The 57,671-nt window shown below is 40.3% G+C and carries 47 protein-coding genes and 1 pseudogene (2 of these 48 cut by a window edge); 24 read left to right on the top strand and 24 right to left on the bottom strand.

The window, feature by feature from the left end; all coding sequences use genetic code 11:
* The 5 genes from VB711_RS03520 to VB711_RS03540 form a co-directional block, all read right to left on the bottom strand.
* A protein-coding gene (locus VB711_RS03520; protein ID WP_323284312.1) for a YdeI/OmpD-associated family protein crosses the window boundary here: on the bottom strand, positions 1-397 show its 5' portion. The gene continues 188 nt to the left of window position 1, outside the view; the window shows 397 of its 585 coding nt (coding positions 1-397); it begins with the start codon at positions 395-397; its stop codon lies beyond the left edge, outside the window.
* Positions 398-403: 6 nt separating this feature from the next.
* Positions 404-1,432 (bottom strand): hypothetical protein, encoded by a 1,029-nt coding sequence (locus tag VB711_RS03525; RefSeq protein ID WP_323284313.1) that lies wholly within the window; start codon positions 1,430-1,432, stop codon positions 404-406.
* Positions 1,433-1,448: 16 nt separating this feature from the next.
* On the bottom strand, positions 1,449-2,537 hold the full coding sequence (gene aroC / locus VB711_RS03530; protein ID WP_323284314.1) for a chorismate synthase: 1,089 nt from the start codon (positions 2,535-2,537) through the stop codon (positions 1,449-1,451).
* Between the two features lie 167 nt (positions 2,538-2,704).
* Positions 2,705-3,796 (bottom strand): phosphate ABC transporter substrate-binding protein PstS, encoded by a 1,092-nt coding sequence (gene pstS, locus VB711_RS03535; protein WP_323284316.1) that lies wholly within the window; start codon positions 3,794-3,796, stop codon positions 2,705-2,707.
* A 102-nt stretch (positions 3,797-3,898) separates the two neighbouring features.
* Entirely contained in the window at positions 3,899-5,110 is a 1,212-nt protein-coding gene (locus VB711_RS03540; RefSeq protein ID WP_323284318.1) for a metallophosphoesterase family protein, read from the bottom strand.
* A 394-nt stretch (positions 5,111-5,504) separates the two neighbouring features.
* On the opposite strand from VB711_RS03540, the gene VB711_RS03545 reads away from it, so the two are divergent.
* The 3 genes from VB711_RS03545 to VB711_RS03555 all read left to right on the top strand — a co-directional run bounded on the left by VB711_RS03545 (position 5,505) and on the right by VB711_RS03555 (position 6,804).
* Complete coding sequence (locus VB711_RS03545) at positions 5,505-5,765, top strand: hypothetical protein (RefSeq protein ID WP_323284319.1); 261 nt, start codon at positions 5,505-5,507, stop codon at positions 5,763-5,765.
* A 428-nt stretch (positions 5,766-6,193) separates the two neighbouring features.
* Entirely contained in the window at positions 6,194-6,469 is a 276-nt protein-coding gene (locus VB711_RS03550) for a ribbon-helix-helix domain-containing protein (RefSeq protein ID WP_323284320.1), read from the top strand.
* Entirely contained in the window at positions 6,466-6,804 is a 339-nt protein-coding gene (locus tag VB711_RS03555; RefSeq protein ID WP_323284321.1) for a type II toxin-antitoxin system PemK/MazF family toxin, read from the top strand. The genes VB711_RS03550 and VB711_RS03555 overlap by 4 nt, the downstream gene beginning before the upstream one ends.
* A 43-nt stretch (positions 6,805-6,847) precedes the next feature.
* On the opposite strand, the gene rnhA is transcribed toward VB711_RS03555, so the two are convergent.
* Positions 6,848-7,759: a ribonuclease HI gene (rnhA, locus tag VB711_RS03560; RefSeq protein WP_323284323.1), complete on the bottom strand. Its 912-nt coding sequence runs from the start codon at positions 7,757-7,759 to the stop codon at positions 6,848-6,850.
* A gap of 194 nt (positions 7,760-7,953) precedes the next feature.
* Here rnhA and VB711_RS03565 point away from each other — a divergent pair, with 194 nt between their 5' ends.
* The 8 genes from VB711_RS03565 to VB711_RS03600 all read left to right on the top strand — a co-directional run bounded on the left by VB711_RS03565 (position 7,954) and on the right by VB711_RS03600 (position 18,736).
* Complete coding sequence (locus VB711_RS03565; protein WP_323284324.1) at positions 7,954-8,799, top strand: YaaW family protein; 846 nt, start codon at positions 7,954-7,956, stop codon at positions 8,797-8,799.
* Positions 8,781-10,067: an O-antigen ligase family protein gene (locus VB711_RS03570; protein WP_323284325.1), complete on the top strand. Its 1,287-nt coding sequence runs from the start codon at positions 8,781-8,783 to the stop codon at positions 10,065-10,067. Before VB711_RS03565 ends, VB711_RS03570 begins: the two co-directional genes overlap by 19 nt.
* Positions 10,068-10,132: 65 nt before the next feature.
* Entirely contained in the window at positions 10,133-10,720 is a 588-nt protein-coding gene (locus tag VB711_RS03575; protein WP_323284326.1) for a class I SAM-dependent methyltransferase, read from the top strand.
* A 471-nt stretch (positions 10,721-11,191) separates the two neighbouring features.
* Entirely contained in the window at positions 11,192-13,837 is a 2,646-nt protein-coding gene (gene topA / locus VB711_RS03580; RefSeq protein WP_323284328.1) for a type I DNA topoisomerase, read from the top strand.
* A gap of 705 nt (positions 13,838-14,542) precedes the next feature.
* Complete coding sequence (locus VB711_RS03585) at positions 14,543-14,680, top strand: hypothetical protein (RefSeq protein ID WP_323284329.1); 138 nt, start codon at positions 14,543-14,545, stop codon at positions 14,678-14,680.
* Positions 14,681-14,705: 25 nt separating this feature from the next.
* Positions 14,706-15,152: a type II 3-dehydroquinate dehydratase gene (gene aroQ, locus VB711_RS03590; RefSeq protein ID WP_323284427.1), complete on the top strand. Its 447-nt coding sequence runs from the start codon at positions 14,706-14,708 to the stop codon at positions 15,150-15,152.
* A gap of 4 nt (positions 15,153-15,156) precedes the next feature.
* Positions 15,157-15,996, top strand: coding sequence for an ADP-ribosylglycohydrolase family protein (locus VB711_RS03595; protein ID WP_323284330.1), 840 nt, complete (start codon positions 15,157-15,159; stop codon positions 15,994-15,996).
* Between the two features lie 154 nt (positions 15,997-16,150).
* On the top strand, positions 16,151-18,736 hold the full coding sequence (locus tag VB711_RS03600) for an HD family phosphohydrolase (RefSeq protein WP_323284331.1): 2,586 nt from the start codon (positions 16,151-16,153) through the stop codon (positions 18,734-18,736).
* A 43-nt stretch (positions 18,737-18,779) separates the two neighbouring features.
* On the opposite strand, the gene plsY is transcribed toward VB711_RS03600, so the two are convergent.
* The 4 genes from plsY to VB711_RS03620 all read right to left on the bottom strand — a co-directional run bounded on the left by plsY (position 18,780) and on the right by VB711_RS03620 (position 22,054).
* A complete protein-coding gene (gene plsY, locus VB711_RS03605; RefSeq protein ID WP_323284332.1) occupies positions 18,780-19,460 on the bottom strand; it encodes a glycerol-3-phosphate 1-O-acyltransferase PlsY in 681 nt (226 codons plus the stop codon).
* 32 nt (positions 19,461-19,492) lie between these two features.
* Positions 19,493-20,674: a DUF3086 domain-containing protein gene (locus tag VB711_RS03610; protein ID WP_323284333.1), complete on the bottom strand. Its 1,182-nt coding sequence runs from the start codon at positions 20,672-20,674 to the stop codon at positions 19,493-19,495.
* 167 nt (positions 20,675-20,841) lie between these two features.
* Entirely contained in the window at positions 20,842-21,228 is a 387-nt protein-coding gene (locus VB711_RS03615; RefSeq protein WP_323284335.1) for a DUF3119 family protein, read from the bottom strand.
* A 40-nt stretch (positions 21,229-21,268) separates the two neighbouring features.
* Complete coding sequence (locus VB711_RS03620; RefSeq protein ID WP_323284336.1) at positions 21,269-22,054, bottom strand: MlaE family lipid ABC transporter permease subunit; 786 nt, start codon at positions 22,052-22,054, stop codon at positions 21,269-21,271.
* Between the two features lie 307 nt (positions 22,055-22,361).
* Here VB711_RS03620 and VB711_RS03625 point away from each other — a divergent pair, with 307 nt between their 5' ends.
* From VB711_RS03625 to glmS, 3 genes are all read left to right on the top strand, one after another.
* Positions 22,362-22,658 carry a hypothetical protein gene (locus VB711_RS03625; RefSeq protein WP_323284337.1) on the top strand — a complete coding sequence of 99 codons (297 nt, stop codon included), beginning with the start codon at positions 22,362-22,364 and terminating at the stop codon, positions 22,656-22,658.
* Positions 22,659-23,325: 667 nt separating this feature from the next.
* Complete coding sequence (gene psaC / locus VB711_RS03630) at positions 23,326-23,571, top strand: photosystem I iron-sulfur center protein PsaC (protein WP_323284338.1); 246 nt, start codon at positions 23,326-23,328, stop codon at positions 23,569-23,571.
* A 127-nt stretch (positions 23,572-23,698) separates the two neighbouring features.
* Positions 23,699-25,570, top strand: a complete 1,872-nt coding sequence (gene glmS, locus VB711_RS03635; RefSeq protein ID WP_323284339.1) for a glutamine--fructose-6-phosphate transaminase (isomerizing) — start codon at positions 23,699-23,701, stop codon at positions 25,568-25,570.
* Positions 25,571-25,641: 71 nt separating this feature from the next.
* Here the strand turns inward: glmS and VB711_RS03640 are convergent, their stop codons facing one another.
* The 11 genes and pseudogenes from VB711_RS03640 to VB711_RS03690 all read right to left on the bottom strand — a co-directional run bounded on the left by VB711_RS03640 (position 25,642) and on the right by VB711_RS03690 (position 44,891).
* Complete coding sequence (locus VB711_RS03640; RefSeq protein ID WP_323284340.1) at positions 25,642-26,760, bottom strand: DUF4351 domain-containing protein; 1,119 nt, start codon at positions 26,758-26,760, stop codon at positions 25,642-25,644.
* Between the two features lie 146 nt (positions 26,761-26,906).
* Positions 26,907-27,596: pseudogene (locus VB711_RS03645) on the bottom strand (DUF4276 family protein).
* On the bottom strand, positions 27,596-28,705 hold the full coding sequence (locus tag VB711_RS03650; protein WP_323284341.1) for an AAA family ATPase: 1,110 nt from the start codon (positions 28,703-28,705) through the stop codon (positions 27,596-27,598). The pseudogene VB711_RS03645 and the gene VB711_RS03650 overlap by 1 nt, the downstream one beginning before the upstream one ends.
* Before the next feature lie 393 nt (positions 28,706-29,098).
* On the bottom strand, positions 29,099-35,284 hold the full coding sequence (locus VB711_RS03655; RefSeq protein WP_323284343.1) for a choice-of-anchor I family protein: 6,186 nt from the start codon (positions 35,282-35,284) through the stop codon (positions 29,099-29,101).
* A gap of 543 nt (positions 35,285-35,827) precedes the next feature.
* A complete protein-coding gene (locus tag VB711_RS03660) occupies positions 35,828-38,212 on the bottom strand; it encodes a cache domain-containing protein (protein ID WP_323284345.1) in 2,385 nt (794 codons plus the stop codon).
* A 151-nt stretch (positions 38,213-38,363) separates the two neighbouring features.
* Positions 38,364-38,999 (bottom strand): type I restriction endonuclease subunit R, encoded by a 636-nt coding sequence (locus VB711_RS03665; RefSeq protein WP_323284346.1) that lies wholly within the window; start codon positions 38,997-38,999, stop codon positions 38,364-38,366.
* Positions 39,000-39,199: 200 nt separating this feature from the next.
* Positions 39,200-40,837 (bottom strand): iron uptake porin, encoded by a 1,638-nt coding sequence (locus VB711_RS03670; protein ID WP_323284347.1) that lies wholly within the window; start codon positions 40,835-40,837, stop codon positions 39,200-39,202.
* A gap of 143 nt (positions 40,838-40,980) precedes the next feature.
* Positions 40,981-41,571 carry a Crp/Fnr family transcriptional regulator gene (locus VB711_RS03675; protein WP_323284349.1) on the bottom strand — a complete coding sequence of 197 codons (591 nt, stop codon included), beginning with the start codon at positions 41,569-41,571 and terminating at the stop codon, positions 40,981-40,983.
* Between the two features lie 449 nt (positions 41,572-42,020).
* Positions 42,021-42,686: a phosphate signaling complex protein PhoU gene (phoU, locus tag VB711_RS03680; RefSeq protein WP_323284350.1), complete on the bottom strand. Its 666-nt coding sequence runs from the start codon at positions 42,684-42,686 to the stop codon at positions 42,021-42,023.
* A 104-nt stretch (positions 42,687-42,790) separates the two neighbouring features.
* Positions 42,791-44,095, bottom strand: a complete 1,305-nt coding sequence (locus VB711_RS03685; RefSeq protein WP_323284428.1) for a PAS domain-containing sensor histidine kinase — start codon at positions 44,093-44,095, stop codon at positions 42,791-42,793.
* A 43-nt stretch (positions 44,096-44,138) separates the two neighbouring features.
* On the bottom strand, positions 44,139-44,891 hold the full coding sequence (locus tag VB711_RS03690) for a response regulator transcription factor (protein WP_323284352.1): 753 nt from the start codon (positions 44,889-44,891) through the stop codon (positions 44,139-44,141).
* A gap of 208 nt (positions 44,892-45,099) precedes the next feature.
* Here VB711_RS03690 and VB711_RS03695 point away from each other — a divergent pair, with 208 nt between their 5' ends.
* Positions 45,100-45,240: a hypothetical protein gene (locus VB711_RS03695; protein ID WP_323284353.1), complete on the top strand. Its 141-nt coding sequence runs from the start codon at positions 45,100-45,102 to the stop codon at positions 45,238-45,240.
* A gap of 235 nt (positions 45,241-45,475) precedes the next feature.
* Here the strand turns inward: VB711_RS03695 and VB711_RS03700 are convergent, their stop codons facing one another.
* On the bottom strand, positions 45,476-45,745 hold the full coding sequence (locus VB711_RS03700) for a hypothetical protein (protein WP_323284355.1): 270 nt from the start codon (positions 45,743-45,745) through the stop codon (positions 45,476-45,478).
* 206 nt (positions 45,746-45,951) lie between these two features.
* Between VB711_RS03700 and VB711_RS03705 the strand changes: the two genes are divergently transcribed.
* From VB711_RS03705 to VB711_RS03740, 8 genes are all read left to right on the top strand, one after another.
* Positions 45,952-47,007, top strand: coding sequence for a permease (locus VB711_RS03705; protein ID WP_323284357.1), 1,056 nt, complete (start codon positions 45,952-45,954; stop codon positions 47,005-47,007).
* A gap of 146 nt (positions 47,008-47,153) precedes the next feature.
* Entirely contained in the window at positions 47,154-47,927 is a 774-nt protein-coding gene (locus VB711_RS03710) for a TIGR03943 family putative permease subunit (protein ID WP_323284358.1), read from the top strand.
* A 211-nt stretch (positions 47,928-48,138) separates the two neighbouring features.
* Entirely contained in the window at positions 48,139-49,719 is a 1,581-nt protein-coding gene (locus tag VB711_RS03715; protein ID WP_323284360.1) for a hypothetical protein, read from the top strand.
* Positions 49,720-50,073: 354 nt separating this feature from the next.
* A complete protein-coding gene (locus tag VB711_RS03720; protein ID WP_323284361.1) occupies positions 50,074-50,616 on the top strand; it encodes a type IV pilin-like G/H family protein in 543 nt (180 codons plus the stop codon).
* Between the two features lie 88 nt (positions 50,617-50,704).
* Positions 50,705-51,010, top strand: a complete 306-nt coding sequence (locus VB711_RS03725; protein ID WP_323284363.1) for a hypothetical protein — start codon at positions 50,705-50,707, stop codon at positions 51,008-51,010.
* Complete coding sequence (locus VB711_RS03730) at positions 50,997-51,389, top strand: type II toxin-antitoxin system VapC family toxin (protein ID WP_323284364.1); 393 nt, start codon at positions 50,997-50,999, stop codon at positions 51,387-51,389. Before VB711_RS03725 ends, VB711_RS03730 begins: the two co-directional genes overlap by 14 nt.
* Before the next feature lie 238 nt (positions 51,390-51,627).
* Positions 51,628-52,170, top strand: coding sequence for a type IV pilin-like G/H family protein (locus VB711_RS03735; protein WP_323284365.1), 543 nt, complete (start codon positions 51,628-51,630; stop codon positions 52,168-52,170).
* A 129-nt stretch (positions 52,171-52,299) separates the two neighbouring features.
* Positions 52,300-54,507, top strand: a complete 2,208-nt coding sequence (locus VB711_RS03740; RefSeq protein ID WP_323284366.1) for an O-linked N-acetylglucosamine transferase, SPINDLY family protein — start codon at positions 52,300-52,302, stop codon at positions 54,505-54,507.
* A 64-nt stretch (positions 54,508-54,571) separates the two neighbouring features.
* Here VB711_RS03740 and pcrA read toward each other — a convergent pair whose 3' ends face one another.
* Positions 54,572-56,902: a DNA helicase PcrA gene (gene pcrA / locus VB711_RS03745; protein WP_323284367.1), complete on the bottom strand. Its 2,331-nt coding sequence runs from the start codon at positions 56,900-56,902 to the stop codon at positions 54,572-54,574.
* A gap of 125 nt (positions 56,903-57,027) precedes the next feature.
* Here pcrA and VB711_RS03750 point away from each other — a divergent pair, with 125 nt between their 5' ends.
* Complete coding sequence (locus VB711_RS03750) at positions 57,028-57,339, top strand: type II toxin-antitoxin system ParD family antitoxin (RefSeq protein WP_323284368.1); 312 nt, start codon at positions 57,028-57,030, stop codon at positions 57,337-57,339.
* 160 nt (positions 57,340-57,499) lie between these two features.
* Here the strand turns inward: VB711_RS03750 and VB711_RS03755 are convergent, their stop codons facing one another.
* A protein-coding gene (locus tag VB711_RS03755) for a sensor histidine kinase (protein WP_323284370.1) crosses the window boundary here: on the bottom strand, positions 57,500-57,671 show its end. Its footprint extends 1,502 nt past the window's final position; only the last 172 of its 1,674 coding nucleotides appear in the window; its start codon lies off the right edge, out of view; the stop codon is at positions 57,500-57,502.

Raw genomic sequence — 57,671 nt, forward strand, 5'->3', positions numbered from 1 at the left:
GAATCATCAACGCTTCGATATCATCTAAACTATGCCAAGAACCATTTTGTTTAGCAATCTCAATCTTTTTAAAACCTGCCTCAGTCATCAATTTTTGTGTAATTAATTCTTCGATATATTGTTTATTTAATTTAGACCATACACTGTTTGATTTTCGGGGTGTGAAGATTTGCATATAACGATCTTCATCCAAGGATTTAACTTTACTGTCAATCCAACCAAAACATAAGGCTTCCTTCACCGCTTCCGGGTATTTAACGCTTGGTTTACCGCTTTTGACTTTATAGTAAATCAACCAAATACCGATATAAATGCCATGATTATTTTGTAACCAGTGTCGCCATTCGTAGCGATCGCTGGCATAAATAGTTTCTAGTTGCTGATCAAATTTTAGCATAATTCCTCAAAAAATACTCAAAAATCTTTCAGCGACAGCTATGGGAGAGTAATGTTCTAAAGCCCATTTTCTGCCATTAGCTGCAATAATTGGTAGTTTTTCAGATTCATCCATTACCCTTTCTATATCACCTTTTATATCTTCTAAATTCAAGCCAATATAATGTTCCCAATTATTAGGCATAACTGGTAATTTAAACCCATATTTTTCAAAATCCAAATGAAAAGTTAAACAGCCAGCAGCTAAAGATTCCCAAAATCTCCAACTATCCCAACGATCTATAACTGTTCTTTTGAGGTAAGTAAAATTTTTATATAACCTAGAATAGTCTTCTAAAGTTTCAAAAAAGTCATTTTTCAGTAAATCTTGGCTGAAAGTTCCTCCATAAGCTAAACACCCAAAACTTCTTTTAAGTCTTTCCAAATTAGTTTCCGTCCATCTTCCTTCCCCCACGATTTCAGTTTCTAAAGTAAAATATTTTTCTAAATGAGGAATGAGAATTAGATCTAAACATTCTCTAACTGATTGTGATAATGATGGTCTAAAATTATAAACTATACTTTTTTTTCTAGTATCAATCGAAGAAACATCATAACCAGATGATTTAACCATTTTAGATGATAGTCCAAAAGCCCAGGGAAGTCTCCATCCTTGCACTTCTAGAAATTCATTGTAATGTGTGCAGAAAAAAGGGATATCATTTTTTAAGATGCAGCCTGAAACAACATCTGACATTGAAAGTGCAAGTCCAATTTTTCCAGAGGGAATAACAAGTTCAATGGGCTTTTCTATAGAACAACTAGACAAATCATAAATTATATATTTTGGTTCTCCTTGGTCAGAAAATTTTAAATTTTTCACACTTTGGAACTTAAAGTCTGAGATCAGGTTTTCCTCATAATCTATATTAGAAAATACGGGAATCCCTAACTGATTTAAACCATCAGCTAAACAGACAGAAGCGAAAGAAAAAACATTGCCACTACAATAAAAAAAGAAACCAGTTTCCCTCAATTCTGGATATTGATTGGTCATTAAATTTTCACTCCTATTAAAGTAGTTTACATTGCCCGTAATGCCTTAAAAGGTGGTCACACAAAACCAAAGCCACCATTGCATCAACCATTGGTACAGCACGGGGTAAAACACAAGGATCATGTCTGCCCTTAGCAGCTAATAAAGTTTCTTCACCTTCACTGGTGACAGTTTTTTGCTCTTTTCTAATTGTGGCAGTTGGTTTAAATGCCACTCGCAAAATAATATTTTCTCCATTAGAAATTCCCCCTTGAATCCCTCCAGAACGATTGGTTACTGTGCGAATTTCTCCTGTTTCATCAATATAAAATTCGTCGTTATGTTCAATTCCTGTTAATAACGTTCCTCCAAAACCCGAACCAATTTCAAATCCCTTACTTGCAGGGAGAGACATAACAGCCTTAGCTAAGTCTGCTTCTAATTTATCAAAAACTGGTTCGCCTAAACCTTTAGGTACATTGCGTACCACACATTCTACTACACCACCAATAGAATCACCTTGTTTGCCGGTTTGTTCAATTAATTCAATCATCCGATTGGCCATTTCACCATCGGGACAACGGACAATGTTGCTTTCTACCTGTTCTAAAGTAACGGTATTAGTATCAACTACCCCTTCTAAATCCTTGATGCGTTTGACGTAAGCGATAACTTCCACACCTGCGACTTGATGGAGAATCTTTTTAGCGATCGCCCCTGCGGCAACTCTACCTATTGTCTCACGGGCTGACGATCTACCGCCACCTTGCCAATTTCTAATCCCATATTTAGCATCATAAGTTGCATCTGCATGGGAAGGACGATACTTTTGCGCCATTTCATCATAATCTTGGGGACGAGTATCTTTATTCCTGACCAAAATGGAAATTGGTGTTCCCAGAGTTTTCCCTTCAAATACCCCAGATAAAATCTCGCAGGTATCAGCTTCTTTGCGCGGAGTGGTAATTTTACTTTGTCCCGGCCTTCTTCTATCTAGCTCAAATTGAATTTCTTCAGCAGAAATTTCTAATTGCGGCGGACAACCATCTATTATAACTCCTACACCCCCACCGTGAGACTCGCCAAAAGTAGTAATACGAAATAAATGACCGAAAGTGCTACCCATGATCTTGAAAAAATACAGATTCAGAACTGCATCTTACCTGAAATTGGGCATTTTAAACGCAAAGTGATTTCTACTTTTTAAGTCTACAGGGTTAAAATCAAGTAGGTTCAGAAAAAATTCTAATCTGTGGAAAGAGTAAGTAAATACAGAAAGACCTAGATATTTCCCTAATGAGAACCTTTTTTTACACCACCAATTTTGTCGAGGGCAGCGATCGCCTTCTGGACAACGGCATCTGGAAGGGGGACATATCCGAGTTCTAAACCCATGCTTTGGCCATCAGTCAATGCCCACCGTAACACATTTTGTAATGCCTTCGCCTGTTTTGGATCGTCGTACTGCTGATAAGCTAACACCCAACTGTAGGTGACAATGGGATAGGCATCGGTGGCATCAGGATCGGCTACAGAACCGCGCAAATCTTCAGATAATTGAATGGTGGCGATCGCTTTGGCCGTTGCTTCCGTTGTCGGTAGGGCAAATTGTCCCTGTTTATTTTCTAAGGCAGCGGTGGCTAGTTGTAACTGTTTGGCAAAGGCATATTCTACATAGCCAATTACCCCTTCTCCTTGCTGAATTTGGGCGCTAATCCCTGCATTGTCCTTAATCGCTACGCCCGTAGTCCAAGCTACATTCAATCCCGTTCCTACTTTCTTCTGCCACTCAGGACTGATGGCGCTTAAATGGGCTGTAAAAGCGGCAGTTGTACCACTACCATCAGACCGATGTACTACGGTAATTGGTAGATTGGGCATGGTAACATCTGGATTGAGGGCGGCGATCGCTGGATCGTTCCATTTGTTGATCTTGCCTAAAAAAATCGCCGGGAGGACTTGACGGGAAAGTTTCAGTCCAGTTTTTACCCCTGGGATATTGTAGACCACAGCCACACTACCCGCCACCGAAGGAATCATCACCGTACCGCGAGTAACTTGGGCAATTTCCTGATCTGTGAGTACCACTTCCGATGCCGCAAAATCCACTGTGGTGGAGAGAAATTGCTGAATCCCGGCGGCACTACCTATGGGTTGATAGCTGATTTCCACATTGGGGTTTTTAGTGCCGTAGTCTGTGAACCAGCGTAAATAGAGGAACGAGGGAAAGGTTGCACCGCCTCCATAGAGGGAAATTGGGGTTGCTGTGAGTTTGGGGTCGGGTACTTCTGGGGTTTTGTTCTGACAAGCCTTGAGAGCGATCGCCACCGTCATCGCTGATATTAACAAAAACCCCCGTCGGGATGAAACAAATTTGAATCGCACAAATTACCTCGCTGTGAGAGAGGGAACAGGGAACAGGGAACAGGGAACAGAAAAATCAATTGTGTAATTAATTCTGTCTCATTACTTACTAGAAACCTTGAATTAAGCACGGCACAAATTAGCACCTATTTGTTGTTCACAAGCAGAACGTTCTGAATCGCTCAAATCTTGCATTTTCACATCTCGACGTAATACCATGCCATTATGTCCAGAAATAAATCGGGGCAGTTCCTCCAACTTAATTAGTTGTAAGGTTTTCATGTCATAGGTTGTATAGGTGGTAATTTCAGGATCAGCAAAATTGATATCGATCACCGTCAGGGATTTACGGGGCGGTTTTCGACTGTCGATATAGGGACGGGGACCTGAACCGAGAATGCCTGTATGTAAAAGTTGCAGCTTACCTTTGTGGGCGGGATAGTAGGCGTGATGGTGTCCGCTAATATAGGTGTGTACCTGATTGCGCTCCAACATTGCCCGTAACTGTTCAGTATTGGCCATCACTTCACCGGGGCTGTTTCGTCCTACGGTAATGGCGTAAAGGGGTAAATGTCCTAATAAAATTTTGATTTTGGCGGATTTAGCGGCGGGGCTTTGCAGTGCTTTTTCTACCCAATCTAGTTTGTCTGGAGGAATCCGATCCGATGAACCATCCCAAACCAAAAAGAAAATATCTTGGTGTTTGAAGGTATAATAAAAGGGGAATTGATAGCGATCGACAAATTCTACACCAGAATCGTGTGTTGGGTCGTTCCAGTAACTAGAGGCAACGTCCCTTTCCCTTGCAAATAAAAATTTTCCGGCAATGCTTTTAGCCCCTGATGCGTCATGATTACCCATAGTGAAGCCATAGGGTAATTTGGCCTTTCGCATGGGTGCAGCTACATGATCGTCAAAAGCTGCCCACATTGCTTTCATCTGTGCTTCTGTGAGTGATGGATATTGTCCGGCAACCATGTCACCACTGCACACTACCATATCTGGTTGCCAAAATGGTAAGAGGGCGATCGCTTTGTCTACTTCTGGGTCATAATCGGTTGAACCATAGGCACTGTTTAAGTCGCTGATTACGACCAATCGCACGTCACCCTTTGGTGGGTTGTTCAGTCCATTGGGGCTAACACTGTTAACAATTGCCTGAGTTGCTGGGGGTAGGGGTATGGTTTCCGGTGTAGGGGTAACTGGGACTTGAGTAGTTTGGTTAACGGGTAGGGCAGTGTTAGAATTAGGTTGACAAGCGTGGAGAGCCACCGCTATTCCCAACCCAGATAAAAATATTAGTAAAATTCGCCACAGCGATCGCCAAAACTGCATAATTAACTTTTAAGTAATTTTAGTAGAGTCCAGGTTTCCCCGACCTTGATCTTATACTTAACACGGCTTAATCAAATCCTGACGTATATCTTGAATTTCTGCGATCGTCATTTCAAAATTACGCTGAATTGTGTCAAAATTATGCTGATCATGGATAGTCAACTTAAGCCCCGGCGACTGGAAGTCGCGCCTACACAAACAAAGTCCGCCTGCGCGGACTCAGGAAAAATCGAGGATCTGAAACCCACGGAGGTGGGTTTCGCCTGTGTAGATGCGGTTTTTAACCGCCGATTTAATCTTAAGTTGACACGTATGCTCACCGCTAAACGCATATCAAGAAGTTGATTTTCCATTTTCTCTATCCCTAGTTAATTGTTGACAGAGGAGTTATCAGATGAGTCGGCTTAATCCTTATAGCTTACAAATGCAGATTACCCGAATGTTTGAACAAGGGCAATCATTTTTTGCGATCGCTAAAGTCCAAGACTGGTTAAAAGAACGTCAACACAACCCAGCAGATTACGATATTATTTTTCACAAAAAACCCGCACCTCCCGGTTCTAAAGAAGTGATGGTAATGGAAATACAATTAAAACGGAAAGATGGACAACCTGTTGATCCTTGGTTGCAAGAACAAGCTAACCTTCATGCTTAATTAGGACTTACTCACAATTAATTGAGAAACTAACCACAGAGGCACAGAGTTCACAGAGAAATGAGCTTGTGAGAGATATTTTGCCTAAGTTCTGTTAATTTGACTAATTGATTATACTCTTTCTTGGGTAGGATGATTACACTATTATTTCCGGTGGAGCGATCGCTTACACAAATATATTGAATTTATATCAACCGCCAAGGTGGTTAGGACATCAATTGTTAGCGTAGGTTGGCGTAAACCATTCATGCAACTCGTTTCACAACAGGGTTTTAATTCTGACTCCTGACTCCTGACTCCTGACTCCTGCTATATATTGTTTTATCCATCACAATATATACTTATTTTTCAAGATACATTATATTTGTTTGATGCACAAAACGATATCATATAAGTCATCACTTCAGACATCAAAGACTGAACGCGCTATGAAAGCAGAAACTATTCGGACGACTTTAACTATTCCCCGGGAACTATTGGAAGCAACTGATAAAGCAGTCTTAGAAGGAAAAGCCAAAAGTCGTAATGATTTTGTAGTGCAGGCCTTACGGAGAGAATTAGCAGTACAAGAAAGAGCCGAAATTGATGCAGCTTTGGCAGAAATGGCTAAAGATCCTGATTATCAATCAGAAGTTTTAAGAATGGAGGTTGAATTTGCTACAGCGCAGTGGGAGGCATTGCAGCTAGGGGAATCTCCAATATGAGAAGGGGTGAAGTCTATGATGCGCGTCTAGAAATGACTGAAGGTTCAGAACAAGGGGGAACTCGACCAGTAATTATTGTCAGTCGTGATGTAATTAATTTATCTAGTCCGGTGGTGTTAGCTGTACCTTGTACGGCTTATCAAGATGGGAGGAGAGTTTACCCTACTCAGGTTTTAATTTTAGCCCCAGATGGGGGACTGAGAAAAGACTCAATTGCCATGGCAGATCAGGTAAGGGTATTATCTAAAACTCGCTTTTTGCGTTTACGTGGGATACTTTCTCAGGGTGTCATGATACATCTGGGACAGGCTTTGTCCATCGCTTTGGATTTATAATAATTGAACGCAGATGGACGCAGATAAACGCAGATAATTTTTATTACGAATTATCCCCATTTGATACTTGATCACCTCGTTCTAATTCCCAGAGAATTTGATTTCCTTCCCGTCGTACCCGTGAAACTATCCAATTTCGCCACCGCCATTGATCACCCCGGCTGGTAACGGCGCTGGCGTGGACATCCATTAAGTCTGCTAATTCAGAACTGGTGATTAAATAACCTTTTTCGGAAATTTCATCAGCAATACGCAGAGTCTCAACTAAGTTACGAAGTTGTAAAACTCTCATCTCAGGCGGTTTTTCGTCGGTTGTGGCCGCAACTGTGGCGGTAGATGGTTCCATAGTGGTTATGTCTAATGCAAAAGCACTGGTTTCTTGTGTATTTTTGTTAATTAATGTAGATTCGTCGTTACAATCAGATACTTTTACCACATTTGGTTGATTGGTTGGGGATACGGTTTGGTAAGCATTTCCTGACTGTAGTTGTTGGAGAGATGGTATTTTGCCGATCGCAAAGGAGCGAGCAATCACATCACAACGTTCGTTACCTATGTTACCAGAATGTCCGCGCACGTGCTGCCATTTTACAAGCGAGCTATTTAATTGATCGAGTGTTTCTAATAAATCTTGGTTTTGAACTGGTTTTCCGTCTGCTTTTTTCCAATCTTTCTTTTTCCAGCCTTTTACCCATTTGGTGACGCAGTTAATTAGGTATTCGCTATCGGTGTAGAGGGTGATGGGTTGGGTTTGTGATGATGTGGTGAAGTATTGGAGGGCAGCGATCGCCGCTTGCATTTCCATTTTATTATTGGTGGTATGCTGGGATGAGTTCCCCATTTCGTGAACTGAGCCATTGTTAAAGTAAACAACAACAGCCCAACCACCAGGGCCTGGATTGCCAGTACAAGCCCCATCTGTGTATATGCTTTCAATTACGGGTTGGTTAGACATGGGAAAAGATTAAAAGTTAAAAATTCTAAAAGCAATAGACATCTCCGGTAATTAAATCTACGTCCTTTGAAGACCTTTGTAGAGATGTTCCGTGAAATGTCTATTGAAGTTACGCTGAGTTCTGATCATTATAATTACTAACTTGGGTTAATAGTAGAATAGAGTACAGACAAACTGGAAGGGAGGAAGGGAAGTTGGATGAATTAAGAGCGGTACTAGAGTTGGCAACGGAAGAAGAACTACAGGACTTAACAGCAATTTTGTTTAGTCGCAAATTTAATCCCCTCGATTATGTTCAGACACCAGAACCTATTGAGGTGCAAAGCCAAAATCGTGAAGTTTGGTTAGAAACCCTAGAAAACCGATTTCGTTTTTTAGCAGCAGATGGAATCACAGTGTTGCGGGGACGTACTGAAGAGGTAACTTATCGACAAGCACTGATTCAAGTATGTAAGTATTTAAAAATTCCCTATTTTGATAATTTGTCAACAGTAGATTTAGAAGCCGAGGTATTTTTACACTTGCTAGGGCAGGTATGGAAAAGGTTGCCGGAACAGGAAAAACAAAAGTTAACTACAAGAGTTCAGTATCAGTTGCTTAAATCTGAACTAAAAGAACCCCTACCATTGGCTTTACAACATGATCCTTTGGGGTTAATTTTTAAAGGTGGTAGTGCTTTGGCTGTAACTTCTGTGATTCAACCTTTTGTTCTCCAACAAATCGCCCGTCAATTTGCCATCCATTTTGCTACTTATCAGGTGGCTAAACAAACGGCAATTACTGGGGCTAAGGTAGCGACAAACCAGTTTCAAAATTATGTGACTCTGCAAATGGCTAAACGGGGAATGACGATGAGTGCGGCTCGTTATGGGGCGGTGCGGAGTATGTTTGCGTTTGTCGGACCAATGATGTGGGCTTGGTTTTTTGCGGATTTGGGGTGGAGAGCGATCGCTACCAATTACGGTCGAATTATTCCCACTGTCTTCACTGTAGCACAAATACGTCTCACCCGTGCAGAAGAATGTTGGGAGTTAGCTTGAACCAAGTTTTTTACCATCCCAACCCTAATTTACAAATCCCTTGGCAATGTCTTCAATTTGGACTACTTGTGTTTCCCGTTAGTCCAGCCGTTGGGGGGGTGTTGATAATTTTCGCCTCCTTACTAACTTGGGGCAAACAATACCGTACTATTAGCCGTCGTCCCCTCCATCGGGGTTTTGCACTGTTAAGTTTACTAATGGTGATCAGTACCGGGTTTGCCTCTCATCGAGTAGAGGCTTTCCTGGGTTTATTTAATTTTTTACCGTATTTTTTCTTTTTCGCCGGATTAACAGCCCTAATTCAAACAGCCGCCCAATTACGGCAAATAGCTTGGATTATGGTCTTTGGTTCTGTCCCCGTGGTGATTACGGGAGTGGGACAGTTGTTTTTTGGTTGGCATTTTGAATTAAACTTGTTGTGGGTGGTGTTAGATTGGGCGATCGCACCGGGAGGAGAACCACCAGGAAGAATGGCGGCAATGTTCATGCACGCCAATACCTTAGCCGCTTATTTGGCCAGTATATTTATTTTAGGTTTGGGTTTGTGGTTAGAGAATTATCAGAAAATCAAAAATCCCCTGAATATCTTTTTAACAGTGACAGTGCTGGCCAACTTTACAGCTTTAATTTTAACTAATTCCCGGAATGGATGGGCGATCGCCATGATAGCCTGTTTAGGATTTGCCCTTTACCAAGGATGGAGGTTATTGGTTGGGGGAGTGGTGAGTATGGTGAGTATTACCTTTTTAGCAGCATTTGCCCCTGGAGCGATCGCTGTATTTTTTCGCCGCTTTGTCCCCTACTCAATCTGGGCGCGATTAAACGATGATATGTATCCAGATAGACCAGTTGCCCTAATGAGAAAAACCCAATGGCAATTTGCCTGGGATTTAACAAAAAAACATCCTTGGACTGGTTGGGGATTACGCAGTTTTAATGGACTGTACAAAGCACAAATGCAAACAGATTTAGGACATCCCCACAACCTATTTTTAATGATTTCTGCCGAAACCGGTTTCCCCACCATTTTGTTATTTTGTAGCTTACTCACCTGGATATTAATTAAAGCCAGTCAACTTTTATGGCAATCAAAACTACTAGAACCAGAAAACAAATTAATCTTCTTCAGTTACCTACTAGCCTTCCTGGGCTGGATACTATTCAACACAGTTGATGTCACAATCTTTGACTTACGATTATGTATACTCTTTTGGGTCTTCTTAGCTGCCCTCTGCGGAGTAACTTATCGCTATAACGACCAAAACTAAAAACTCTTACTCTCTGCGCCTCTGCGCCTCTGCGTGAGAAAAGAACTTATTGTTAGAATAAAAAAATGAAAAAACAACTTTTTGATCGTTGGGCACCAAGTTATGATTGGACATTTCCCTCCTTCATTTACCAAGCCATCCATAAAAGATTACTTTCCCAAATCCAACTACCACCAAACCCGAATATACTTGATTTAGGTTGTGGAACTGGACGCTTACTAAACCGCTTGGCAAATCAGTTTCCTGACTTACGAGGTACAGGATTAGACTTATCTACCCAAATGGTGCGGTTAGCCAGACAAAACAATCAACACCGCCCCAGATTAATTTACCTTGAAGGTAATGCCGAATCACTTCCCTTTGCTGATGGTCAATTTGACGCAGTATTTAACACCATTAGTTTTTTACATTATCCCCACCCAGATCAAGTTTTAAGTGAAATAGCGAGAATAATTTCGCCTGGGGGAAAGTTTTATTTAGTTGACATCACCACAAATAATCCAACATTGCAACTAATGGCAAATTCGCCTACAGGAATTAAATTCTACAGCCAAGAACAACGTCAAAAAATGGGTGATGATGCTGGACTTTTATGTTTAGGTCACTATTATTTATTAGGTCCAGTTTTACTAACTATTTTTCAAAAGTTGTAGAATTATCGTTGTTGGTGTATATATGGTAATTCATTATACAATTGTATATACTGACATTTAAAATTTACCAAATTACAGAAGCGATCGCTCTATGACACCTCACAAATATTTTACCAACTTTATTCACCATTTATGCGTTAGATAAGTTAAAGATGGAAATATCTGGCAATTCACCCAGTATTCTCCTCTCCAGTCCTCCCGGCGGAATTGAACAAGGGTGTAGAGTCAATAAATAAAGGATGAAAAAACAATTGGTGCAAGCTTTACGCCAAAATGCAAGATAAATTATGAAGAAAGGGTAATATTCTGCTTTTATCTTCATCCAATCTTTATATTTCTGCTAAATGCGGCTATAGAGATTACCATTACTTGTAACTTCATCCTGAAAGTTGATTTGTAATCTTGACATTTCACCGAAACCATCTCAACTTGACTGTTTAGCTTAAAAGCTATTCTTTTTTTTAAATTTCCATGTCAACACTTGTCATTGTCGAATCTCCAACCAAAGCTCGTACCATTCGCAACTACCTCCCAAAAGACTATGTGGTAGAGGCTTCAATGGGTCATGTGCGTGATCTCCCGCAGTCAGCTAGTGAAATTCCCGCCAATATCAAAGGAGAAAAATGGGCGCAGCTTGGGGTGAATATAGATGCGGATTTTGAACCGGTGTATGTCGTCCCCAAAGACAAAAAGAAAATTGTCACTCTGCTCAAAGATGCCCTGAAAGGTGTTGATGAATTAATCTTGGCTACTGACGAAGACCGGGAAGGTGAAAGCATCAGTTGGCACTTATACCAGTTGCTCAAACCCAAAGTACCAACCAAGCGGATGGTTTTTCACGAAATCACCCAAGAAGCCATCAAAAAGGCATTAAAAAACTGCCGTACCATTGATGAGCAGTTGGTTCGCGCCCAAGAAACCCGACGGATTTTAGACCGCTTGGTAGGATATACCTTATCCCCCCTGCTGTGGAAAAAAATCGCCTGGGGACTATCTGCGGGGCGGGTGCAATCGGTAGCTGTTAGATTGTTAGTAATTAAAGAACGCCAACGTCGCGCTTTCCATGAAGGTACATTCTGGGATTTAAAAGCCAGTTTAGTAGAAGAAAAATTGCCATTTAACGCCCAGCTAGTGACCCTAGAAGGCACGAAAGTGGCCACAGGCAGCGATTTTGACCCCGCCACCGGAGAAATTGTAGCCGGACGCAAGGTGGTGTTACTGAACGAAACCCAGGCAGTAGAACTCAAAGAACGGCTAACGGGAAAAACTTGGACTGTAGCGGATACAGAAGAACGTCCAGTTACCCGCAAACCATCGCCACCGTTTACAACTTCCACACTGCAACAAGAATCTAACCGGAAGTTGAGGCTTTCAGCCAGGGATACAATGCGGACTGCTCAAAGTTTGTACGAACAAGGGTATATTACCTATATGCGGACAGACTCAGTACATCTATCGGAGCAAGCGATCGCTGCTGCCCGAAATTGTGTAGAACAGTTATACGGCAAATCATACCTCAGTCCCGAACCCAGGCAATACACCACCAAATCCAAAGGGGCGCAAGAAGCCCACGAAGCCATTCGTCCTGCCGGTAGCAGCTTCCGCACCCCCCAAGAAACCGGGTTAAGCGGTCGGGAATTTGCCCTTTATGATTTAATTTGGAAACGCACCGTCGCCTGTCAAATGGCCGACTCTCGCCAAACTCAACTTACCGTCCAACTGCAAATCGAAGATGCCGGATTTCGTTCCTCTGGTAAACGCATTGATTTTCCTGGCTACCTCCGCGCCTACGTCGAAGGTTCAGATGATCCCGAAGCCGCATTAGAAGATCAAGAAGTCATCTTACCACCTCTAAAAGTCGGCGATCATCCAAATTGCCGAGAACTAGAAGCAGTGGGACATGAAACCCAACCCCCCGCCAGATACACCGAAGCAAGTTTAGTCAAAACCCTAGAAAGTGAAGGCATTGGTCGTCCTAGTACCTATGCCAGCATTATTGGTACCATTATCGACAAAGGTTACTGCCAATTGGTCAATAACGCCCTAATTCCCACTTTTACGGCCTTTGCAGTCACCGATTTACTAGAAAAATATTTCCCTGATATTGTAGATCCCAGCTTCACCTCCAAAATGGAGCAAACCCTAGATGATATTTCCACAGGGGAAGTAAAATGGCTACCTTACCTCCAGGAATTTTATTTGGGCGATAAAGGGTTAGAAACCTTAGTTAAAGAACAAGAAAATCAAATTGATGCCACCACTGCTAGAACTGTAGAACTAGAAAATTTAGATGCCAAAGTCCGCATTGGTAAATATGGACCCTATATAGAAGTAGAAAGTGCAGATGGTGTTGTCACTGCTTCCATTCCCAAAGACCTCACCCCCGCAGACCTCGACCCCAAACAGGTAGAAATCATCCTGCGGCAAAAACTCACAGGTCCAGATCAAGTAGGCCGTCATCCTGAAACTGGCGAACCAATTTATCTTAAAATTGGCACATACGGACCCTATGTGCAGTTAGGTGACAAAACCGAGGAAAATCCTAAACCTAAACAATCTTCTTTACCCAAGGGTGTCACCTCAGAAAATGTCACCCTAGACATGGCTGTGGGACTCTTGGCTCTACCCCGCACCTTGGGAACTCACCCTGATACAGGCGGCAAAATTCAAACCAGTTTAGGACGTTTTGGTCCTTACGTTGTCCATGACCAAGGCAAAGAAGGGAAAGATTACCGTTCTCTGAAAGCTACTGATAATGTGTTGACAATTTCCCTGGAACGGGCATTAGAGTTATTGGCTGAACCGAAAAAAGGCAGGGCCGCCAGCAGCAAATCTAAAGCCGCGTTACGAGAATTAGGTCAACATCCAGAAGATGAAGCACCAGTCAACATCTATGATGGACCCTATGGCGCGTATATTAAGCACAACAAAACTAATGTGAGTATTCCTGAAGGTGAAACGGTGGAAAGTATCACACTATCTAAAGCACTGGAACTACTCTCAGAGAAAGCATCTACAAAATCTACACGCAAAACTACTAAATCCACAACTACTAAAACTAGCTCAACTACCAAGTCATCAACCAGTAGTGCAAAAAAGAAAAAGACAGCAAGTTAGAACTAGGGTGGGCATTGCCCACCCTACAATATTATTTTGGTCAGGTCATAACATGATTAATTTTTAGGAGTTACCCATTGACAGAATCTATTTCTATTACATAAGGATGATGGATTTTATTTCTTGTAGGGTGTGGTTCGGCAAGCTCACCAACCACGTCAGACCCGATAATTGAGCATCTAACAGATTTTCTCTCCGTTCTCTGTGAACTCTGTGCCTCTGTGGTTTGTTTTTCAGGTCAGACCCAATAATTGAGCATCTAACAGATTTTCTCTCCGTTCTCTGTGAACTCTGTGCCTCTGTGGTTTGTTTATCTAACAGATTTTCTCTATCTGACGCACCGCATTAAGTAGAATCGCCCAAAACTCTCTTCCTGTTCCCAGTTAAGAGTTCCCCCTCTCAACCAATGAATTTAATTTTGTCCGACTACTTAACTTAGATAGATCCCCGAATCCTTTGAGAAGTGGGGAATTTGGGTGTTAGAATTTGGGGAAAATATACGTTTTGAATAAAACCCTTTCCTTCGTTTTTTAATGTGATATTCTAAGAAGTAAGGCAGAACACAAAACCCAGTTTTTTTGTCTGGCTAATACCACAAATCTAAGAGTGTGTCAACCCCATAAAAATTCAGAGGTGCGACAATACGCCAGATTCTGCAAACTTGTTAATTAAAATTGAGGTAGTTTCTCAGGAGCAGTCAGTTCAATGGATTATATAGAAAAGGTACTGGAAAAGCTTAAAGAATTAGCGAGGAAACTAATTGATAGTCTGCTAGGGCCGGAGGCTGAACCGGAACCGGAACTGATTCCGATTCCTGTAAATGAGCGTTTGCGTCGTCGTTAAAATCCTCTAGGTGTGGGAGTTGACTTTGCATCTTTTAAGTATTTTGGTGCTGCATGGGCCAAATTTAAATTTATTAGGACAGCGAGAACCGGGAATTTACGGTTCTTTAACTCTAGATGAGATTAATCGCTTGTTACAGGCAGAAGCCAAAAAGTTGCAAGCGAAACTCACTATATTGCAGTCAAATCACGAAGGAATTTTAGTAGATGCTATTCACGGTTGTTTAGAACAGCATCAGGGGATTTTAATCAATGCTGGGGCTTATACACATACCAGTGTAGCTTTGCGAGATGCGATCGCTGCTGTGAATTTACCGACTGTAGAAGTACACCTGAGCAACATTTACCGACGGGAAGATTTTCGACATCATTCTTACATAGCCCCAGTGGTCATCGGTCAAATCAGTGGCTTTGGAGTTCAAAGTTACCTCCTGGGCTTACAAGCACTGACCCATCATTTAAGCCTTTCATAACTCTATGGGTTATTCTCTTGTCAGTCGGTTTAGAGGAACTTTTTTGGGAGCTTTCCTGGGGAGAAGTTTAGCAGCTAATGGTGATGATGACTTTGCTAAACCTGCTATTTTGGGTATGGAAAGTTTGATCACCTTGGGCAAATTAGATGTGAAAGAGTGGTCAAAGCATCAAACACCTAAAACTCCTGAGAGTCAGATCATTTTTACTACTTTGCCAGTGGTACTTTTTTATCATGAAAACCCAATTAAACTTAGGCAGAATCTACAGGAAGTTTTAACAATCTGGGATGATGATCCAGTGTTGAAAGATGTAATTCTAGCATTGGGGTGGGCGATCGCTCTAGCAGTGAAAGAAAAACTTGATCCTCTGACCCTCATCCCCCAAACCATAACCTTTCTAGGAGAAACATCAACTCCTTTAACACAAAAATTATTACAAGTCCAAACATTTTTAGAGCAAGGAGTGAGATTAGAACGGGTACGAGAGGAGTTAAGTAGGCAAGAAACCTTAATTAACGCCACTACTCTAGCTTTTTACTGCTTTCTTAGCTCTTTAGAAGATTATCGTTTAGCAGTTTTACGAGCTATTGACAATAATACCCCGATATGCTCACAAACCGCAGGGGTAATTACAGGTGCTTTATCAGGGGCATATAACAGCACAGTTGGCATTCCTTCTCCTTGGCAGATTTTATCTTTACCAATCAATTCCCCCCCAGGGGGACTGAGTAATATATCTCAACTGCTAGAATTATCTAATGTATTTGTAGGCGCTTGGTCAGGGGTATATAATCCCACTATCGATCACAGGGGTCTGGATACTATCAAAATCAAATCTAATTAATTATACGTTACTATTTTCCCAACCCCCAACCTTAGCCTGTAAGTAGCTATGATGGACAATCTCACCAGATTTTAGTTAAACTGCCAAAATTCTGACTTATTTTGCAGATTGTCTTGTTTTGAGTCATCAAAGTCAGCAACTACAGCCATAGGTAATGAAAACACAGCAATTTTTGCAATCCCTAACCCAGAAATGGCAACAATGGCAGCAACGGTACAAAAATGTAAGTAGTCCTAACAATAAGGAGTATGATCAAGCCCATAAAAAGACTGTTATCAAAAATATACTTTTGCATTTATCAAGCACTAATAACAAATCAGGATCTAGATCAGCTAAAATCAAGAGTGGGATTGATAGGTTGGCCAATAACCAAGTGCTGAAAAAAAGACCAGCGGCAACTATAATTTTAGGCTGGGTGTATGAAAAGCGTTCTTCAATGATTTTAGTGATGACCGTAGCATCACTCACTGGTGTTGTAGGACATAAATTATACAATCAACCTCAATTGAAAGTGGGGACTCCCGCGCCACAGACATTTCGAGCGCCCCGTACAGCTAGAATTGAAGATCGCAAACAAACGGAAGCAAACCGCAAGGCTGTCAGTAAAGATTCTGGAGCGGTGTTAATGGTCGATGGAAAACGGAATGAGCAAATAAACGAAGATATCAGCAAACTTTTAGATGATATTGATAAAATTCGTCAAGTTGCCGGCTCGTTTCCGTTTTTTGATTCTACGGCTTTGTCAATATATACTCAGCGTTATCTGCGTTCTTGTCCTGATTTAGAATGGCAACATTTGCTAGTGGTTTTAGAAAATGCCAGAACACAAAAGCCAGATGTGTGGACTTTCCAAGCAAGAGGTAGAGAAGCAGGAAAGAATCTTCCTAAATTACCACCATTGGGTAGTTTGAATTATGAATTTACTCAAGCGGTGGGAGAAATAGAAGCATACCGCATTACAACTTCTGATAAAAACTTGTCTTTGCTGATTGAGCAAATTTCCCAAGCTAGAAAAGAATATAACCAAGCAGCTACTAAACTTGTGCAGATGGAGGCAATTAAGCCAGAAGCAGTATATGAAGAGACATTTGTTTTAGATTTGTCAGAGGATCACTGGGAAAAGACCCAGAGAGGAATTGATCAGATTCTAGAGCGAATTTTGACTCAGGGGATTCCAGAAGGTCTACCCAATAATATTTTAGAGGATGCTGTGCGTCTACAGGTACAAACATTTGTCCCAGGGGAAGCGGAACTTTTAGCTACAAAAATACTGATGTCTGTATTGAAGCCAAATCTCAAGTTAGATCAAGAACAAACCCAGAAACAGGCTCAACAAGCTGCGGATGGGGTACCTGCTGTGATGGTAGATGTCAGACAGGGGGAGGTGATTGTCAGTAAGGGAAAACTGATTAATTCCTGGAATTTTGATGTGTTAGAGCATTATCAGTTGATTCGTCGGGAGGTGAATTGGCTGGATTTGGGGAAATTAGCTGGCTTTTTTACGGTAGCGGCGGGTGTTTTTGTTTGGGTAGAAAGGCATTTTGGTTACAGTTTGCGACAGCGCGATCGCTTGTTAGTTTTACTGTTAACCTTGAGTACACCTGGTATAATAGCCGTTGGTATTCCTTACGCTACTTGGAGTGCGGTGGGCTTATTGTTGGGTAGTTTCTATGGACCAGCCATTGGTGTAACGGTAGTGGGAATGCTATCAATTATTTTACCAATCACTGCGGACATCAGTAAAATATGGTTATTTGCTGGTGCAGGGGGAGGGATATTAGGCAGTTGCATTGCCCATAAATTGCGATCGCGGGAAGAATTGGCTCTTTTGGGTGCGGCTATTGGCTTAATGCAAGGGTGTATTTACTTAATTTTGAAGGTTTTGGTGGGGGCGGCCTTTGGTTCGATGTGGTATGTTGTCCTCCAGGAAGGTGCTTTAGTAGCTTTATCTGGTTTGGCCTGGAGTATTGTGGCTTTGGGTTTAAGTCCTTATTTAGAAAAACTGTTTGATTTAATTACCCCGATTCGATTAGCAGAACTGGCAAATCCCAACCGTCCTTTGTTAAAACGTTTAGCTACAGAAACACCTGGGACTTTTCAACATACTCTGTTTGTGGCGACTCTAGCGGAAGCTGCTGCTAAGGAATTGGGATGTAATGTGGAGTTGGTTAGGGCTGGAACATTATACCATGATATTGGTAAAATGCACGATCCTCTGGGATTTATTGAAAATCAAATGGGGGGACCAAATAAACATGATACAGAGATTAAAGATCCTTGGCAAAGTGCAGAAATAATTAGAAAGCACGTAACTGAAGGGTTGGTGATGGCCAAAAGACATCGTTTACCGACGGCTATACAAGCTTTTATACCTGAACATCAGGGGACAATGGCGATCGCTTATTTTTACCATCAAGCCCTAGAAATGGCGAAGGAAGACCCCTCTATCATCGTCGATGAGGCAGATTTCCGCTATGTCGGACCCATTCCCCAGTCACGGGAAACCGGGATTGTGATGTTGGCTGATTCTTCGGAAGCGGCTTTGCGGAGTCTTAAAGATGCAACTCCAGAAAAGGCATTAAAGATGCTGAATAATATTTTGCGAGGAAAATGGCAAGATGGACAACTTGAAGATTCAGGGTTAACAAGGGAGGATATGTCCCAAATTGCTCAAATCTTTGTGGATGTTTGGCAGCAGTTCCATCATAAAAGGATTGCTTATCCTAAGTCAAAGGTATGAAATGGGTGATGGGTAATTGGGAGAGAGTTTTGGGCGCATCCTCTTATTGATTTACGTCTGCTTCGGTTACTAGAGTTTGTCCGATTTTAGGTTCAGTTCCTGCCAACAATCGGTTAATATTGGCGCGATGACGGATAATTACATATAATCCCCCAGCAACGCTAAAGATAAGATATGGTAAAGGTTGAGCAAAAATTATCATTAAAATAGAAACAGCGATCGCACCGACAATAGAACTTAAAGACACAATCCGAGAAATAGCAACCACAACTGCAAATATCCCCAAAGTTGCCAAACCCACCTGCCAAGACATAGTTAATAAAATTCCCAAACTGGTAGCTACAGACTTACCACCAGTAAAACCCAAAAAAATCGACTTACTATGACCGAGAACAGCAGCTAAACCAACTAAAGTTACCAACCAAGGCTGCCAAACTTGCACATTTACCGTTGCAGGAATTAAACTTTGTTCCTGTGCAAGATAGAATAAACCATGGACGAGAGCGATCGCTAACGCACCCTTCAAACAATCAACCAATAAAACCGTAGCCCCCGCACCCTTCCCCAAAGTTCTTAAAACATTTGTTGCCCCCGTCGAACCCGAACCCACCTCCCGAATATCAATCCCCTTCAACTGCTTAACAGCAATATAACCAGTAGGAAAAGAACCCAACAGGTAAGCCAAAACCACAACCAACCCAGACAAACCCAACCAAATAACCATAATTTATCCCTCCCCTCTGCGTGAGACAAACCCTAAAAATCATCATCAAAATCCCGATCCTTCATAGTTTTAGGATCAGGTGCAAAAGCCAACCACAAAGGGAACTGTAACAGCCCTAAACTAATTTGTTCCTCAGAATCATCAATAATAATCAAAGGTAACTGATTAGCCTTGACCAATCTATCAGCTTTCTGAGCCAAAGCGGAAGGTGCTTCAAACAAAACCACCCCCCGGTCGGGTCCAAAATCAGGACGACCAATACCCAAACAATCTTGTAAACCGCGTCGCCATTCACCCAAACGTTCCGGCGTATTTGCTAAAATCAGAGTACGCAAGCGATCGCCATGGAGTTGATGCAAAATAGAAATAGCCGTAGAACCAATCAAAATATTTTGTAATCGGCTTCCCATTGTCCGCAAAGCACCCCGTCCCCCCAGATTAAAAAACCAATTAGAGACTCTTTCCGCGTGAATAGGTTCAAAGGTGCGTCGTAATTGCCACGCAGGTCCATAATAATCTGGCTGATTACGGTATTGGTCAATCAACCGACGGATTTGTTTTGTTGTATCTTGAAACTGTTGCTGAGATAATTGTAATTTAATCGGTTGTGGTTCAGCCGTTTGTAACTCCTTCACAGTTGGTTTTTCTCGTTCTTTCACAGCCGGAACAAGTTGTAACTGTTCTGCTGCTAAGGCTAAATCTTGTAAACTACCAGTCAAATAATCCTTAAAACCCTGTACCCGAATTGCCAAATCTTGAGAACTCCCCGCAAAAGAAGTCCGCATTTCCTGACGAATACGTTCTTGACGACGTTCCAATTGTTCAACAGAAATTTGCAGCGTTTGTTTTCGTTGTTCTAACTGTACCAGTGCCTCTTGCACCATTTTTCCTAGTGCAGATTGAGTTTCATTAACTTGAGTCTGTAGAGTTTTATAAGTAGCTTGAAGTGCGGAAATCTCTACTTTCAAATCTGCTTCAACTTGCTGTAACTCCGCCACCCGTTGGGCTGCCTGTGTATATAGTAAACTTAATTCCGAATTTGAATCTACTTCCAAATCCAGCGCCACTTCTGCCGTTGATTCTGATTCTGTGTTCTTTGATTCAACTGACAAAGTTGACAATTCTAAATCCGAAGCTAGACTTTCCGGTTTTTCAGGTGTTTCTTCCCACAAATCATCAAATTGTTCTGGAGTCTGTGATTCCTCTTGGTTCATAAATAATTTAGATATTTTGTTATTTGCAAGTCCCTTGATTCAAGATCAGGACTTACGCAAGATTAACGCATTTTCGCCATTGTCTGAATTTAGGCTTTCATCCCTCTGTGTACTCTGTGCCTCTGTGGTTAGATAAACTACCTTTAACAACAAATGAGCAAAATAGATTAAATACGAGGACAACGCTCTTCCAAACAAGATTTTAACGTCTTAGGGTCGAATAAAATCGGCAAAAAGTGAATGCTGTTAATTTCTTTAAAATAAAACAGTATGGGCACAATATTCCAAAAAATCCGCCAATTTTGCCATTCTTGGTAGGGGAAACGCCGAATTAATTTATCTCCTCGATAAATATCAAGGTCTGTAGAGGTAAATTGCAGCCGCAGCGTTACAGCCTGAAGCATGAGAAATAAGCCAAACACCGCAACGACACCTCCTAGCCAGGGTTGTATCAACAGCAAAGGAATAGCCGCAAATACTAACACAATAGGAATATTGTAACTCGGCTTGAGTTCGACAGTTGATATGGCGTTGGGCGTAAACGAAGTAGTCACAATGTCAACTCCTGCTTTGTTAGTAAATACCAATTCTAAATTATAAACCCGGCGCAAATCCACTACCTGGCCCTTGAAACATTAACCAAGATAAGAAAAAGTTGGCAACAAAAATAATCAGCAAGGCCGTGACAACAGCCGTAGTAGTTGATTGTCCCACACCTTTGGCTCCTCCCGTTGTAGTTAAACCCCAACTGCAACCAATAATAGCGATTAAAATGCCGAAACAACCAGCTTTAATCATGGCGCTAAAAATATCCCAGATACCTAGAAAATTACGGGCTGAGTCTAAAAATACTGTATCGGAAAGATTATAAATATTTGTGGCAATTAACAAGCCCCCTAACATTCCGGTGACTAAAGACAATAAGGTTAAGATTGGCAACATTAAAAAGCAAGCTAGTACACGGGGAATAACCAGATAATCAATCGGGTCTGTTTTTAACATCAACATGGCATCAATTTGTTCTGTGACTCGCATAGTCCCAATTTCTGCCGCAAAAGCCGAACCAACTCGTCCAGCTAAAACCACTGCCGTTAATACGGGTGAAAGTTCCCTTGTCAAGGCTACAGCCAAAACTCCACCGACGAGGTTTCCTGCACCAAAGTTGATAAACTCCCGCGCGACTTGAATGGTAAACACTGCACCGACAAAAACAGCCGTCAATAGGGCAATAAACAGGGAATCTGGTCCCACTGCTGCCAATTGTTCTAGGGTGTTACGTCGATGGATTTTAGCCTTTAGTAGGTGGACTATTGCTTGTCCACCCAAAAAAATCGCTGCCAGCAACCGCTGAGTCCATGCTCCTAAACTAGATTTAGTCATTGGGTTGAGGGGAAAAGGAGAAATTTTCTTTGTCAGGTCAAATATTAACTTATTTTAAAGCCATTCTCAGAAAATTAAGTATTTTTTATACCTATCTTTAACTAGGAAGCTGGATAGTTATTGAACAAAACCCTTAGCTGTCAGGACTTTAATGGATTTTAGAGCCTTGTCAGTCAACAAAGCATTTATGGGAAATAGTAACGGTTTATTTTAATTAAAACTTAAGATTTTTGACATATTGCCTGATTGAGAGCGATCGCACTTATTCTAGAAGGATGACTTCCTTTATTCATAGGTGTCTCGAATAATGAACGTTTTTACTAATTTCCTTCGCTCGCTGGTAATAACCACGATTTTCAGTTTTATTGCTCCTATCATTTTAATCGGTGGTGTTTTGCTCTTTTTCTCCCTCCTGGGCTTCATCCCTGGGTTACAAAGCCTAGCTGACTACATCCCCAACCAAATTATGCACTTTCTCGCTACCTTTGGTAGTGGTAGTTCCCTTCACGGGTTATTGGTCATTAGTTTTACCTGCTGTTTTGTCGGGGCTATCTTTGATGTTTATGCTTATTATCGGTGTCAAATTTTACGAATAGATTCCTAAATTACCCTAAAATTCATTTTTTCTAAAAATCTGCTGCTATTCCTCAACTTGTACAAGGTATTGGCATAGCTGGTTATTATTATGCAAAAAAATAACTCAGTCCTTAGTTGGTAAAGACTAAAAAACCTACTGTTGATTGTGGACTTTTTGATGCCACAAATTTTTACTTGCTTTTTTACTTAAATTGTGTATTGAGCCTCTTAAACGTAGTTTCCAGTCAAAACATTAATATCAAAAAACATTTTGTAATATTTCCCCTGCTCTATTAATACCAAATAGAACCATACACAAAATCTAAAAATTTCCTTAAGATTATTAATAATTTCATCTTGTCCCCCTGCGCCCTGCCCCCATATCTAAATTTTCCTCACAAATATAGTTGCCAAGTGATAGGTACTATAGATAACTTGCAGTAAAAATACTTTAACTTTACATATCTTTACAGATTGACCTATTGAAAAGATCGTGTTTCGAGTAAACACTGGGAGTCAATGTGGTTGATTAATAAGTGATTAGAGCGATCGCCCCGGTAAAATAGTTCAAAGTGCTTATTACATTGTTTGAAGTTATGTAGCCTTTTGATTACGGCGGTTCAAACATTAGGGTAAACTTGCCTTGATTATGATTCTTTCGCAGAGAAGAACACTCGAAAGGAGCGGTTTTTTCCATGTCTCATACCGTCAAAATCTACGACACCTGCATTGGCTGCACCCAATGTGTCCGCGCTTGCCCCACCGACGTACTAGAAATGGTTCCTTGGGATGGCTGTAAAGCTGCTCAAGCTGCCGCTTCTCCCCGCACAGAAGACTGTGTAGGCTGCAAACGTTGTGAAACAGCTTGTCCCACCGACTTTTTGAGCATTCGGGTTTACCTGGGTGCTGAAACAACTCGCAGCATGGGTCTGGCATACTAAGGAAGATAGAAGAGGGAATAGGGAATAGGGAATAGGGGAAAAATTAAAATTCTTACTTTTGACTCCTGTTCTTTTACCCTTGACCTCTTCTTCTCACCTTTAACCTGAAACTGGAGCATTCTCACTCATGTGCGGAATAGTTGGATATATTGGCACTCAGGCAGCAACAGATATTTTACTGGCTGGATTGGAAAAATTAGAGTATAGAGGTTATGACTCGGCAGGAATAGCCAGCATTTGGGAAGGTGAAGTTAATTGTGTGCGGGCTAAGGGAAAACTACTAAATTTACGTTCTAAGCTAGAACAAATCGAAAATCCGGCTCAAATTGGTATTGGTCACACACGCTGGGCAACCCACGGAAAACCAGAAGAACATAATGCCCATCCCCATCTAGATACAGCAATGCGCCTGGCGGTGGTGCAAAATGGAATTATTGAAAATTATCGGGAGTTACGAGAACAACTCAAGGCACTAGGACACGAATTTCGCTCAGAAACCGATACAGAGGTGATTCCTCACCTGATTGCTGAGTGTTTAAAGAATTGGAAGTCCCTAAATTCCTCTGCTCCCTTTTTAGATGCGGTACGGGAAGCTGTTGGTAAACTGGAAGGAGCCTATGCGATCGCTGTCATTTCTGCTGACTACCCCGATGAACTGATTGTAGTTCGTCAACAAGCACCCATAGTCATTGGTTTTGGTCAAGGTGAGTTTTTCTGTGCTTCCGATACCCCGGCGATTATAGCCTATACCCGCGCTGTATTGCCCCTAGAAAACGGCGAAATTGCCAAATTGACCCCTTTAGGGGTGGAGGTCTACAACTTTGCTGGACACCGCCTGAAAAAGCAGCCCCGCACCCTGAACTGGAATCCGATCATGGTGGAAAAACAGGGATTCAAACATTTTATGCTCAAGGAAATCTACGAGCAACCGGGAGTAGTACGGGATTGTTTAGAAGCCTATTTTCCTACTGGAAATTCACCAGTTACCCTTGGTTTACCGGAGTCAATTTACACAGATTTAGAACAGGTGCAAATCGTGGCTTGTGGTACAAGTTGGCACGCAGCATTGGTGGGTAAATACTTATTAGAGCAACTGGCAGGACTGCCCACTCAGGTGCAGTATAGCTCGGAATTTCGCTATGCACCATCGCCGATGATGCCTAATACTCTGACGATTGGGGTAACTCAATCGGGGGAAACCGCCGACACCTTAGCTGCCTTAGCCATGGAAAAAGAGCGTCGCCAAGGCAAAGAAGGCAAGTATCAACTCCGACTATTAGGGATTACCAATCGCCCGGAAAGCAGTTTGGGAAATATGGTAGCTAATATCATCAATACCCACGGAGGAATTGAAATTGGGGTAGCAGCTACGAAAACATTTGTGGCGCAATTGATGGCGTTTTATGCTTTAGCCTTGGATTTAGCTTATCGTCGTCAGATGATTAGTTTAGAAAGGGTAGAAGAAATTATCCTTGGATTGCGTCAATTACCAGCAGATATCGAAGCAATTTTAGAAACTCAAGAACGCTATATTGAGCAATTAGTACATGAATTTGCAGAAACCAAAGATTTCATCTTTTTAGGTAGGGGAATTAACTTTCCGATTGCGTTAGAGGGGGCATTAAAATTAAAAGAAATCAGTTATATTCACGCTGAAGGATATCCGGCTGGGGAAATGAAACATGGACCGATCGCTCTGTTGGATGCTAAAGTTCCAGTAGTAGCGATCGCTATGCCTGGTAATGTATATGAAAAGGTGATTTCTAACGCCCAGGAAGCAAAAGCCAGAGATTCGCGTTTAATTGGTATTACTTCTGTGAATGATGGTGAAGCAGCAGAAATGTTTAATGATTTAATTCCTGTTTCTAAAGTAGAAGAAATTCTCTCACCAATTCTCACAGTCATACCGTTGCAATTATTAGCTTATCATATTGCAGCGCGACGCGGTTTAGATGTGGACCAGCCGAGAAATTTGGCGAAATCGGTAACAGTTGAATAATTAATATTTTGCTGATTTAGTGAATAATTAGGTGGGTATTTCCCACCTGATAAAATTGTATCTTTATTGAGTTACTTTTGATTTGTTGACAACCAGTTCTCTAAATCATGCAAATTATTAAAATATAATAATGCTTTGCTTAAATTTTCTAAGATAGGTAATGGTAAACGAGAAATATTAGCGCGTGTGCTTATAGGTATTTGTACAAACCATAACCTCTCAGTCAAATGTTGAATAACTAAAATAACAGTTCGTGTAGATTGAATAAGTTCAGAAAAATCACAGTATTTCGACTTCTGTTTTCGACATCTTTCATTAATGAAATTATCAATCTTTTCAAGGTAATCTGGGGGTATCATTTCTCTTTTAGGAGATTCAAATTCGCTTGTATTAGGACTAATTAATTTATAAAAACTGTTTACAAGAGACTCCTTATTCTTTTTATTCTCTTTATTTTCCTTCCAGACAATGTTAAAGATTTTGTTTTCTAATAAGACTATTTTGCATATTTCAGCTTGACACATTAATACACCTAAGTCTGTGATATCTCTATCTAGAATATCATATATTAAATCTACTTCTCTCGAATAGAAGTCTTTTTCCTTGCTGGAATCTGGAAGATCAGACTCAACTAGGGTTTCCAAATTTATTAATAATTGGCGTAATGTATAGAAATAGTCGTCAACCATAATACTTGGCTCTGCTTTTAGTAATTTTCTATCTATTAACAGCTTTTCGTATAAATTATCTTTCTCTACTTTCACAATTGTCCTTTTTATACGGGCTATTTTAGACCAAAAATTCCTAACTATATTCTTTTTTATCTCTGTTTCTGCTTGTTGCTGTCGTGAAATGATTCGATAAGTTAGACGAATTTGAATTAGCTCGTATTGTATTAACTGAATTGATGATACTTGATTATCAATCAAAGAAGATAATATCTTTTTTAGTTCCTCAACTTGGTTATTATATTTGAAATAATTGATAAGCGTGTTACCACAAAGAAAAACAATTACCGAAAAAACGCTTGTTGTCAGATAAGAATAAATAGATTTATCAGGAATTTGTATTAGAAAAATTTTATGCACAGCTAAAAACAATTCTTGCAATTTGGAAAATAGAAAATCTGGATAACCTAATAAACCCATCAACTGTTTCATATCTATTAACATCAGAACTAAAAATGTCATAAAAAATCCAAAATTCACCAAGTAATACCCCTGATTCATTGCTTTTATCCTTTATACGTTTCAATGAATTTTATTAGAATTTATCATGGGATAGCATTTCGTGAACACAAAAATGTACCCCCAATATTAATGGGGGTATCAATGGCTTATTTACTCAATGATTCCAGTCGTAATAGCCATGAATTAAAGTGAGGACATTTATTGCGAATTATTTCCAGTCCAATTGATTCAGCCAATAATGGACCATAAGTAGATTTTGCTCTTTCATAATCAGGAAATTAAGCAATAATACGTTTACTGGGGGCTGTTTCCTTGCTATCATTAATCAACTCAGGAGTTTCATAGCTATCAGAAATAGTCTTGAGTTCTTCAACTTCGTCTGAACAATTATCATAAAGGGATTCAAAACAAGTAGGATCAGAAAAAAGGTAAGCCTCGTATTCATGTAATTGAATGTACGGAATGAATCGCCGATCATTAATGTCTTCAGCAAAGCTTTTCTCCAAAAACTTGACTCGTTCTACGGGGTTTTGGCGCATAATTTCAGCTTCAGCTAATCCCGGTAAATTATAATGAATTGCATACAAATCAATCATCGTTGTAAAAAATACATTAGTTCCTTTCTCCTGCTTGAGAAAACGCAAAATGTCTTCCCTCATGGGCTGATAGTCACCATAACCACTACCACCACGATGAGCTTTACCCTTTTTTTTTGAGTGAGCAATCAGTATAATCTTTTCCAAAAAAACACCGGATTGAGCAAGGTGTGGTTTAACGATATTATCAGCAAATGTTTGTTCAGTTTGGCCTTCTGCAAATAAATAAAGTTGGATCATTAGTGTGGACCTCCACCAATGATATTTTTTTCCCACATTTCTCCTAAACTATATTCTTCTAACCAAGTTTCTAATTCTTCAGGATTTAACCGCTTAAATTGCGATTCCTTACCCTCTCTATCTACCGTAATTACATCTTCAGGATTAAAGTTATCTAAAAAAGAACTAGATTGGGTGCTGATGAGAATCTGTGTATGATAGGAAGCCTTACCAAACATCGCAGCTACAACATTGAGCGCGTAGGGATGAAGACCAAGTTCCGGTTCATCAACAATTATTAGTTCTGGGAGGTCTTCTTCTGGTTGCAAAAGCAACGTAGTCAGGCAGATAGCTCGTAAAGTACCGTCCGAAAATTGGTGTGGACCAAATACTTGATCTGAGCCTTTTTCTCGCCAATTGAGAATGATATTAGTCCCTCTACGCTCAAGGACAAAATCATCAAAAAATGGGGCAATTAAACGGATAGTTTTAATAATACGCTGATAGACTATATTATTATCTTCGCGGAATCGGAGGAGTAATGCAGCTAAATTTCCCGCATCAGGTTTTAACTGAAGATTGTCATCAACATAACCGGCTAGACGAACTGCGGCAGTAGAAGATGTATCATGAAAGTGGTAAACCCGGCAATAGTTGAGTGATTTTTTGATAGTGTTGGCAATTGTTGGCGTACCTGCTTGTGCTGCTTTGTTGATTTTTGTTTCCTGATGTCCTGCACCGAACGAGTAAGTGGTTGAGGGTTGAGGTAGGTGTGAGCCGTTTCGCGTCCCTGTTTCTTCAGCAAAGATTAAAGTATCCCCTGCCGCAAACTTGAGACAAATGGTATAGATAATATCCAGAATCTCATCATTATTTTGAGTCTTGAACTCTAGTTTTGCCTCTATTTGCCGTGTTACCTTCGGTCCAAAGTGCAATAGAGATTGAGCATAACCCGATATGCCGATATATTGTTGAAGTCGTTCGTCCATCATCTCATGCAGCATCTTGAAAAAGGAGATCAGATTGCTCTTACCTGCTCCATTAGCTCCAATTAATATGTTTAAGGGACGCAACTCAATATCCATTGTCTTAATAGACTTGAATCCCTTAATAATTACTCGTTGTAGCATGATCAACAATTAGTATTTATACACAATAATTATATATGTAATCGGCGTTGCTGATTTTAGATATGAAAATGATTTTGCATACATTCAAGAACCTTTTAGAGACGTTACATGGGTAGGGATTCTCGGCTCTACCCCCAAAAATCATACGCCAATATGGCTATCAGCAACGCCTTAGATATTTCCCCTTGGTAATCCCCCAAATTTATTTACTGCAACCTGTGGAAAATTTGCGATCGCGCATTGTGGTTATCAAAGATTACGAACAACCAGATATACTTTCAATCATACCTTGTTTTATAATCTCGTCTCTTAAAGATTAACCAGCAAGATTAAAACTCAGATTCCCAAACCTTTATAGAGACGCTCGGAGGAACGTCTCTACTTTTTTACACTTTAGGCAAAAGCAAAGTTATTCGCCATCAAGGTACTAGCTTGAATACCCATCAATGATGCCAATTCAGTATTACCAAGTTTAACCAAGGTGTCGTTACCATCTTGCATTAATGTCAGTTGGCTCAATTGAGTTACCCCAATACCACCAATACCAATTACATCTGTTCCTAATACAAAATCAGTCACAATGTTTTTACTGCTTGGTAAACTAGCATTAGCAATCCAGAACTGGTCAGCACCATTACCACCAGTTAAACGATTACCACCACCTACAGCAAAGAGTTGATCATCTCCATCACCACCATAGAGGAAGTCATTGATGTTGGCGGTTAGTTCGTCGTTACCAGAACCACCATAGAGTCGGTTATTGCTACCACCGCTCATGAGTGTGTCATCTCCTGAACCACCGAATAGCATTTCACCGGAACCCTCTACTACTTCTAAATTGTCTGCACCAGCAGCACCAAATAGTTGGTTTTTACCGTTACCTTGAAGGATTTTCAGTTGATCATCTCCATTGTTGCCATTGACGCTGGTATTGATAGCGTTGCCGTTTTGGCCAATAAAGACCTGATCATTACCTTCTCCTGTAAATACAGAAGAGTCGCTGCCTACAAATACCGTATCGTTACCGCTTCCAGCGAAAATGGTGTTATCCACAGTTGAATTTATGGTGTCTGCACCGTCTCCACTGAAGAAGGTTTGATTGGGTTGAATGGCTAGGTTATCGTCACCGGTACTACCAAAAGTAATTACTGGTTCTGGGTTAAGGTTAACTTCATAGACAGTAACGGTTTTGCTGACTTCGTTGGAAAGAACTAACAGGTTTTTACCGTTGGGGCTATCTTCAGAAGGAATAAATACTAACCCTTCAGGAGCAACATCACCGGGTTGAGCGGGGGAATATTCGATAAATTGGGGATTTTCGGGGTTGGTGACATCATAAATCATCACTCCACCAATTCGTTCTAAACCGATGAAGGCATAGGTGCGGTTATTGATCACACCAATAGTAACACCTTCTGGTTCGGGTCCTTTGTTATCGCTGCGGTTGTCAAAACCTGCTTCTGGGTCTTCTCCATTACCGTTGAATATCCAGGGAACTTGTTGAGCGGTAATTTTTTCAAAGGCTGAACCACTGTCATAAACGCGGTTGCCTTGGTCATCCCATATAGTGAAGGAGCGAGTACCATAAGCAAATATCTGATCGTAGTCTCCATCACCGTCGGTGTCTCCATCAATTGTGGAAACAGTTAACCGACCAAGATTAGCATCCTGTTGGAGTGTGGCTGCATTGGGGAATGCGGTAGAATCTAAGTTTAAGGAACTTACCCTTGCATCTTCATCACGGGCATCTCCTTCGTTGGCGGTGATGTAGTAGGTGCGACCATTGGCTGCGTAGGAAGCGATCGCATCGGGCATAAACATCCCAAATACAGGCCAGTTCTGAATATTGATTGTACCATCGCGATCGCTGGCATCTAATTCATTTCCTGGCAAGCTGTGATCAACTAAACCTAGTGGCACAATATCGATAACTGTGGCTGTGGCTACATCAACAACCGCAACTGCATTGTTTTCCTGCAATGTTACCCAGGCTTTAGTTCCATCATTGGAGAAGGTAATATATTCTGGTTCGGCATCTTCTGAGAATATCTTGTCAGGGAAAATGCGTACACCTTGACTTCTCAATGTCTCTTCTTGACCATCAAAGCTGGTAAAACTGGCGGTGGATACGGTGGCGTTAGCAGCACCTTGGGAAACATCTATGATGCTGACAGAACCGACAGGATCGCTGGTATCAGTAGGTTGTCCTTCGTTGGCGGTGAGAACTTTTGTACCGTCGGGGCTGAATACTACCATGTCAGGTAATACACCAACAGTCACATCGTTAATTAATGTTCCAGCAGTGTTGTAGAAAACGACTTTACCGGGGTCATTGGCATCGGTGGCTTCCACAGCGATCGCAACTATGCCGTTTTTAACTGCTACACTATTGGCACTGCTACCATAGGCAGAAAGATCAATACTAGAAATCGCTGTTAAGTTGGTAGGATCACTAAAGTCCAGAATTTGGATAGATGCAGAACCATCCACCACAAATAATCGCTGACTGACAGGATCATAAGCTGTAATCTCTGCCCCATCGCCAGTAAAGCCACCAATTTTTTTCAACACACCAAAATCATTGTCGGTAATGGTAGCGTTAATCGGGGCAATGTTCAGGTCGTTGTAGCTGGTATCTTCGCTGGTGGTGGTATGTGCAATCAAGCTGGGGTGATTGGACTCTAAAATGGCATCATCCACGGCTGTGACTGTCACTGTTTGAGCTACATTCCAATTTTCGGGAGTAAAGGTTAAAGTAGCGACACTGGTTGTAACTTGACCATCAGGATTAATGTTGATTGTCACATCTCCTGTGGGTTCAGTCTTTAAAGCAACTGTGTAACTATCTGTTGCTCCACCTTCAACAACACTGGTGCTATCTTCAGACTGGATAATAATTACACCAGGGATTGGTAAGTTGCTATTATTGTAAACACCAGGATTGCCAACATCCCCAGCAGTGGAAGCAAAGGAATTTTGGTCATCATTGGTAGCAGCAGCCATCCATTCGGTGATTTCATTATTACCAAGGTTTTCGGCTTCAGTCCAAGCTGCAACATTTTGGGTGCGAATGCTACCAGGGAAGGTTTCATCTCCATAAGTGAGACGATCAACCAGTTGATCATTGTTGTCGTATAGGTTAATTTCGTCAGCACGGCCTAAATTGGCGGTTAAATCACCAATAATTTTAACGGTGGCAGATAATCCCCAAGCTGTGCGGAAAGTTTCTGCGGGTGCTTCCGTTAAGATCACCGATTGTCCAGGTTCAACAGTACCGAAAGCACTTAAATCTACTGTTCCGGCTGTACGAGAATCATCATCAAAACTCCAACCAGTCATATCTACGGCGTTGGCGCTGAGGTTGGTAAATTCGATAAATTCACCACTGCCACCAGAATAGATATACTCAGTAATCACCATGCCTTGCTGCATTTGATTTGTCAAGGCGCGATCGCTGCGTTGAGAGAGATTTTGGATTCTCAAATCTTGGTCAGGAGCCACATCTGCAAAATTGAAAGCTGTATTTTCAGTATTGAAGTTGGCTAATAAATACTCTGCAAAGGCATCTTGTTCAGTTCCAGAAGCCGCAAAGTTAGATTGTCCAGGGTCAAAGGTTGTAGAATCGGCAACTGTACCTAAATCTACGCGGTTAGCAAAGGTAGGATTAGCTGCAATAAAATCTGCAAAGGGATAACTATCACCACCATCGGCTAAAAATGTGAGAGTGACAATGCGAATCCCCCGTGCTGGATCACCTTCTACTTCCCCATCTTTAACTAAAACTTCCCGAATAGTCCCATTTTCATTTAAAATCGCCGCATTTTGGATTCTTTCACCTGCGGGTTTAGTAGCGTCAAAACTGAAAGATACACCACCAACTTGAGGGAATTGTCCAGGGGTTGCTCCCGCCGCTGTTGCTGCCACACCATGTTCTAAAATCTGCACCAACTGTTCCGCAGTTAGAGTAACCAGAGTTAGGGCATTATTGAAACTGAGAGCATTTTGTAAATCTGGTTGAGAAATACCACCATCTGGTTTTCCAGATAAAGGATTTCCTTCTGGGGGTAATTTAACTGATTCAGTAGCTCCGGGGGGTGTCTCTATCCGACCGATACTGTTGCGAATACCACCGCCATTTTTCAGTGAAACAACTGTTGACGGATCTAGGGTTTTAACGTAAGTTAGGTTAGCATCGGCTGTTAAATTGCCTAAATTAGTTTCTTGAGTCCGCACATCTGCGCGAGCGCCATTTAAGAAAACCTCAGTAATCCCCACAACGTTACCATCTTGGGCTACAATTACTTCTCTGAGGGCATCAGTGATGGCTTTAATTTCAGGATCTACTAAATTCTCAGCATTGAGATCAGCAACTCCCTGATCATCAGTGGCATAAGCACCGCTAACGTTGGGGTCAATGCTTTCAGGAATGATTTTACCGGCTTCGTCAAATTCTACCACCAAACGACCGACATATTTATAGTTACCGTCGGTGTTAATAATAGCAACATCTTCATCAGTTGCAGATTTGGTGAGAATGGGATAAACACCTTGGGCAGTATCTCCAGCGCGTAAACGATCTGTTTCATCAACTAGGCGGGTATTTGAACCACCTGCCATGATTACATCTACATCTTTGAGTAGTCCAGCCAATTGTTGCTCAATGCTAATTTGTTGCATATGAGCCAACAGAATAATCTTGTTGATACCTGTTGCTGTCAAGGCATCCACGGAGGTTTGAATTTCCGCAGCTAGAGCAGCGATATCGGTTGAGTCTGCTGGTAAGACTCCCACATCCCCAGGGGAGGAAATACTTGGCAATAATGGAGTAGTAGCGCCAACAACACCAATTTTTTCACCATTAACGGTAATTACTGTACTCTTGGCAATTTTACCAGGAATGATATTGGCTTCTTGTCCGTCAGTGGTTACTAGGCCTGCCAGGTCGGTATTAGTGCTAAAATCTAAGTTGGAACTCAGGTAGGGGAAGTTTGCACCGGGATAAGCCTCATCTGGTGCTAGGACAGAGTTAACAAAGCTAGTACCAAAGTCAAATTCGTGGTTTCCGAAGGCGATCGCTTGAAAACCCAACTCGTTTTGAATGATAATATCGGCACGGCCAGCACCTGCTTTCCCCAACAGAGGATCTAAAGAAGGGTCTTTTCCAGCATCTAAAAATAAACCAGGAATGTAGGCATCACCGGAGGAAAGAACAACTGTGTTGGCATAATCTACTGTACCATCACCATCTTTGTCTTCGTTTTTCAGTGCATTGAGAACAGCACTAAAGCGGGGAGCATCATCTAAAGCCGGAACACCAGCTTCCTGGTCAGCAGCATGGAGAATTTGCAGGGTAAATGTATTATTTAGTAAATCTTGGGCAGCGATCGTTTGATCGTTAAATTCCAAAAACTCGACGTTTTCTAGGGTATCAGTGCTAGACCCGACTTGAATAATCAAGTTTTCAGTGTCAATCACACTGACTGGAAAATCAGCAAAGTTACCATCATAAACAACAGTATCTATGCCTTCTCCTCCATCAATTGATTTAGTTTCACCAGGTTGACCACTACCAATAATTCTGTCATTACCAGGACCGGCATCTACCGTGTCGTTACCTGCACCAGGATCAATGGTGTCGTCACCACCACCGGCATTAATGATATCATCGCCACCAAAGCCTTGAAAAATTTCGCTAAATCCTGTACCATTTTGGATATCGTCGCTTTCACTACCAATAAATTCAGTGGTGCTGTTGTCAATAGTGTCAGGTGCAGCAGAACCAAAGCTAGTGGTAGTAATATAATTTGTAGACTCACCAGGAGCAAGGGTATAGCTGTTACGAAGAGCTAAGGTGATATCGTATCCACTTCCCTCATCAACAAAGCCGTCGTCATTCACATCAGGATCACCAGAATCAGCGTCAATAGCATCATCTAAGGCTTCACCTGCAAAGATTCGGCTTCGCAATCCAGACCATTCATCTACTTCAAAACGACTAGGAGGTAATACATTTCCTCCTTCTGCGGTAATACCAACAAATGTAGTTGCAGTTGCTGGCTCTCCGGCTGTATCTGTTTCAAATAGTATTTCTTGATTGCCAATTTCTAATCTACCGCCACCATCTACTAAGCTGCCATCAAAGTATAGATCACCATCAAAGTAACGAATCAATTCAAAGGTAATTGGTGCAGTTCCAGTATTCGTAACCGTATAGGTTTGGGTTAGTCGGCTACCTGTTCTAGATCCTTGTTCGATTAAGTCGGCTGCAACTTGTAACAAGTTAAAACTGAGGTCGCCAACAGTAAAATTACTGGTAGCATTACTATCGGAAGAAGTAACAAAAGTTGGAGCAGTTAGTTCGTCAATAGAACCAGTGCTTAAAAAAGTCCGCTCTCCAGTATCTCCAATCCGAATCGCCACACCGGATTGAAAGGTTGTACCGGCCTCTGCAATTTCGCCAATGGGGTCATAGAGGGCATCAGTGGCATCCTCTCCACCAATGTTACTACCAAAAGCACCAAAACCATCAACACCGACCTGTAAACCACCGTCTCCAGTAGCAGTTTTTAAGAGTGCCATAAATAATTCTTTATTTGAAAGGTATTTCTTCAAAAAATAGTTGATTGATATTAAGAAAAGATTAATCAAGAGTTAAGTAACAATGCAAATATCAGATTGCTAATTTTTCTGGAGTTACACCTGACGGCTCGATAAATGTTGATCACAGGTGATCAAAAAGGGGAGCGATCGCTCTATAATAAATAAGACTGACTTCCTGATGTGCGATCGGCTAAAACGAGTAAAGTATTGTGTAGGGTGCGTCAGATAGAATAATTTAGGCTAAAATCGCTAACTTTAAGTTTCTGACGCACCTTATTTGATCTAACTAACAAATAATGATATTGGTGCTTACACTATCAAAAATGGTATATTTGAAAGTTTAATTAATAAAGAAAACCAATAGACATCTCCGGTAAATATTGTAGAGACGTTCCATGAAACTTCTCTACAGGGGTTTTAGGTCAATGTCGATTAATTCTGATACTTTTCAAACATCCTCTAACAAGCAATATCTCTTTCTCTATAAAAATATTCATCTACTTTTCTCACTTCAATTTAGCCTCACTTCAACCTATTATCTCTTACTGCTTTAACATCTACAGGAATCATCATTACAAACTCTGTTCCCTGACCTACACTAGAAATACATTCTAAAGATCCTCCATGAGTTTGAGTCACAATTTGATAACTAATTGCTAACCCCATTCCCATACCTTTACCTATGGTTTTAGTAGTAAAAAAGGGATCAAACAACCGTTCCTTAATATCTTCACTTATCCCTAAGCCAGTATCAATAATCCTAATTTTAACCCAATCAGAGTCAATTAATTCAGTTTGAATACAAATCTGAGGAGAAAGAGAATTTTCTGATTCTAAACCTGATATTTTATATCTTTCCTCTATGGCATCAATCGCATTATTAATAATATTGAAAAATACTTGATTTATTAATCCAGGATAACAATTAATTAAGGGCATAATTCCATATTTTTTAATGATCTCAATTCCTGGATATCTGCTAGTAGAACGGAGACGATATTGGATTATTTCCAGAATACTATCTATCCCCTGATACAGATTTACCTGCTTGTATTCAGCTTCATCTATATGGGAAAAAATCCTCAATGCTTTTACAATCTGTGTAATTCTTTCTGCTCCTATTTTTATAGATTGCAATAAATTTGGTAAATCAGATTCTATAAATTCCCATTCTATCTCTTTCAGGATTTTGTTAATTTCCTCATGGGGATAAGGATAGTGAACTTGATAAATTTGAATAAGATTAATCAAAGCCTGTATATATTCTTCCGCATAGATAATATTAGCATAAATAAAATTTACCGGATTATTTATTTCATGCGCCATTCCTGCAACGAGTTGTTCTAAACTAGATATCCTAGCTTGATTTACAAGTTCTGCTTGAGTTTGTTTTAATTGTTCTAACGTATGTGTTAACTCTTGGGCTTGTTGCCGGATTTGGATTTCATTTTCCATCACCTTTTCAAGATTATTTTCAATCCGCATTGCCATATTATTAAATTCATGTTCTAAAATCCCTATTTCGTCTTGTCGTTCTTCAGTTTTCCATAAACGGATTCCTTTTTCACCACTACCAAGACGTTGGGCAAAATTAGTTAACCGTTGAATTGACTGAGAAAAAGCCTTAGAAATAAGCAAGGTTACAAAACCTGCTAAACATAAAATACCAGCACCAATACCATAACCTGTAATTGCAATCTTAGTCAGAGTTTTATTAATTTTAAATTCCGGTTCACCAACATAGAAAATACCAATTGGTTTTGCTTTCTGACCACTTAAAAGCATTCGATGGTCGTACATTGGGGCATAGGCAGTTATATAATTTTCACCAACAATATTCGTGCTACCAAAAAACTTTTTTCCCTGATTTAAAACAGCATTTGCTACTTCTCTAGATACCCTTGTGCCGATCGCTCTTGTTGTTTGATCAGAATTGGGAACATTGGTGCTAACACGCCAATCATAAGCAAATAGAGTGGCTGTAGATACTCCTGATGTTTGGGTAATCAGGTCTACCAGTTGATAATTACGATTAAGTAAATTCCCAGCGATCGCTAACCCAACTAGACGATTATTCTGCTTGATTGGTTGCACTGCTATAATTGCCAAACCAATCCGACCATGATCAATATTATAAGTACCTGGGGGAAACGGGAGTTTTGAGGTTGGTAAATTTTGCGTTTGTTGAAATCTTTGCCCGATCTGCCCTTGGGATGCTAAACCTAATTGTTGTAATAAATCACCTGTTATTACTTCTGACCCCCATAGCATTTGCTGTTCAGCAAGGGCATTTTTAACTATAGGTAATTGATTCAGATTAATCCCTAAAGGTACGGAAACCCGTTGATATTTATTTACAGAAGATGATCTTGAAACAGGCAAGCGATCGCTTTTTTCATCCCTAATAATAGTTTGTATATTTTGAGCAACTGTCCGTCCCTCTGCATCTGTAATTATATAAAAACTAGGTTCAAATTCACTATTTATCCTGCCATTAACCAGTTTTTTAAGAACTTTTTGCTTTTGGGTAACTTCTTGCTGATCACTGAGATCAATTTCTGCTCCTTCTACGAATTTTTGTAATACTTGAGCTTGTCCTTGATAACTTTCTGTGATACTTTTAAACTTTTGTTGTAAATAAACTAAATCTTTTTGCAGTAATTCTTGCTGACTGTTAATCAGGTGAACCCTCGCTACACCTAAGATGACTTGGGTAGCCAAAATAGTTGGTAAAGCCGCACCACTAAACAGCAAAATAAAAAGTTTAGTGCGAAAACTCAAATTAATCCATTTTCGGTATATTTTATTGCCCACAGATAATTTGAGCAGTTGTTTGATAAACTTGAATTGTAATTTAAAGGCGATCGGAAAAAACATATCCCTAGTATATACCTTATTGCCAACCATTAAAAACCGTATCTACACAGGCATGGCGCGTAGCGGCTTCCCTACGGGAAGGCCACCTCCGTGGGCTATCAGATCCTCGATTTTTCCTGAGTCCGCGCAGGCGGACTTTGTTTATGTAGCCGCGACTTCCAGTCGCCGGGGCTTAAGTTGACTACAGCAAAATTGCTTTTCCCAATTGCTTTAATATTTGCAAAACTTCCCCTAATTCGTGTCGTCGAGGAAACAAAGAAAATATTCTAGATACATCATATTTAGGAGTATTTGTAAAAGTCAGCTTCAAAAAAATAAACTCATCTCCATTTGTCACCATACCAAATATTGGCAGAGTTGGGTGGGGAGTCGTTAACATATAGCCTAATAATTGCGGTAATGCGGATAGAACTGGAATACTGTTGCGCTTAGACTCAACCACCAAAATCCATAACTTTTCTTGTATAACCAAGGTATCAACAAAACCGCGAATAGTCTCTTCTGGGTCTTCCAATTCTAAATAAATTCCATAGGGTGAACGAATAGAATAGGGAGGATCAAGAAAACCAGCTAGTTCTAAAATCGGTGAAACTACTAACAGGTTAATAGTCCCTTCCAACAACAACCCATTAACACGATGATAATCATAACGCTGTTTAATGCGAGCAACACCCGCTTTTTCTTCTTGATTCAGTTCAGGTAATTCCTCAAACCATTCCTTAAAGAATAATTCATCCTCCGCTTGAGACAAATTACAACGACTTCGTAAATCGTTTAAGCTTTTAATTGTTTCCGTAATTCCAACTTTAGAAACCATTAACTGTTAACTCAAATTTATTCTTAGTTTAAACCAGTTTTCATGTACTTGAACCTGCTCATAAGTGTCAACAAGAAATTTTGGGATATTTTTTATTTGGAAGTCTCTAACCTTTTTGAATATAATCAATACCTTAAACCTACTTAAACAAAATCCCCGACTTCCTAAAGAAATCGGGGACTTGAGGATTCTAAATCAAATTAGAATCTGAAGGTGGTACGAATGGTTCCAACGTAAATGGTGTCGTTGTTATCGTTGTTTTCTGGATTTAAGATCATCAACAAACCAGGAGTGATGAGGATATTGTCAGATACCTTCATCTTGTACAAACCTTCTATGTGATAAGATGTATCACCATCTCTGGTCTCAGTAGCAGCAAAACCGCTTTTTCCAGTAACTCTAGGTGGTTGACCGAAAATCAGACCCAAAACATTACCTTCTCTTCCAAAGTCTTTCAAACCAAGGGTAGCAGCCCAGTAAAACATATCTGCTTCTCTTTCAGTACCAACTTGTTCCTGAGCGTTGGTCAGTCCAGCCCAACCACCAAGGGTGATTTTAGAACTGGGTTTAAAAGAAAGTTGTACACCATAGTTATCAGCCGAAGTAGCAGCACCACCAAAAGGGTTATTGGCAAAGCCACTTCCTGTACTTTGGAAAAGGTTTGGTGCCCCTGAACCTGTACCACCCTTGTTATAAGTGCGAGCGTAGGCTAGAGCAATATTGAAAGCCTTGCTTGGTTTAAAAGCCAACTGACCAAAGATTGTACTGCTACCATCAAACAGACCATTTTTGTCAGTAGGAGTGTTACCACCACTAGGTACTAAATAGGAAGCACTCAAGGTCAAAGCACCTTTAGGATTAAATTCCACATTAACCCCTGCACCTCCAGAACCTTGACGGTAGATAGGGCTAAAACGTCCGTAACGAGAAATAGCGCCTGTACCACTACTAGCAAAGTCAGGGTTAAAAACGTTCACTGTCTCGTTCAAGCCGGCAGAATTCGCTTCAACTTTTACCCGGATACTTTCGCCGAGGAAGAAATCATAGTTGATATTATCAAATTGAATTCCGCTGGTATTAACGTCATGGCCAAGACGAGCCATGTTAGTGCCTGTAGCACCGGTGGTACCAGCGCCTAACGATGAGAAGTTACCAGAGTTAAACCGAATTTGTAACTTATCTTTACCGGTGAAGCTGCTTTCTAAGCTCAATCGCACCCGATTAGAGAAGGTTGTGTTGTCATCTAAGTCAGTTTTAGGACTAGTAGAAGTAGCGGTAGCACTAGCTCTGCTATCCCCAAAAGCTTGAGTGAAACTAAAAATAGCTTCACCCTTCAACTTGGTGGTGGTGGAGAACTGATTAGCTTCCAATTCAGCAGTACGAGCTTCCATGGAGTCTATCCGACCTCTTAGAGTAGCTAATTCAGCAGAAAATTCTTCTTGTAAACGCTGTAAAGTAGATAAATCTTGCTTGCTGATCATGTCAGCAGTAGCTGTGGCGATTAATTCATTAACTCTATCTAAACAAGCATTCAAACCAGCAGCGAATTCATAACGATTCAAAGCCCGGTTGCCACGGAAAGTACCGTTAGGATAACCTGCAATACAACCATAGCGTTCTACTAAGGATTGCAATGCTTGGAAAGCCCAATCTGTAGGCTGTACATCAGAGAATTGAGAAACTGATGTTACTTGGCCGATGCTGTTGGCTTCTTGGGATAACTGAGCAACGCTTGTTACTGATTCTTTAACTTCACCAGCCAAGGCACTGTTGGCGGTTAAAAAGGTAGCTGCAATTAAGGGGCTAACCTTTAAAGCATTCCAAAATAGTTTTGTCATGTTTTTACTCTCACTCACACCTAACTAAACTCACAATCTATGATAATGCACGTTCCCTGTTAAGGAAAAGTACATATTCATCTTTACTGGGGATTATACACTATTTGCGATAGTTAACACAACCCTTTGGCTAATCTTTGATACTAAGATATGGTTAACTTATGGCACTCCCTAAGAATAATACTACGTTTATGACGCAATAATTTCCCTTCTTCTTCAAAATTTTGTAGTAGTCTGGTGATTGTCACTCGCGTCGTGTTTAGCACTTCAGCCATATCTTGATGGGTAACATTTACATCAATTAATTTACCCTGCTCTAGATCTCGACCAAATTTTTCACTGAGCCATACTAAGAACAGCCACAATCTCAGTGAAATTGGTTTACGATGTACTATACTGAGAAGCTTTTCAGCCTGTTGAATATGGGATAAGAGAGATTCAACATTTTGATGCCAAAGGTGAGACGGAACAATGCTAACTTCTACACTTGTCAGACACTCTATTTGATAGGGGCTAACACTGGATAATGGATAACCAATTAAGTCCCCTATTCCCCAATAACCTAAAGTGATAAAAACTCCATCTTCTCCCCAGGTCAGGGTACGAACTACTCCCCGTTCTATTCTCCACAACAAATCTTTTTCTAAGGGAATCACATCCCGACGATTAAATAAGCGTTGGAGTAAGTTGATATTTCCTATGGATTGTGGGGTATGACTTGTAGAATACGTCATTGCAGGTCTATGGTTTTTGAATGTTTACCTGATGTATCCTGGCAATTCATCACCAGCAAGGTTTTTTTGTATGATAAAGTGCAATTTTATACGGTATTAGTGTTACAACTATTTCAGTGTAAATAAGCTACGTCTTTTTGTCTCAACCAGAGACGCAAGAGTGTGGTCTAAATACATGAAAGATGCTGTATCACCTGTACGAATGAACTGTGATATCTTTGTGTACTTTAATGGTAGAAGTTTAAGAATAGGTAAGGATTGAGTGAAATGTACGTTTTGCTATATATTTAGATTATTGAAACTAAAAAATATTCTAATCCTGAGTATAAATGCAGGTCTTAAATAGTGATTATACGGTCAGCAGAAAGAAGAAGTCCTTGTAGAGACTTTCCATGGAAAGTCTCTACATTTATTTTTTCCTGGAGATGGCTAATTGTTTCACTCCTGCTTTACGATCGCTGTCCGGTGACAATGTATGCTACTCTCTGACCGATATTAGTGGCGTGATCTGCCATGCGTTCTAAACAGCGAATTGCTAAGGTTAAAAGCAATATTGGCTCTATGATTCCAGGTACGTCTCGCTGATAGGCTAGGGTCTGATAAAGGTGTTCATAGGCGTTATCTACTGTATCATCTAAAAATTTGATTCTTCTACCGCTAACTGCATCTAAATCTGCTAAGGCTACTAAGCTAGTTGCTAACATGGCTTGGGCATGATGAGACATGAGGGCAATTTCTGGTAGTAATTCGTGGGGGGGATAGGGAAAATTTTTAATGGCAATTTTAGCTAGATCTTTGGCATAGTCGCCAATACGCTCTAAATCACGTACTAATTGCATAAAAGCACTCAATTGGCGCAGGTCTTGCGGTGTGGGTGCTTGCAGGGTCATAATTGATGTACAGTCTGATTCTATTTGTCTATAAAAACGGTCTATTTTTTTATCTAATCGAGGGATTTCTTCGGCTGCGGTTAGGTCGCGGTTGCATAGGGCTTGATGGCTTAGACGAAATGATTGTTCGACTAATGCTCCCATCCGTAATACATCCCGTTCTAAACGCCTCATGGCTCGTGCTAACTGTGTATCAGCATTTTGATCATCAATAACGACTTTCACACTTGTGATTCTCAAACGTGAATATATTTAATCATAGCAGGAGTCAGAAGGGGAGGAATAATTATTTACTCTTTTACCTGCTCCCACAAATACGAGATATTTTTTTATTTGGAAGTCTCTAAATCGGTGATCGGAAGATGGATTTCTAACCAAGCACCATCGGTTTCTGGGTGATTCATGGCTGTGATTGTACCACCGTGAGCTATAACGATTTGTTGGACGATCGCTAAACCCAAACCATTACCTGCGATCGCTGTTGTAGTATTACCTTGAGAAGTTGGTGAATGAAATCTGGCTTTATCTCCCCGGTAAAACCGTTCAAAGACGTGGGGTAAGTCTTCTGGAGAAAAACCCACACCGGAGTCAATAATATTTATTTCTAAGTTTGGGGATTGGGAATCTTCTGCTGAGTGAAGTTTGGTTTCAATTTGAATAGTTGTATTTGGGGGACTGTATTTAATACTGTTGTCGAGCAAATTTAGGAACACCTGGTACATTCGGGATTTGTCGGCTTGAATGCAGATGGTTTCGGGTCCCGAATAAGTAAAATCAAGATGATTAAGCTGGGCTATTGGTTCTAGTGTTTCCCAAACCGAGGTAATGAGCGATCGCACTTCGACCATTTCCAAATTTAACTGGATGGTGGGGTTGGTTTCTATTTGCGTCAGGTCTAACCAGCTTTGAACTAAATTAATTAACCGATCTACCTCTTGCATCAAACGATTAACCCAACGATTTAAAGGGGGATCTAGACGGTTTTGCAGGGTTTCCACGACTAACCGAATGGAAGTTAGGGGTGTTCTCAGTTCATGGGCTAGGTCAGAAAAAGAGCGATCGCGATCCTGTTTTAAATCTAAAAAAGGTTGACGATTTTCTAAAAATACTCCCACCTGTCCTTGGGGTAAGGGTAAGCTAGATACCCGCAAAGCTAAAGATTTTAAATCTATCATCGCGGTGGCATTTTCCCGGGAAGGGTGAAAGATCCATTCTCGTAGTTGGGGTTTTTGCCAATCACGAGTTTGTTCAATTAATTGGTCAAGTTCATAAGACCGTACCAATTCTAGTAACAAGCGTACCTGTCCTGGTTGCCATCTTTGTAGATGTAATATTTCCCTTGCTTGCTGATTACACCACAGCAGTTGATTTTCATCGTCTACTTGCAAATAACCCAGTGGAGCAAAATCCAGCAGATTCTTGTATGTTTGTAGCGATCGCTCTAAATCTTCCTGCTGTCGCTTCATGGCCGAAATTTCCCGTCGTAACCGTGGAATCAGTGGTAAGGCCACTTGATAAGAATGGGAGGTTAATGGTTGAATTAATTGCTCCAAATAGCGATCGATTTGCAGCTTCTTTCCTACCCAAAAACCCAGACCAACGAACAAACCCAGCAGAAATCCCAATATCAGCATTTGCATCGTTAGTTACGATTTGATTTATCAAAACTAACAGGTATTAACCAAATCTATAACCAAAACCTCTAACAGTCACAATATACTCTGGATGACTGGGATCTTGTTCTAACTTTTCTCTTAACCAACGGATGTGAACATCTACCGTTTTGCTATCACCAACAAAATCAGGACCCCAAACCTGATCTAATAGTTGTTCCCGTGACCATACTCGTCGAGCATAACTCATAAATAATTCTAATAAGCGAAATTCTTTTGGTGAAAGATTCACTTCTTCTCCACGAACCAAAACACGACACTCTTGGGGATTTAAGGTTACGTCTTTATGTTTGAGAACTGGTAGTTGGGGTAGAACGCTTAGACGTTGACGACGAAGTAAGGCCCGACACCTAGCTACTAATTCCCGCATACTAAATGGTTTGGTCAGGTAATCATCTGCGCCTACTTCTAAGCCCAGAACTCTGTCAGTTTCACTACCTTTAGCACTAAGCATTAAAATCGGCACTGAGTTACCTTGATGACGTAACAGACGACAAATATCTAGTCCATTGATTTGGGGTAGCATCAAATCCAAAACAACTAGGTCTAAGGGTAATTCTCCTGTACTTGGTTCACAATTTTTCAGATATTCTATGGCAGAACGTCCATCCCCGACGGTGATTACTTCATAGCCCTCTTCCTCTAAAGCTACAACTAGCATTTCTCGGATCAGTTCTTCATCTTCTACTACTAGAATACGGCTGGTGTTCCCGATCTCTGCCCTGGTAGAATACTTTGTTAATTCGCTGGTATACATTGGTTAATCACAAAAAACTGCCGGACTGGAATTGGCTGGATAATTACTTAACCTCAGTTTACCAATACTTAGTCTCGTAAATATATTCTTAGCAAATTCTTAATGTATCTAAGAGAACGATAGCAGGGGTCCTGACAGGTGTAGGTATTTTACAATCAAGAAGAGTTGGCAAAAAGAAGTGAGAAAATCAAGGAAGAGATAGGGGTGTATGGTGGGAGAAAATGCTGAAAAACGAGCAACTCAAACAATGGTCAAGGATAGTATCAGAGCATCTGCCTCATTTGACGATACCACAGGCGATCGGTTTGGCGATCTGGAGCTTTGGAATGGTGATGACCAAATCAAGTAGTTTAACTCAGGTATACCCAACACGGCTTAATTGTTTGATTCTCCGGGTAGGGTTTTAAGCCCTGGCGACTAGAAGTCACGGCTACACAAACAAAGTCCGCCTGCGCGGACTAACGAAAAATCAAGGATTGGAAACCCACGTAGGTGGCCTTCCCTACGGGAAGCCGCTACGCGCCATGTCTGTGTAGATGCGGTTTCTAACCGCCCGTTTAATTATAAATCTAGGGTTTTCGTGATTATACAAAAGTCCATATCTCAACCGTTGTGAGTATAGCTCTTGCTGTTTCTACTCTGTGGATGGTGATGTTAGGTGGTGCAGCCACTGAGCAAACTCCACCTACCAACAGAGAACTTCTGCCTGCAAAACACATTGCTCGAACCAAACCCCTCAATTCCCACCCTGTTCGCCAACTTTCTTGTTTTGTGCTTGGTTTCCTGACTTTAACTGCTAATCTACTACAGGGCTTGTCTATTTGCCTTCTTCCTTGGACAACATTTCCTTCCACTCCTGTTGATAGTTTTTACTACTCCAACTCCTCTTAATTGTAAAATACCTACACCTGTCAGCCCTGCCCCCTGCCTTCTTCCCATTTCCCCATTTTCTACATAGATGACTATAATAAGGTTTTGTTTTCCCAATTTGGTTTTGATCCCGGTTTAGTTAGAATACGATCAACTCAAAACCGCTTTAAACTGGTATTAGCGATCGCCCATGAATCAATTGAACAATGGTTTTACATTATTTCTCAGTTTGCTAGTGGAGGCAATGCCTTTTTTACTACTGGGAGTTTTATTCTCCAGTTTTTTGCTATTTTTCATTGATGAGCGCAAATTAGTGGAGAGAATGCCTAAAAATCCCCTCTTGGGGGCATTAGTCGGCAGTATGATTGGCTTTTTGTTCCCGGTGTGTGAGTGCGGAAATGTGCCAGTAGCGCGGCGGTTATTGATGCAAGGAGTACCTACACCTGTGGCAGTTGGATTTTTGCTGGCAGCGCCGACAATTAACCCGATTGTGATTTGGGCAACTTGGACAGCGTTTCGAGATCAACCAGAAATAGTGGTTTTGCGGGTCGTTTTATCTTTATTCATTGCCACGGTGATCGGTTATGTTTTCAGTTTTCAGCACGATCTAAGTCCTTATTTGCAACCTGCGATCGCTCGATATCTCAAGTTTAACCCCCCTGCTCAACTCGAACCTAAGCGCGGACGTAAGAATACCTCTGTAAAAGAGCAATCCGCTACACCTACTTTATTGCGATCGGGGACTTATTTTTTAGGCGGACAAGCAGGTGTCACCAGGATAGATAGTAATTTAGCTCAGGCAGATAATACACTAGGCTTCAATCCGAATAAATCTCTCCCAGATAAACTACGGCTGGTGTTAGATAATGTGATTCAAGAATTAAGAGAATTAGGTGGAGTGATGGTACTCGGCAGTGCGATCGCTGCGGCTATTCAAGTTTTAGCTCCCCGTGAATTTATCATTAGTTTGGGTGGTGGACCAATTAGTTCAATTGTTGCCATGTTAATATTAGCAGCAGTGGTGTCAATTTGTTCTACAGTCGATTCGTTCTTTGCTTTATCTTTTGCGTCAACGTTTACCAGTGGATCTTTATTAGCATTTTTGGTTTTTGGTCCGATGATCGATATTAAAGGTGTTGGTTTAATGTTATCCATTTTTAAAGCTAGGGCTTTATTTTACCTCTTTGCTTTGGCGGGACTATTAGCTTTCTTTTGTACTTTAATTCTAAATCTATATGTTATTTAAAATTAGCCATGGCGATTAATCAAAGCCCCGGCGATTAGAAATCACGGCTACACAATCAAAGTCCACCTCCGTGGACTAAGAGAAAATAAGTAACTGTTTTATAAACGCCAACTTTTTCCCCTGCTCCCTGCCCCCTGCCCTCCTATATGACTTCTAACCAAAATCGAAAATTAAAGATTAAAAATATTCTCCTTCCTTGGCTAGATGTTTTAGCAATTACAGCTTGGGGAATTTTAATAATCAGATATTGGCTAACAGAAAGGCTGAATTTATTAATTCACCCTGATTACTTTTGGTTAGTAATTTTGGGTGCTATTGGCTTTTTGATAGTTGGTGTTTTCAAAGCAGTCCAACTTTGGCAAACCCGTCAGCGTTACGAAGTGCCTAATGTCCAACATATAAGTTTATTTCCCCCTGGTTGGGGTAGTGCTTTGCTTTTAACAACATCAGTTTTAGGATTTATTATTACACCACAGGTTTTTGCGAGCCAAACAGCACTAGATCGGGGTGTGACAGAGTTAATTGGGGCAACACGAACCCAACCTCAAGCATTTCGGGCTACTGTTAAACCAGAAGAGCGATCGCTCATAGACTGGGTACGCACACTGAATGTCTATCCAGAACCAGATGCCTATACGGGACAAAAAGTAAAGGTACAGGGATTTGTGATCCATGCCCCCGAAATGGACAAAAACCATTTATTTTTAGCGAGATTTGTAATTACTTGTTGTGCCGCAGATGTCTATCCAGTAGGTTTACCCGTTAAACTCTCAGAAAACCGCGATCAGTTCCCACCCGATACTTGGTTAGAAGTAGAAGGACAAATGGTGACAGAAATTGTCTTAGGTAAACGTCAACTTACCATCGCTGCTAATACTTTGAAAAAGATTCCCCAACCAAAAAATCCTTATAGTTATTAAGGATTATTAAGGAAACTCCAAAAATAAGTAGTCAGACAAAATTAAATTCATTCGTTGAGAGAGGGAACAGGGAACAGAAAAACCAGTTGTGTAATTAATTCTGTCTCATTACTTAAATTATCCAATTTTTGTCATCCAAACAAGCTTTCTCACCCTGCCTCCCCTGCCTCCCCTGCCCCCCCTGCCCCCTGCCTCCTGCCCCCTACTCCCTATGACTAAAACCCAAAAATTAATTCAACCATTGGATCGAATAGCGATCGCTGTCATATTATTATTAAGTTTACTAATTGGTTTAATCATCTGGAAAGGTGATGGAGTTAAACCTAGCGTCCGTAATTTTACTTGGCAAAATCAGAAAATTGGCGCGGAAGATATCTCATTTTCCCTCACCTTTAGCCGGCCAATGGACACGAAAAGCGTAGAGGAAAATTTAAAAGTTTATCCAGTAGATACCAAAAATCCAGAGGATTACGCAAAAAACTGTCTAGTCAACACCAAAACCTCAGAGGATAATTCAAAAAACTGTCCAGTTCTAGTCGGTAAAATCAGTTGGGCAGGACGAAGAATGGTTTATACTTTGGTGACACCAGCACCTTATGGCACAAACTATAAAGTCCAATTAGCGGAAGCGAGAGATAAATTTTCGTTACAGGAAGGCAAAAATCGCCGAATGCAGCCGTTTATAGGTAGTTTCAGCACCCGCGATCGCGCTATTCTATATATTGGTGCTAATCCAGAAGAACAAGGACAATTGGTACTCTATAACTTAACTCAAGGGCAAAAAAAGGTAATTACTCCCAAAGACCTAATTGTGATGGATTTTGAGCCATTTCCCAACGGTGAAAAAATCTTACTATCCGCTCGTTCATCCAAAACACCGGACTTACTTTCATCCCAACTTTATACAGTCACAACAGGTATTCCCAGCCAAGTCGGGCAAGAAACAGAACCAGCAGGTAAAATGGATTTGGTTTTAGATAATAAAGAATATCAAAACCTCAAATTTGACCTATCCAGCGATGGACAAAGGATCATTGTACAACGGGGAAAAAGAGATAACCCTGGTGATTTTGGATTATGGTATATACCAGTACCTAGTAATGCCGATGACAAAATTACACCAAAAAAACTACAAGGCAAACCTGGTGGAGACTTTTTAATTACCCCTGATAGTAAAGCCGTAGCAGTAGCCCAAGGACAGGGAACAGCAATTTTATCTTTAGAAACTGATACAACTAAACCCCTAGATTTTCTGCCCCAATTTGGTTTAGTACAGGCTTTTTCTAAAGATGGTTCTCAGGCAGCGATGGTCAAATTTAATACTGATTACACGCGAGATTTATTTTTAGTTACCAACCAAGGTACACAAAAACAACTCTTAAAAACCACAGGTTCAATTCTCAACTGCCAGTTTGATACTGCTTCCCCTACTCTATATTGCTTGTTGACACAGCTAATTTCTCAAGAACAATATATAGAACAACCTTATTTGGTAGCAATTAACCTCAAAACCGAGCAGCAAAAACCCCTCTTAGTGTTACCTCCTGGTCAACGGAATGTGCAGATGAATTTAGCACCCGATGGTTTAGGTTTGTTATTTGACCAAGTAGTATCCTTAGAAACTACTGGTGTACCATTACCAGCTAACACCTTAAAAACAGATGAAGGTGAACCAATTGCTAGTAGTAGTTTGTGGTTAATGCCTTTATTACCCCTGGCAGAAAATACGGACATTGAAATGAAGCCAGAAGCACTTCCCCTAGTCGGGTTTCATCCCCATTGGCTACCATAAAGTTAGGTTAAAGTGATATGAAAGCGATCGCTAGTGGGTAATGGTATATGTAGGGTTTGCGGAAAAAGTCCTTTCGTTAGGGCTAGGAGTCAGGAGTCAGGAGTCAGGAGGATAGTTAAAAACATTTTTTCATCCCTGGCTATCAACAAAAGTGCAAGGTTTTTCAGACACAAGACGCTATAACCTTGCACCTACCGTCTTTTTTTTAGCTTCAAGCCTTTGATTTATCAGGCTTTTAGCTTTATTAAGCAACCCCTATGTATAAACCCGATTTCGCCTGAGAAAAGTCAATATACCAAAAATTTTATCTTATCTTAATTGACATTTTTAACAACGCGATCGCTAATACCAACCATGAAAACCGAACTAAAAGCCAAGTTTTTGCAATATATCCTCGACAAAAAGCAGCCAGAAGAGGGTTTTACACTAATTGAACTGATGTTAGTGATTTTAGTTATGAGTATTTTAACAGCGATCGCTCTCCCTTCCTTAGTCAGTCAAGCCAAAAAAGCCCAGCAAGCTGAGGGTAAACAGGTGGTTGGAGGCATGAATCGCGCACAGCAATTGTATTTTTTTGAAAATGGTGCTTTTGCTCCTCACATAAATAACCTAGCCATTAGTATTCCTGAACAAACAAATATCTATCAATATCAAGTTAACAATACAGTTAGTGATGCAGTTGGTAATAATGGCATGGCTCGGTTAAGAGACTTGAAGAGTTATCTAGGCTCAGTAGTAAATGTAATAAATAGTGACAATGATAGCATAGCATTCGCCTCTTTTTGTGAGTCCGAAACTGCGGGAATAGTCACTACCTCATTACCCCCTGCTACCACAGGAACAGGAGTAAATTTTGCCCCCACTTGTCCCAGTAATTATGAATCTTTAATGAAATAGACCCCTGAAAGAAATTAAATTATATAGACTTTGTATTCCTAAATAGGATTACTATATAATACTTGTAGTGAGTAGTAGATAAATAACGATGTCAGAAAAAACTTTCGATATTGCTTACTTATCTGATAATTTACTTGATTTATTATCAGATATCCAAAATCATGTGGAAATTACGCTAACTCGGCAAGGAGTTCCTTGGGCAAAAGTTTTACCTCTTTCGACCGAAGATCCTATGGTTGAGAAAGCCGATTTAAATCATAGCTCGATGGTGATGAGTAATAAAAATCTTTTAGAGCCAAGAGTTGCGGGTTTTTGGCAAGGACAAGTTAAAATTTCCGATGATTTTGATGATACTTCAGAAGAAGTGATTGCTGCTTTGTATGGAGAAGAATAAAGAGTTTTTGCTAGATACTCATATTTTGTTATGGTTTTTAGAAAATAATTCTAAGTTATCAAATCAAGTACGAGAAATAATTACTAATCGGGGAAATGTAATTTTTGTTAGTGCTATTAGTGCTTGGGAGGTTTCTATTAAACAGTCTTTAGGCAAGTTAATAGCTCCTAATAATTTACAGGAAGCTTTGCGTTTTAGTTGTTTAGAGGTTTTAGAAATGAAGTTGGTACATGGAATAAAAGTTGCTGATTTACCAATGTATCATAAAGATCCTTTCGATAGAATGTTAATTGCTCAAGCTTTAGTCGAAGGATTAACTATAATTACGGTAGATGAAAAGTTTAAATTTTATGATGTGCCGTTGTTAATTATTAAATAGTAAATATAAGTAGGTTGTACTAAAAACCGTTGGGATATGGACTTGTGTGTACACGGTAGGCTTGCAGGGGTGGGGTTCTTTTAGACGGCAATAGTGATGAAAGTCACAGAAAGTAGCAGCAGTAAGCATTACAGGAAATGTGGTAAAAAAAATTTGGGAAGTGATATGAAAGCGATCGCTACTGGGTAAGTTATATCCATAACCGGAACAACCCCCCCCAATATCAAGGAAACCAGCCATGAAAACCGAATTAAAAGCCAAATTCTTACAACACATCCTCGGCAAAAAGAAAGAAGACGAGGGTTTCACCTTAATCGAACTATTAGTAGTAATCATCATCATCGGTGTACTATCTGCGATCGCTCTTCCTTCCTTCCTCAGCCAAGCTAACAAAGGTAAGCAATCAGAAGCTAAACAGTACGTTGGTGCAATGAACCGCGCTCAACAAGCTTACTACCTAGAAAATAGCGACTTTGCTAATGTTATAGGCAATATGGGCTTAGGTATTGCTAGTGAAACAGTTAACTATTCTTATGTAGCCGATGATACTGGCACTGACATTGTTGCTAACAACGGTATGTCTAACAAAAGAGACCTCAAGAGCTATGTAGGAACAGTAGTCTATTTTACTAACGCTCAAAGTGAAGGTGCTACCCTAGCTGCTTTATGCGAAGCTGTCACAGCAGGCGAGGTAACTACCTCAATAGATGGTGTAGCATCTGGTACAGGAACTGCAAGAGTCCCAACCTGTCCTGCTAGCTACTCATCTGTAGTTAAGTAACAGCCTTTCCACTTTTTCCTTTTTATATCTGATAGAGGTGGGTAGTTTAGACTATCCATCTTAATTTTGTTTTAAACTAAATAGGGATGATCTTTTATTTATGTCCCTGTACTTGATAAACTTTTAAACATGACCAATATAGAACTTGAACCAGATATCACATCATTAGAACAAAGAGCGCGACAATATTGGTTCAAAAACGAATATAGTCTAGCTGCTAACTGTTATGAACAAGCAATTACAGCACAACCAGAAGTGAAATCACACTACTGGAACTTAGGATTAATGTTATTGCTCCAAGAACAAGAAGCAGAAGCACAACTAACTTGGATGTTGGGAATGGAAGCAGGAGAACCCCAACAGATTGAAGCATGGACTATTGAACTGATACAAATTCTACACCAAGAAGCCAAACGTCGAGAAAGTCTTTTAGAAAATACAATTGCTTTAGCTATTCGTCAACATATCAGAGAAATAAATCCTCTAGATTTTACTAACCTTCTACATTTAATTCAACTCGCTATTAAATTAGAAACTTTTAATGGTGATGAATTAATAGATTTAGGCATAATTGAATTATTGCAAACAACGGAAATTTTAGATATTGATTTATTATGGCCAACATTAAAAACCGTTCTTAATTATAACCCTTTTCATCCCTCAGTATTCCAATTTGCCGAAGCTTGTCTAAATCATGTCCAAAAACCTAAAACTTTTATTAATCCAGTAGTTCTAGCAACTATTAAAATTACATATTCAATGCGGCAGCCAAAAGTCGCAATTCCACTGATTGAATTATGTTTACGTCTTGAACCTGAAAATGTAGAAGTTTTAAACCATCTAGCTTTATTTTATCTTTTTGATTATAATTATGTCAAGGGTATAGAAGTAGCTAGATTAGGAGTGAATTTAGCAGATAAATTAGCTGATAAAACATTTTCAACTTATATTTTACAAAAAGGTTTAATGGATGCTGCCATTTATTGGCAAGAAACTTGTGAAGCTGTAGCACAACAGAAATCTTTAATAGAATCTTTAATTGCAGAAAATAAGACAGATTTAGAAGTAGCGAGAGTTTTGCGTTTATATCAAGCAAATTACTTTGCTGCTTACATAGAAGATCATCCACAAAAAAATAGGTTAATTCATAATCAAATAGCTAACTTCTGCCAAAGCAATATCCAAAACTATGCTAGTGAAAAAATTAACCGTTATAGCCAAAGAACTAACAATAAAAAAGATAAATTAACTAAAATTGGCTATGTATCTCACTGTTTTTGCAATCATTCAGTCGGGTTTTTAGCTCGTTGGCTTTTTCAGCATCATAACCGAGATAAATATCAAATTCATGCCTATTTAATTAATTATAAACAAATAAACGATCCTTTACAGCAATGGTATATCAACAATGCGACCCAAGCCTATTTAGGAGGAATGCACAGTGATGATATTGCTGAAAAAATTTATGAAGATGAAATTGATATTTTAATAGATTTGGATAGTATTACCCTCGATGTTGCTTGCGAGATTATGGCACTCAAACCCGCACCAGTACAAGCAACATGGTTAGGTTGGGATGCTTCAGGAATACCCACAGTAGATTACTTTATTGCTGATTCTTATGTTTTACCAGATTCGGCTCAAGATTACTATGCCGAAAAAATCTGGAGATTACCCCAAACCTATATCGCTGTAGATGGTTTTGAAGTCGGTGTCCCAACTTTACGACGTGATAAGCTTGATATTCCTAGTGATGCTGTAGTTTATCTGAGTGGACAAAGAGGATATAAACGTCATCCTGAAACAGCACGGTTACAAATGAAAATTATTAAAGAAGTTCCCAATAGCTACTTTTTAATTAAAGGATTTGGGGACTCGGAAACTGTACAGCAATTCTTTAGACAGTTAGCAGAGCAAGAAGGGGTAAATGCTGACAAAATGCGATTTTTGCCCTTAGACTTTTCTGAGGCTGTGCATAGAGCAAATTTAGCCATTGCTGATATTGTTTTAGATACCTACCCCTACAACGGAGCAACCACAACCTTAGAAACACTCTGGATGGGTATCCCCATTGTCACTAGAGTTGGACAACAATTTGCAGCCCGGAACAGTTACACAATGATGATGAATGTGGGTGTAACCGAAGGTATTGCTTGGAGCGATGAAGAGTATGTAGAATGGGGTGTACGTTTGGGTAAAGATGCTGTTTTAAGGCAACAAGTAGCTTGGAAACTTCGACAATCAAGACAAACAGCCCCACTGTGGAATGGTAAACAATTTGCTCGTGATATGGAACAGGCCTATGAGCAAATGTGGGAAAGATATCTTTTGCTCTGATTTTAGTGGGAGCTAAACCAGGAATATTTACGGGTACAAGGTTAATGTTCATGGTTAATCTTTCTTAATCAAGTTTTTGTAGTTGGGCTACTCTGGGGTCTATGATTTTTTGTCCTAAGCTGGCGAATTTAATGGCTACGGAAATTTTGTTTCCTTCGCCGAAAATATGGCTTATTTCGCCAATACCAAAGCTTTTATGCAAAACTCTATCGCCTACTTGCCAATTCTCGGTTTTTTGTTGTTTATCACTGGTTGTTGTGGCGGGTTTAGTGAAGCTGCGACTTGTTTTTTGGCGAGTTGTTAATAGTTCTTGGGGTAGTTCGTCGAGAAATTGCGATCGCATGGCTGGTTCTCTTGTACCATATAATCTTCTTTCTCTAGCGTGGGATAAGTGTAACCTTTCTTGGGCGCGGGTGATGCCGACGTAACATAAACGACGTTCTTCTTCTAAGGCTTGAGGATCTTGTAGGGAACGGTAGCCGGGGAATAATCCCTGTTCTAAGCCGACTAGAAAGACTACGGGAAATTCTAACCCTTTGGAGGCGTGTAATGTCATTAAAGAAACGGCGGTTTGTCCTTCTTTGAGGTTGTCTAAGTCGGAAGCTAAGGCCGCACTTTGTAAAAATCCTTGTAGGGAAACGTCTTCACCGGCGTTTTCTTCTTGAAATTGCAGTATGGCGTTATAAAGTTCATTTACGTTGCTGATTCTATCGTCGGCTTCGTCTGTACCTTGATTTTGCAAATCTTGGATATAACCAGAATCTTCTAAAATTCCTTGCAAAATTTCCGAACCAGGAACTTGTGTAATTTGTGTTTGACTTTTTTGAATCATGGCTGCAAAGTTATTTACAGCTTTGGCCGAACGTCCAGCTAAGGTGTTGACTGAGGTTTCATCACTTAATATTTCCCACAGGGTTGTACTTAATTGCTGGGAAGCGTTCATTAAAGCGTCTATGGTGGCTTTTCCAATTCCTCGCCGGGGGGTGTTAATAACCCGTAATAAGCTGACTGTATCGGCTGGGTTAGCGATCGCTCTTAAATAAGCTATCACATCTTTGATTTCTTTCCGGTCATAAAATTTCATTCCTCCTACTACTGTGTAAGGAATTTGATATTTAACTAATAATTCTTCAAAGGGTCGAGATTGAGCATTAGTCCGATAAAGAATGGCAAAGTTACCCCAATTTATCTCAGGATTTTGATATTCTAAAGTGCGGATTTGATTGATGACAAATTCTGCTTCTGCCATTTCATCATCGGCTTTATAAAAATAAATTTCTTCACCTGCTCCTCTGGTGGCTTTGAGAATTTTATCAATGCGTTGGGTATTATTTTCTATTAATTCGTTAGCTGCTTGGAGAATATTTTCACAGGAGCGATAATTTTCTTCTAATTTGACCATTGAGCGGGTATCATCATCTGCTAAACCATCACCAAAGTCTTGTTGAAACTCTAACAAAATGGTGAAGTCTGCCATTCTAAAACTGTATATTGATTGGTCAGCATCCCCAACTACAAAAACTGAGCGATTTTGCCATTTCCAAGCATTTTTATCATTTTCGCCATTGGTAACTAATAGACGAATTAGATTATATTGAGTTCGGTTGGTGTCTTGATATTCATCTACGAGAATATGACAAAATTTGCGATGCCAATAATTTAATACCTGTTGATTTTGTTGAAATAAGCGGGTAGGAACAAGAATTAAATCATCAAAATCTAGGGCGTTATTTTGTGCTAGTTTTTCTTGATAACGATTATAAACATCGGCAATGACTCTACCGCGATAATTTGGTTGTTCGTTTTCAAATTCTTGGGCAGATAAGCCTTGATTTTTGGCGTTACTGATGGCGTAACGGACTGATTTAGGTTCAAATTTTTTATTATCTAAGTTTAGATCTTTAGTAACAATTTCTTTTATTAAAGTTTGGACATCGGATTCATCAAAAATAGAGAAATTTTTATTCCAGCGTCGTCCCTTTTCGTCTGTGTATTTTTCAATATCAAAGCGGAGAATACGGGAAAGTAAACTGTGAAATGTACCACACCACAGGTTTTTGATAGTATCTTTATAAACTTGCGATCGCAATTGTGTTTGTTCGTATTCTGGTAATAAATCGAACTTTTTACCATGTTGACTAATTGCTAGTTGTTCAGCAAATAGCTTTTGGATTCTCTCTTTCATTTCCCGTGCGGCTTTGTTGGTGAATGTCACCGCTAAAATATTTTCGGGATGAACACGATGGGTCAGAATTAAGTTAGCAATGCGATAAGTTAGCGCTCGAGTTTTGCCAGAACCAGCACCAGCAACGACGAGTAAGGGTCCGCAGTAGTGTTCTACGGCTTGGCGTTGATTGGGGTTAAGGTGGTTGAGAAAGTCAGTGCTTGTTGTCATTAGCCCAGGCTACAAAAAAGAGAATCAATACATACAATTCTAGGCTATTAAATTAGGACTGACGCATTGTAAGTGATCGAAACACAGCTTGCGCTATCGCACCCCCCCCACAGCCACAAAAATATTTGACAAAAATTGACAATATTTGCCATAATCAAATCATCAGTAAAGATAAAAAATTATTAGCTATGACTACAGTAAATATTTCTCTTCCCGATTCTATGCGGGACTTTATCAATGAACAGGTTGAAAAAGGTGGCTACAGCACCACAAGTGAATATATTCGACACTTGATTCGTCAAGAATTAGAAAAAGTGTCACAAGCACGAATAGAAACATTACTATTAGAAGGCTTAGATAGCGGTGAAGCAATTGAAATTACGGATGAATGGTGGGAACAAAAACGCACCCAACTTCTTGAAAGAATCCGCAAATAATAGCAATGACTAGACGAATTGTAATTAGACCAAAAGCTAGTGTTGACGTTGACGAACAGTTTGCTTATATTGCCCAGAGTAATTTTAATGCGGCATTGAGTTTTTTTGATGCTATAAGGGAGACTTTTTCACAATTGGCAATAGCTTGGAAAAATCCAATTTATTCTTGCACTGTTAAGGGTAAACGCACTGTAAAGCTAGAACCGATTTCAAGTTGACTATTAACGATGATTTCACCACCCATCATTTGACAAAAGTGATGGCTAATGGCTAGTCCTAAACCAGTGCCGCCATATTTTTTTGTTGTGGATGTATCTCCTTGGATAAATGGT

Source organism: Cronbergia sp. UHCC 0137, from assembly GCF_034932285.1.
Classification (GTDB): Bacteria; Cyanobacteriota; Cyanobacteriia; order Cyanobacteriales; family Nostocaceae; genus Cronbergia.

Excerpts from the sequence above, each read along its gene's own strand:
- aroC (WP_323284314.1), bottom strand. The coding sequence starts at position 2,537 with ATGGGTAGCACTTTCGGTCATTTATTTCGTATTACTACTTTTGGCGAG.
- pcrA (WP_323284367.1), bottom strand. The coding sequence starts at position 56,902 with ATGACAACAAGCACTGACTTTCTCAACCACCTTAACCCCAATCAACGC.
- VB711_RS03725 (WP_323284363.1), top strand. The coding sequence starts at position 50,705 with ATGTCAGAAAAAACTTTCGATATTGCTTACTTATCTGATAATTTACTT.
- psaC (WP_323284338.1), top strand. The coding sequence starts at position 23,326 with ATGTCTCATACCGTCAAAATCTACGACACCTGCATTGGCTGCACCCAA.
- VB711_RS03525 (WP_323284313.1), bottom strand. The coding sequence starts at position 1,432 with ATGACCAATCAATATCCAGAATTGAGGGAAACTGGTTTCTTTTTTTAT.
- VB711_RS03570 (WP_323284325.1), top strand. The coding sequence starts at position 8,781 with ATGTTGGGAGTTAGCTTGAACCAAGTTTTTTACCATCCCAACCCTAAT.
- VB711_RS03610 (WP_323284333.1), bottom strand. The coding sequence starts at position 20,674 with ATGAACCAAGAGGAATCACAGACTCCAGAACAATTTGATGATTTGTGG.
- VB711_RS03685 (WP_323284428.1), bottom strand. The coding sequence starts at position 44,095 with ATGCTGATATTGGGATTTCTGCTGGGTTTGTTCGTTGGTCTGGGTTTT.
- VB711_RS03575 (WP_323284326.1), top strand. The coding sequence starts at position 10,133 with ATGAAAAAACAACTTTTTGATCGTTGGGCACCAAGTTATGATTGGACA.
- VB711_RS03670 (WP_323284347.1), bottom strand. The coding sequence starts at position 40,837 with ATGACAAAACTATTTTGGAATGCTTTAAAGGTTAGCCCCTTAATTGCA.
- VB711_RS03550 (WP_323284320.1), top strand. The coding sequence starts at position 6,194 with ATGAAAGCAGAAACTATTCGGACGACTTTAACTATTCCCCGGGAACTA.
- VB711_RS03695 (WP_323284353.1), top strand. The coding sequence starts at position 45,100 with ATGGTGGGAGAAAATGCTGAAAAACGAGCAACTCAAACAATGGTCAAG.
- VB711_RS03735 (WP_323284365.1), top strand. The coding sequence starts at position 51,628 with ATGAAAACCGAATTAAAAGCCAAATTCTTACAACACATCCTCGGCAAA.
- topA (WP_323284328.1), top strand. The coding sequence starts at position 11,192 with ATGTCAACACTTGTCATTGTCGAATCTCCAACCAAAGCTCGTACCATT.
- VB711_RS03740 (WP_323284366.1), top strand. The coding sequence starts at position 52,300 with ATGACCAATATAGAACTTGAACCAGATATCACATCATTAGAACAAAGA.
- VB711_RS03660 (WP_323284345.1), bottom strand. The coding sequence starts at position 38,212 with ATGGTTGGCAATAAGGTATATACTAGGGATATGTTTTTTCCGATCGCC.
- VB711_RS03595 (WP_323284330.1), top strand. The coding sequence starts at position 15,157 with ATGGGTTATTCTCTTGTCAGTCGGTTTAGAGGAACTTTTTTGGGAGCT.
- plsY (WP_323284332.1), bottom strand. The coding sequence starts at position 19,460 with ATGGTTATTTGGTTGGGTTTGTCTGGGTTGGTTGTGGTTTTGGCTTAC.
- VB711_RS03625 (WP_323284337.1), top strand. The coding sequence starts at position 22,362 with ATGAACGTTTTTACTAATTTCCTTCGCTCGCTGGTAATAACCACGATT.
- VB711_RS03665 (WP_323284346.1), bottom strand. The coding sequence starts at position 38,999 with ATGGTTTCTAAAGTTGGAATTACGGAAACAATTAAAAGCTTAAACGAT.
- VB711_RS03715 (WP_323284360.1), top strand. The coding sequence starts at position 48,139 with ATGACTAAAACCCAAAAATTAATTCAACCATTGGATCGAATAGCGATC.
- VB711_RS03720 (WP_323284361.1), top strand. The coding sequence starts at position 50,074 with ATGAAAACCGAACTAAAAGCCAAGTTTTTGCAATATATCCTCGACAAA.
- VB711_RS03620 (WP_323284336.1), bottom strand. The coding sequence starts at position 22,054 with ATGACTAAATCTAGTTTAGGAGCATGGACTCAGCGGTTGCTGGCAGCG.
- VB711_RS03705 (WP_323284357.1), top strand. The coding sequence starts at position 45,952 with ATGAATCAATTGAACAATGGTTTTACATTATTTCTCAGTTTGCTAGTG.
- VB711_RS03600 (WP_323284331.1), top strand. The coding sequence starts at position 16,151 with ATGAAAACACAGCAATTTTTGCAATCCCTAACCCAGAAATGGCAACAA.
- VB711_RS03710 (WP_323284358.1), top strand. The coding sequence starts at position 47,154 with ATGACTTCTAACCAAAATCGAAAATTAAAGATTAAAAATATTCTCCTT.
- VB711_RS03545 (WP_323284319.1), top strand. The coding sequence starts at position 5,505 with ATGAGTCGGCTTAATCCTTATAGCTTACAAATGCAGATTACCCGAATG.
- VB711_RS03640 (WP_323284340.1), bottom strand. The coding sequence starts at position 26,760 with ATGACATTTTTAGTTCTGATGTTAATAGATATGAAACAGTTGATGGGT.
- VB711_RS03655 (WP_323284343.1), bottom strand. The coding sequence starts at position 35,284 with ATGGCACTCTTAAAAACTGCTACTGGAGACGGTGGTTTACAGGTCGGT.
- VB711_RS03540 (WP_323284318.1), bottom strand. The coding sequence starts at position 5,110 with ATGCAGTTTTGGCGATCGCTGTGGCGAATTTTACTAATATTTTTATCT.
- glmS (WP_323284339.1), top strand. The coding sequence starts at position 23,699 with ATGTGCGGAATAGTTGGATATATTGGCACTCAGGCAGCAACAGATATT.
- VB711_RS03650 (WP_323284341.1), bottom strand. The coding sequence starts at position 28,705 with ATGCTACAACGAGTAATTATTAAGGGATTCAAGTCTATTAAGACAATG.
- VB711_RS03555 (WP_323284321.1), top strand. The coding sequence starts at position 6,466 with ATGAGAAGGGGTGAAGTCTATGATGCGCGTCTAGAAATGACTGAAGGT.
- VB711_RS03585 (WP_323284329.1), top strand. The coding sequence starts at position 14,543 with ATGGATTATATAGAAAAGGTACTGGAAAAGCTTAAAGAATTAGCGAGG.
- VB711_RS03730 (WP_323284364.1), top strand. The coding sequence starts at position 50,997 with ATGGAGAAGAATAAAGAGTTTTTGCTAGATACTCATATTTTGTTATGG.
- VB711_RS03690 (WP_323284352.1), bottom strand. The coding sequence starts at position 44,891 with ATGTATACCAGCGAATTAACAAAGTATTCTACCAGGGCAGAGATCGGG.
- rnhA (WP_323284323.1), bottom strand. The coding sequence starts at position 7,759 with ATGTCTAACCAACCCGTAATTGAAAGCATATACACAGATGGGGCTTGT.
- VB711_RS03675 (WP_323284349.1), bottom strand. The coding sequence starts at position 41,571 with ATGACGTATTCTACAAGTCATACCCCACAATCCATAGGAAATATCAAC.